At 57.4% G+C, this 56,419-nt stretch carries 57 protein-coding genes, 5 tRNA genes and 1 pseudogene (2 of these 63 running past the window's edge); 32 read left to right on the top strand and 31 right to left on the bottom strand.

Annotation, left to right across the window (positions count from 1 at the left end):
• A protein-coding gene (locus IYV58_RS21140) for a fimbrial protein (RefSeq protein ID WP_004123918.1) crosses the window boundary here: on the bottom strand, positions 1 to 164 show its 5' end (the start). Its footprint begins 433 nt before the window's first position; 164 of the gene's 597 nt are visible here — the first part of the coding sequence; it begins with the start codon at positions 162 to 164; the stop codon falls past the left edge of the window.
• A 669-nt stretch (positions 165 to 833) separates the two neighbouring features.
• A complete protein-coding gene (locus tag IYV58_RS21145) occupies positions 834 to 2,354 on the bottom strand; it encodes an acetaldehyde dehydrogenase ExaC (protein ID WP_004123921.1) in 1,521 nt (506 codons plus the stop codon).
• 249 nt (positions 2,355 to 2,603) lie between these two features.
• Between IYV58_RS21145 and IYV58_RS21150 the strand changes: the two genes are divergently transcribed.
• The 4 genes from IYV58_RS21150 (at position 2,604) to IYV58_RS21165 (ending at position 5,650) form a co-directional block, all read left to right on the top strand.
• Complete coding sequence (locus tag IYV58_RS21150; protein ID WP_004123925.1) at positions 2,604 to 4,391, top strand: sigma-54-dependent Fis family transcriptional regulator; 1,788 nt, start codon at positions 2,604 to 2,606, stop codon at positions 4,389 to 4,391.
• A gap of 157 nt (positions 4,392 to 4,548) precedes the next feature.
• Positions 4,549 to 4,848, top strand: coding sequence for an ArsR/SmtB family transcription factor (locus IYV58_RS21155; protein ID WP_004123928.1), 300 nt, complete (start codon positions 4,549 to 4,551; stop codon positions 4,846 to 4,848).
• A 9-nt stretch (positions 4,849 to 4,857) separates the two neighbouring features.
• On the top strand, positions 4,858 to 5,379 hold the full coding sequence (locus IYV58_RS21160; RefSeq protein ID WP_004123931.1) for a rhodanese family protein: 522 nt from the start codon (positions 4,858 to 4,860) through the stop codon (positions 5,377 to 5,379).
• 91 nt (positions 5,380 to 5,470) lie between these two features.
• A complete protein-coding gene (locus IYV58_RS21165) occupies positions 5,471 to 5,650 on the top strand; it encodes a YodC family protein (protein WP_004123934.1) in 180 nt (59 codons plus the stop codon).
• A gap of 46 nt (positions 5,651 to 5,696) precedes the next feature.
• On the opposite strand, the gene stpA is transcribed toward IYV58_RS21165, so the two are convergent.
• Positions 5,697 to 6,098 (bottom strand): DNA-binding protein StpA, encoded by a 402-nt coding sequence (stpA, locus tag IYV58_RS21170; RefSeq protein ID WP_195729242.1) that lies wholly within the window; start codon positions 6,096 to 6,098, stop codon positions 5,697 to 5,699.
• A gap of 323 nt (positions 6,099 to 6,421) precedes the next feature.
• Entirely contained in the window at positions 6,422 to 6,799 is a 378-nt protein-coding gene (locus tag IYV58_RS21175) for a hypothetical protein (protein ID WP_159103632.1), read from the bottom strand.
• Positions 6,800 to 6,803: 4 nt separating this feature from the next.
• Between IYV58_RS21175 and alaE the strand changes: the two are divergent.
• Positions 6,804 to 7,254 (top strand): annotated as a pseudogene (gene alaE / locus IYV58_RS21180) (L-alanine exporter AlaE).
• 41 nt (positions 7,255 to 7,295) lie between these two features.
• Here the strand turns inward: alaE and IYV58_RS21185 are convergent.
• A complete protein-coding gene (locus IYV58_RS21185; RefSeq protein ID WP_004123942.1) occupies positions 7,296 to 7,646 on the bottom strand; it encodes a DUF2002 family protein in 351 nt (116 codons plus the stop codon).
• Between the two features lie 149 nt (positions 7,647 to 7,795).
• Between IYV58_RS21185 and IYV58_RS21190 the strand changes: the two genes are divergently transcribed.
• Complete coding sequence (locus IYV58_RS21190) at positions 7,796 to 8,122, top strand: DUF883 family protein (RefSeq protein ID WP_004123945.1); 327 nt, start codon at positions 7,796 to 7,798, stop codon at positions 8,120 to 8,122.
• A 63-nt stretch (positions 8,123 to 8,185) separates the two neighbouring features.
• On the opposite strand, the gene IYV58_RS21195 is transcribed toward IYV58_RS21190, so the two are convergent.
• Positions 8,186 to 9,544, bottom strand: a complete 1,359-nt coding sequence (locus tag IYV58_RS21195; protein WP_004123947.1) for a MocR-like pyridoxine biosynthesis transcription factor PdxR — start codon at positions 9,542 to 9,544, stop codon at positions 8,186 to 8,188.
• Positions 9,545 to 9,631: 87 nt separating this feature from the next.
• Between IYV58_RS21195 and IYV58_RS21200 the strand changes: the two genes are divergently transcribed.
• The 14 genes from IYV58_RS21200 to leuA all read left to right on the top strand — a co-directional run bounded on the left by IYV58_RS21200 (position 9,632) and on the right by leuA (position 24,265).
• Complete coding sequence (locus IYV58_RS21200; RefSeq protein ID WP_195729243.1) at positions 9,632 to 10,063, top strand: carboxymuconolactone decarboxylase family protein; 432 nt, start codon at positions 9,632 to 9,634, stop codon at positions 10,061 to 10,063.
• Between the two features lie 183 nt (positions 10,064 to 10,246).
• Positions 10,247 to 10,492 (top strand): glutaredoxin-like protein NrdH, encoded by a 246-nt coding sequence (nrdH, locus tag IYV58_RS21205; protein ID WP_004123953.1) that lies wholly within the window; start codon positions 10,247 to 10,249, stop codon positions 10,490 to 10,492.
• Positions 10,489 to 10,899, top strand: coding sequence for a class Ib ribonucleoside-diphosphate reductase assembly flavoprotein NrdI (gene nrdI / locus IYV58_RS21210; protein ID WP_004123956.1), 411 nt, complete (start codon positions 10,489 to 10,491; stop codon positions 10,897 to 10,899). The genes nrdH and nrdI overlap by 4 nt, the downstream gene beginning before the upstream one ends.
• The gene (gene nrdE, locus IYV58_RS21215) at positions 10,872 to 13,016 is read left to right on the top strand and encodes a class 1b ribonucleoside-diphosphate reductase subunit alpha (RefSeq protein WP_004123959.1); all 2,145 of its coding nucleotides are present in this window, start codon (positions 10,872 to 10,874) and stop codon (positions 13,014 to 13,016) included. The genes nrdI and nrdE overlap by 28 nt, the downstream gene beginning before the upstream one ends.
• A gap of 10 nt (positions 13,017 to 13,026) precedes the next feature.
• Complete coding sequence (gene nrdF / locus IYV58_RS21220) at positions 13,027 to 13,989, top strand: class 1b ribonucleoside-diphosphate reductase subunit beta (protein WP_004123962.1); 963 nt, start codon at positions 13,027 to 13,029, stop codon at positions 13,987 to 13,989.
• A 345-nt stretch (positions 13,990 to 14,334) separates the two neighbouring features.
• Positions 14,335 to 15,537, top strand: a complete 1,203-nt coding sequence (gene proV, locus IYV58_RS21225; protein ID WP_004123964.1) for a glycine betaine/L-proline ABC transporter ATP-binding protein ProV — start codon at positions 14,335 to 14,337, stop codon at positions 15,535 to 15,537.
• Entirely contained in the window at positions 15,530 to 16,594 is a 1,065-nt protein-coding gene (proW, locus tag IYV58_RS21230; protein WP_004123967.1) for a glycine betaine/L-proline ABC transporter permease ProW, read from the top strand. The genes proV and proW overlap by 8 nt, the downstream gene beginning before the upstream one ends.
• A 62-nt stretch (positions 16,595 to 16,656) precedes the next feature.
• A complete protein-coding gene (gene proX, locus IYV58_RS21235) occupies positions 16,657 to 17,652 on the top strand; it encodes a glycine betaine/L-proline ABC transporter substrate-binding protein ProX (protein WP_004123976.1) in 996 nt (331 codons plus the stop codon).
• A 241-nt stretch (positions 17,653 to 17,893) separates the two neighbouring features.
• A complete protein-coding gene (locus tag IYV58_RS21240; RefSeq protein ID WP_004123979.1) occupies positions 17,894 to 18,640 on the top strand; it encodes an AzlC family ABC transporter permease in 747 nt (248 codons plus the stop codon).
• On the top strand, positions 18,630 to 18,965 hold the full coding sequence (gene ygaH / locus IYV58_RS21245; protein WP_004123982.1) for an L-valine transporter subunit YgaH: 336 nt from the start codon (positions 18,630 to 18,632) through the stop codon (positions 18,963 to 18,965). Before IYV58_RS21240 ends, ygaH begins: the two co-directional genes overlap by 11 nt.
• 91 nt (positions 18,966 to 19,056) lie before the next feature.
• A complete protein-coding gene (gene mprA, locus IYV58_RS21250; protein WP_004104785.1) occupies positions 19,057 to 19,587 on the top strand; it encodes a transcriptional repressor MprA in 531 nt (176 codons plus the stop codon).
• Positions 19,588 to 19,718: 131 nt separating this feature from the next.
• Positions 19,719 to 20,891: a multidrug efflux MFS transporter periplasmic adaptor subunit EmrA gene (emrA, locus tag IYV58_RS21255; protein ID WP_004123983.1), complete on the top strand. Its 1,173-nt coding sequence runs from the start codon at positions 19,719 to 19,721 to the stop codon at positions 20,889 to 20,891.
• Positions 20,892 to 20,906: 15 nt separating this feature from the next.
• On the top strand, positions 20,907 to 22,445 hold the full coding sequence (gene emrB, locus IYV58_RS21260) for a multidrug efflux MFS transporter permease subunit EmrB (RefSeq protein WP_004123984.1): 1,539 nt from the start codon (positions 20,907 to 20,909) through the stop codon (positions 22,443 to 22,445).
• Between the two features lie 143 nt (positions 22,446 to 22,588).
• Positions 22,589 to 24,265, top strand: coding sequence for a 2-isopropylmalate synthase (gene leuA, locus IYV58_RS21265; RefSeq protein ID WP_195729244.1), 1,677 nt, complete (start codon positions 22,589 to 22,591; stop codon positions 24,263 to 24,265).
• Here the strand turns inward: leuA and IYV58_RS21270 are convergent.
• From IYV58_RS21270 to pncC, 16 genes are all read right to left on the bottom strand, one after another.
• Positions 24,244 to 25,011 carry an AraC family transcriptional regulator gene (locus tag IYV58_RS21270; RefSeq protein WP_004123986.1) on the bottom strand — a complete coding sequence of 256 codons (768 nt, stop codon included), beginning with the start codon at positions 25,009 to 25,011 and terminating at the stop codon, positions 24,244 to 24,246. The two genes, leuA and IYV58_RS21270, sit on opposite strands and share 22 nt — an antisense overlap.
• A 57-nt stretch (positions 25,012 to 25,068) precedes the next feature.
• Positions 25,069 to 25,584: an S-ribosylhomocysteine lyase gene (gene luxS / locus IYV58_RS21275; protein WP_004104795.1), complete on the bottom strand. Its 516-nt coding sequence runs from the start codon at positions 25,582 to 25,584 to the stop codon at positions 25,069 to 25,071.
• A 165-nt stretch (positions 25,585 to 25,749) separates the two neighbouring features.
• On the bottom strand, positions 25,750 to 27,306 hold the full coding sequence (gene gshA / locus IYV58_RS21280; protein WP_004123989.1) for a glutamate--cysteine ligase: 1,557 nt from the start codon (positions 27,304 to 27,306) through the stop codon (positions 25,750 to 25,752).
• Between the two features lie 66 nt (positions 27,307 to 27,372).
• On the bottom strand, positions 27,373 to 27,801 hold the full coding sequence (locus tag IYV58_RS21285; protein ID WP_195729245.1) for a YqaA family protein: 429 nt from the start codon (positions 27,799 to 27,801) through the stop codon (positions 27,373 to 27,375).
• The gene (yqaB, locus tag IYV58_RS21290) at positions 27,798 to 28,364 is read right to left on the bottom strand and encodes a fructose-1-phosphate/6-phosphogluconate phosphatase (RefSeq protein WP_004123996.1); all 567 of its coding nucleotides are present in this window, start codon (positions 28,362 to 28,364) and stop codon (positions 27,798 to 27,800) included. The genes IYV58_RS21285 and yqaB overlap by 4 nt, the downstream gene beginning before the upstream one ends.
• A 127-nt stretch (positions 28,365 to 28,491) precedes the next feature.
• A complete protein-coding gene (locus IYV58_RS21295) occupies positions 28,492 to 28,806 on the bottom strand; it encodes a BON domain-containing protein (RefSeq protein WP_004123998.1) in 315 nt (104 codons plus the stop codon).
• 463 nt (positions 28,807 to 29,269) lie between these two features.
• Positions 29,270 to 29,346 (bottom strand) — tRNA-Arg (locus tag IYV58_RS21300).
• A gap of 121 nt (positions 29,347 to 29,467) precedes the next feature.
• Positions 29,468 to 29,544: transfer RNA gene (locus IYV58_RS21305), tRNA-Arg, on the bottom strand.
• A 192-nt stretch (positions 29,545 to 29,736) separates the two neighbouring features.
• Positions 29,737 to 29,813, bottom strand: a tRNA-Arg gene (locus IYV58_RS21310).
• A 194-nt stretch (positions 29,814 to 30,007) separates the two neighbouring features.
• Positions 30,008 to 30,084 (bottom strand) — tRNA-Arg (locus IYV58_RS21315).
• 4 nt (positions 30,085 to 30,088) lie between these two features.
• Positions 30,089 to 30,181: transfer RNA gene (locus IYV58_RS21320), tRNA-Ser, on the bottom strand.
• 323 nt (positions 30,182 to 30,504) lie between these two features.
• Positions 30,505 to 30,690 (bottom strand): carbon storage regulator CsrA, encoded by a 186-nt coding sequence (csrA, locus tag IYV58_RS21325; protein ID WP_000906486.1) that lies wholly within the window; start codon positions 30,688 to 30,690, stop codon positions 30,505 to 30,507.
• A 238-nt stretch (positions 30,691 to 30,928) separates the two neighbouring features.
• A complete protein-coding gene (gene alaS / locus IYV58_RS21330) occupies positions 30,929 to 33,556 on the bottom strand; it encodes an alanine--tRNA ligase (RefSeq protein ID WP_195729246.1) in 2,628 nt (875 codons plus the stop codon).
• 130 nt (positions 33,557 to 33,686) lie between these two features.
• On the bottom strand, positions 33,687 to 34,187 hold the full coding sequence (gene recX, locus IYV58_RS21335) for a recombination regulator RecX (protein WP_004124002.1): 501 nt from the start codon (positions 34,185 to 34,187) through the stop codon (positions 33,687 to 33,689).
• A gap of 70 nt (positions 34,188 to 34,257) precedes the next feature.
• Positions 34,258 to 35,316 carry a recombinase RecA gene (gene recA, locus IYV58_RS21340; RefSeq protein ID WP_004124003.1) on the bottom strand — a complete coding sequence of 353 codons (1,059 nt, stop codon included), beginning with the start codon at positions 35,314 to 35,316 and terminating at the stop codon, positions 34,258 to 34,260.
• Positions 35,317 to 35,396: 80 nt separating this feature from the next.
• A complete protein-coding gene (gene pncC / locus IYV58_RS21345; RefSeq protein ID WP_004124005.1) occupies positions 35,397 to 35,894 on the bottom strand; it encodes a nicotinamide-nucleotide amidase in 498 nt (165 codons plus the stop codon).
• A gap of 204 nt (positions 35,895 to 36,098) precedes the next feature.
• On the opposite strand from pncC, the gene IYV58_RS21350 reads away from it, so the two are divergent.
• Positions 36,099 to 36,323: a hypothetical protein gene (locus tag IYV58_RS21350; protein WP_004124007.1), complete on the top strand. Its 225-nt coding sequence runs from the start codon at positions 36,099 to 36,101 to the stop codon at positions 36,321 to 36,323.
• A gap of 38 nt (positions 36,324 to 36,361) precedes the next feature.
• Here the strand turns inward: IYV58_RS21350 and IYV58_RS21355 are convergent, their stop codons facing one another.
• From IYV58_RS21355 to mltB, 4 genes are all read right to left on the bottom strand, one after another.
• Positions 36,362 to 37,240: a metal ABC transporter substrate-binding protein gene (locus IYV58_RS21355; RefSeq protein ID WP_004124008.1), complete on the bottom strand. Its 879-nt coding sequence runs from the start codon at positions 37,238 to 37,240 to the stop codon at positions 36,362 to 36,364.
• Positions 37,241 to 37,248: 8 nt separating this feature from the next.
• A complete protein-coding gene (locus IYV58_RS21360) occupies positions 37,249 to 38,112 on the bottom strand; it encodes a metal ABC transporter permease (RefSeq protein WP_004124010.1) in 864 nt (287 codons plus the stop codon).
• Positions 38,109 to 38,819, bottom strand: coding sequence for a metal ABC transporter ATP-binding protein (locus tag IYV58_RS21365; RefSeq protein WP_162626111.1), 711 nt, complete (start codon positions 38,817 to 38,819; stop codon positions 38,109 to 38,111). Before IYV58_RS21365 ends, IYV58_RS21360 begins: the two co-directional genes overlap by 4 nt.
• A 203-nt stretch (positions 38,820 to 39,022) precedes the next feature.
• Positions 39,023 to 40,099, bottom strand: a complete 1,077-nt coding sequence (mltB, locus tag IYV58_RS21370; RefSeq protein ID WP_009651581.1) for a lytic murein transglycosylase B — start codon at positions 40,097 to 40,099, stop codon at positions 39,023 to 39,025.
• A 262-nt stretch (positions 40,100 to 40,361) separates the two neighbouring features.
• On the opposite strand from mltB, the gene srlA reads away from it, so the two are divergent.
• The 7 genes from srlA to gutQ all read left to right on the top strand — a co-directional run bounded on the left by srlA (position 40,362) and on the right by gutQ (position 45,362).
• On the top strand, positions 40,362 to 40,925 hold the full coding sequence (gene srlA, locus IYV58_RS21375; protein ID WP_004104818.1) for a PTS glucitol/sorbitol transporter subunit IIC: 564 nt from the start codon (positions 40,362 to 40,364) through the stop codon (positions 40,923 to 40,925).
• Complete coding sequence (locus IYV58_RS21380) at positions 40,922 to 41,899, top strand: PTS glucitol/sorbitol transporter subunit IIB (RefSeq protein WP_004124020.1); 978 nt, start codon at positions 40,922 to 40,924, stop codon at positions 41,897 to 41,899. Before srlA ends, IYV58_RS21380 begins: the two co-directional genes overlap by 4 nt.
• A 13-nt stretch (positions 41,900 to 41,912) precedes the next feature.
• On the top strand, positions 41,913 to 42,275 hold the full coding sequence (gene srlB, locus IYV58_RS21385) for a PTS glucitol/sorbitol transporter subunit IIA (protein ID WP_195729247.1): 363 nt from the start codon (positions 41,913 to 41,915) through the stop codon (positions 42,273 to 42,275).
• Between the two features lie 17 nt (positions 42,276 to 42,292).
• Positions 42,293 to 43,072 carry a sorbitol-6-phosphate dehydrogenase gene (srlD, locus tag IYV58_RS21390; protein WP_004124038.1) on the top strand — a complete coding sequence of 260 codons (780 nt, stop codon included), beginning with the start codon at positions 42,293 to 42,295 and terminating at the stop codon, positions 43,070 to 43,072.
• Positions 43,073 to 43,202: 130 nt separating this feature from the next.
• Entirely contained in the window at positions 43,203 to 43,562 is a 360-nt protein-coding gene (gutM, locus tag IYV58_RS21395; protein ID WP_004124041.1) for a transcriptional regulator GutM, read from the top strand.
• Positions 43,563 to 43,630: 68 nt separating this feature from the next.
• Positions 43,631 to 44,404, top strand: coding sequence for a glucitol operon DNA-binding transcriptional repressor SrlR (gene srlR / locus IYV58_RS21400; RefSeq protein WP_004124044.1), 774 nt, complete (start codon positions 43,631 to 43,633; stop codon positions 44,402 to 44,404).
• Positions 44,397 to 45,362 carry an arabinose-5-phosphate isomerase GutQ gene (gutQ, locus tag IYV58_RS21405; RefSeq protein ID WP_004104827.1) on the top strand — a complete coding sequence of 322 codons (966 nt, stop codon included), beginning with the start codon at positions 44,397 to 44,399 and terminating at the stop codon, positions 45,360 to 45,362. Before srlR ends, gutQ begins: the two co-directional genes overlap by 8 nt.
• Here the strand turns inward: gutQ and norR are convergent.
• Positions 45,325 to 46,869, bottom strand: coding sequence for a nitric oxide reductase transcriptional regulator NorR (norR, locus tag IYV58_RS21410; protein WP_057173199.1), 1,545 nt, complete (start codon positions 46,867 to 46,869; stop codon positions 45,325 to 45,327). The two genes, gutQ and norR, sit on opposite strands and share 38 nt — an antisense overlap.
• A 187-nt stretch (positions 46,870 to 47,056) precedes the next feature.
• On the opposite strand from norR, the gene norV reads away from it, so the two are divergent.
• Both norV and norW read left to right on the top strand, forming a co-directional pair.
• Positions 47,057 to 48,502 carry an anaerobic nitric oxide reductase flavorubredoxin gene (gene norV / locus IYV58_RS21415; protein WP_004124052.1) on the top strand — a complete coding sequence of 482 codons (1,446 nt, stop codon included), beginning with the start codon at positions 47,057 to 47,059 and terminating at the stop codon, positions 48,500 to 48,502.
• Positions 48,499 to 49,632, top strand: coding sequence for an NADH:flavorubredoxin reductase NorW (gene norW / locus IYV58_RS21420; protein ID WP_004124056.1), 1,134 nt, complete (start codon positions 48,499 to 48,501; stop codon positions 49,630 to 49,632). Before norV ends, norW begins: the two co-directional genes overlap by 4 nt.
• A 122-nt stretch (positions 49,633 to 49,754) precedes the next feature.
• Here norW and IYV58_RS21425 read toward each other — a convergent pair whose 3' ends face one another.
• The 4 genes from IYV58_RS21425 to IYV58_RS21440 form a co-directional block, all read right to left on the bottom strand.
• Positions 49,755 to 50,768 (bottom strand): HoxN/HupN/NixA family nickel/cobalt transporter, encoded by a 1,014-nt coding sequence (locus IYV58_RS21425; RefSeq protein WP_195729248.1) that lies wholly within the window; start codon positions 50,766 to 50,768, stop codon positions 49,755 to 49,757.
• A gap of 11 nt (positions 50,769 to 50,779) precedes the next feature.
• Positions 50,780 to 52,999: a carbamoyltransferase HypF gene (hypF, locus tag IYV58_RS21430; protein WP_142445173.1), complete on the bottom strand. Its 2,220-nt coding sequence runs from the start codon at positions 52,997 to 52,999 to the stop codon at positions 50,780 to 50,782.
• A 12-nt stretch (positions 53,000 to 53,011) separates the two neighbouring features.
• A complete protein-coding gene (gene hydN, locus IYV58_RS21435) occupies positions 53,012 to 53,539 on the bottom strand; it encodes an electron transport protein HydN (protein ID WP_004124065.1) in 528 nt (175 codons plus the stop codon).
• Positions 53,540 to 53,673: 134 nt separating this feature from the next.
• Positions 53,674 to 54,687 (bottom strand): LacI family DNA-binding transcriptional regulator, encoded by a 1,014-nt coding sequence (locus IYV58_RS21440; protein WP_004124069.1) that lies wholly within the window; start codon positions 54,685 to 54,687, stop codon positions 53,674 to 53,676.
• A 256-nt stretch (positions 54,688 to 54,943) separates the two neighbouring features.
• Between IYV58_RS21440 and ascF the strand changes: the two genes are divergently transcribed.
• A complete protein-coding gene (gene ascF, locus IYV58_RS21445; protein ID WP_004124072.1) occupies positions 54,944 to 56,386 on the top strand; it encodes a PTS cellobiose/arbutin/salicin transporter subunit IIBC in 1,443 nt (480 codons plus the stop codon).
• A 26-nt stretch (positions 56,387 to 56,412) separates the two neighbouring features.
• On the top strand, positions 56,413 to 56,419 hold the beginning of the coding sequence (locus tag IYV58_RS21450; protein ID WP_195729249.1) for a 6-phospho-beta-glucosidase. The gene runs 1,418 nt beyond the window's last position; the window shows 7 of its 1,425 coding nt (coding positions 1–7); the start codon lies at positions 56,413 to 56,415; its stop codon lies beyond the right edge, outside the window.

Here is a 56,419-nt window from a genome sequence, read left to right on the forward strand (position 1 = left end):
ATGGAGCCGGTAAATTCTACCTGACCGCCCGTGCCCTGCGTTCCCGCACTAAAGCCGGGGTTAACGGTCATTACTGAACTGGCCGATTGTGAAGGACTGGATAATGCGCTAGCGGAAACCAGAGCACCGACAAACATTGCCATAATACGAAATTGCGTTTTCATTATTCATCTCATCTCTAACTTATATTTTCGACAGATTGAGCGCGATGGCTTAAGCCTCGGGCTAATCTGCGTACAGATCCTCCATGTTAATAATATTCGCGTTCCGTCCGCAGGATAGCAGGCAGCAAAAAACTGAGCTGCTTATTCGAATCTTTTATTAAAAAAGAAAGTTACTTCGGCGTAATTGATCAACCATTCATTAAGGGAACAAATAAATACTATCCTTACCCATTACAATTCGCAATATTTTGTTATGTTAATGAAATGCTGTTTTATTTTACATATAAGAATAATATTCAAAACATTGCGCCGTTTGTTAATTAACGCAACCAAAAATCACGAGACAACAACATTAAAAATCAACATCAGACAGTGTAATTTAACAATTACCCTAGAATTTACCGCGATTTTTCGGCAATCATTCTGTGAGCGGACCGTGAATTTACACAATATTAGGATAAATCCTAGATTGGTTTCTATCTTATTTTCGTAACCAAAAAAACAATAATCACCTGAGTAATTATATATAGAGAATATCAATGCCAAGGGTATTTCATGTGAAAGCAAGGGAGGCAAAACAAATAACAACACTTTCTTTATGGAATAATAAACCCGCAATCTATGCTGAAGATTGCGGGTTTTACTAAAATAAATAGCTGACGTTACCGATCAGAACAGACCCAGAGGCGCCGTACCGTAGCTCACCAGCAGGTTTTTCGTCTGCTGATAGGCGTTAAGCGCCATCTTATGGGTTTCGCGCCCTACGCCGGACTGTTTGTAACCGCCAAACGCGGCGTGCGCAGGGTAAATATGATAGCAGTTGGTCCACACCCGGCCGGCCTTAATGCCGCGCCCCATGCGATAGGCCAGATTGGTATCCCGCGTCCACACCCCGGCCCCAAGGCCAAACTGGGTCTGGTTAGCAATAGACAGCGCCTCGGCTTCATCTTTAAAGGTGGTGACACCGATAACCGGGCCAAAGATCTCCTCCTGGAAGCTGCGCATATCGTTGCGGCCCTGAATCAGCGTCGGCTGAATATAGAAACCGTTATCCAGTTCGGCAGAGATGCTGGCGCGTTCGCCGCCGGTCAGGATCTTACCGCCTTCATCGCGGGCGATCTTAATATAGGAAAGGATCTTATCGAACTGCTGACGCGACGCCTGAGCGCCAATCATCGTGTCGGTATCAAAGGGGTCGCCGCGGCGAATTTGCGCTACTTTGTCCATGACCCGCGCCATAAAGGGCTCGTAGATAGACTCCTGAATCAGCGCGCGGGACGGGCAGGTGCAGACCTCGCCCTGGTTAAAGAAGCCCAGAACCAGGCCCTCTACCGCCTTTTCGATATACTCTTCTTCGCCTTCCATCACGTCGGCAAAATAGATATTCGGCGACTTACCGCCCAGCTCAACTGTACAGGGGATAATATTTTCCGCCGCGCAGGCCATAATATGCCGGCCAACCGGCGTGGAGCCGGTGAAGGCGATTTTGGCGATGCGTTTACTGGTTGCCAGCGCTTCGCCAGCCTCTTTGCCAAAACCCTGCACCACGTTAAGCACGCCCGCCGGGAACAGATCGCCAATAATCTCCAGCAGCAGCGTAATGCTGAGCGGCGTCTGCTCCGCCGGTTTAAGTACCACGCAGTTGCCCGCCGCCAGCGCCGGAGCCAGCTTCCAGGCGGCCATCAGCAGCGGGAAATTCCACGGAATAATTTGCCCGACCACGCCGAGAGGCTCATGGAAATGGTAAGCCACCGTCGTTTCATCAATCTCCGCCGTGCTTCCCTCCTGCGCGCGAAGGCAGCCGGCGAAATAGCGGAAGTGATCGACCGCCAGCGGCAGATCGGCGTTAAGGGTTTCGCGGATTGGCTTACCGTTATCCCAGCTTTCCGCCACCGCCAGATATTCCAGATTGGCTTCAATACGGTCGGCAACCTGCAGCAGCAGATTCGCGCGGTGCTGAGCCGACGTTTTGCCCCAGGCGTCGGCAGCCCGGTGCGCCGCATCAAGGGCGAAGTCGATATCTTTGGCATCAGAACGCGGAAACTGCCCGATGTTGCTACCGTCGACCGGGGAGGTATTCATAAAGAATTCACCGCCGATCGGTTCGACAAATTTACCGTCAATAAAGTTACCGTAGGCTGACTTCAGTGCTACCAAAGCGCCCGGCGTGCCAGGATGTGCATAACGCATCGCGAATCTCCTTCATGTAGGGTTGAAGCGCAGCGGCGTATTAGTTTTGTACGGCTGCTCGCTGCGCCTCTCCCCTTTGCAGGGGTTATGCCATTTTTCCTTATTTTAAATAATTATTTATTTTCAATTACTTAATAGATTCACTTTTCGCTCTGTCGCATGGAATGTCTCTTATGTGTCGCAAATCGCAACACTACAAAAACCTTATAGCTACAATATTGCAACACAAATAAAACCATGAGGTGTCCCGTGCCAGGAAATCCGTTTGCCCTGACGCCAGAGATCGAAGCGAGTCCGCTGCTGAGCGACTCCTGGTGCCGCAGCCAGCGCTATGGCCTCGACCCCGCCACGGATGACTTCCCTCGCCTGCACGCCAGCGAACTGGCCGAGAGGCTCGCCAACCATAGCCGCCTGCAAACGCTGGCCCAGCCGGTCGTCAATGCGCTTTCCCGCAAAGTCAACGACCTGCAATCCGTCGTGGTTCTCTCCGACGCCAGCGGTTTGGTTTTGCAAACCTTTGGCGATACGCACGCCATGCAGAAAGCGCAGCGCTTCGCTTTAGCGCCGGGCAATCTGTGGAGCGAAAGCGGACGCGGAACCAACGCCATTGGCACCGCGCTGGCGATTGACGATAGCTGCGAAATCGATGGCCGCCAGCATTTCCTGGCCAGCAACCGGGGACTTTATTGCGCCGCCGTGCCGCTGCAAAGTCCCGAGGGCAATATAGCCGGGGTGCTGGATATCTCCGGCCCGGCTCACTATCCGCACGCGCGAACGCTGGCGTGGGTGAAAGGCGCCGCGAAGCAGATAGAGTATCTGTGGTTTAAGCAGAGTCTGCATCCACAGCAGTGGCTGATGAGCCTTCACCCTCAGCCGGAGAAACTCGACGGCGTCGATGAACTGCTGCTGGTGTTTACGGACGCAGTTCTGACGGCCGCCAACCGGCTGGCGATGCGCGAATTCTCGCTCAACGCAGAACAGTTCGGCCATCTCACTTTTCAGCAGCTTTTTCCACGGTTGCGGCAAACCGCCGTCAGCATACCGCTGCCGCTCGCCGCCGGGGATCGTCACTACTATTTCCGTCTGCGCGCGCCCGCTACCGCAAGCGTCGCGGTGACCCCACGCCCAGGTATCGATCTGCCCTTCTCCAGCCAGCGCGAAGGGGAGAAGCTGCTGCGCCTGCTTAACGCCGGGATCGGTCTGTGTATCGAAGGCGAAACCGGCTGCGGCAAAGAGTACGTCAGCCGCACCCTGCACCGGCACAGCCGCTGGAGCGGCGGCAAGTTCGTCGCCATCAACTGCGCCGCCATTCCGGAATCGCTGATTGAATCCGAGCTGTTTGGCTACCAGCCCGGGGCGTTTACCGGCGCAAACAAAAACGGCTATATCGGCAAGATTCGCGAGGCCGACGGCGGCGTGCTGTTTCTTGACGAGATCGGCGATATGCCGTTAACGCTGCAGACCCGGCTGCTGAGGATCTTACAGGAGAAAGAGGTCACGCCCCTTGGCGCCAGCCGGAGCTCGCCGGTTAACTTCGCGGTGATTTGCGCCACCCACCGCAACCTGGCGCAGCGCGTCGCCGAAGGTACCTTCCGCGAAGACCTGCTCTACCGCCTGCGCGAGTTTGCTCTGACGCTGCCGCCGCTGCGCGAGTGGCCTGAACGCCCGGCGTTTATCCAGCGATTGTGGCGCGAGCTCGGCGGAGAAAAACGTCGCGTCGCACTGGCCCCGGAGGTTGTGCAACACCTGGCGACTCAACCCTGGCCAGGCAACGTCCGCCAGCTGCAAAGCCTAATGAGGGTACTGCTGGCGCTCGCCGAAGAGGGTGAAACGCTGACGGTGGATGATTTGCCCCAGGAATACCGAAGTTCTCCCGTCCCCCGCCCGCCGCGCGGGCTTCAGCAGCACGATGCGCAGCTGATTGCCGATACGCTGGCAAGCTATAACGGCAATATCAGTAAAGCCGCGCAGGCTTTAGGCGTCGCGCGCAGCACGCTGTATCGCCGCGCCGCCCGTCGCGGGAGCCATAGCGCATAGCCTTCTGATTCACTCAGGGCGTGAAGCGCGGTGGCCATATTACCGGCATTAGCGTTACCAGGTTTCAGCCGCGCCATTTTGTCACTGCAGCATTCATTGCTGGCGTTAGACGCTTTTTTATTTTAGACTTTACTAAATTTAGAAAAGACTAAAATAAATGAATACACCCGAACAGCTACAGGCCAGCGCCGGCGAAGCCGCCGCGCTGCTGAAAGCCATGAGCCATCCCTGCAGGCTATTGATTCTGTGCATGCTATGCGATGCGCCGGGCACCAGCGCCGGCGAACTGGCGCGCATCACCGGACTGAGCCCCTCCGCTACCTCCCAGCATCTGGCGCGGATGCGCGATGAAGGCCTGATCGGCTGCGAACGCCAGGCGCAGCGCATTCACTACTTTATTACCCGGCCAGCGGTTCAGCACATTGTCGCCGCGCTGAAGTCAATCTATTGCCCTTAAGGAGCGTTTATGACTATTGCCACTCTTTCTCCTGCCGAAGCCCGGGACCTCATCGGCCGCGGCGCGCGGCTGATCGATATCCGCGATGCCGATGAATACGCCCGCGAGCATATTCCCGGAGCGGAACTCATGCCGCTGACAACCCTGACAAATGGCTCGGCGCTGCGCGCCAACCCTGAAGAAACGATCGTTTTTCACTGTCAGGCGGGATCGCGCACCCAGAATAATGCCTCCCGTCTGGCGCAGGCCGCCGCACCGGCGCAGGCAAAACTACTGGCTGGCGGAATTCAGGCGTGGAAATCGGCGGGTCTGCCGGTGAAAGAGGATAAATCTCAGCCGCTACCGCTGATGCGCCAGGTCCAGATCGCCGCCGGGGTTCTGATCTTGCTTGGCGTCGTTTTAGGTTACGCTTTTAATAGCGGCTTTTTTCTGCTTAGCGCCTTCGTCGGCGCCGGATTAACCTTCGCCGGGATCACCGGTTTTTGCGGTATGGCGCGTCTTTTGGCTTTGATGCCCTGGAACCGTCGCTAGCCTCTACCTCTTTTGGTCAGTTGTTGGTAACGCTTTTGCTGAGCTATGGTTATTGTCAGCGAAAGATTTATCAGCACACAGGAGAAGCAGTATGTTTTCAGTCGGTGACCTGGTACAACCGCGCGCGGGTGGGCCAAAACTTAAAGTCGTTGAAGTCGAGGACGATCGCATTATTGCCGTTCAGGCAAGCAACGAGCAGGGCGAGAAATATACGCTGAAGGCTGCCGATGTGACGGCATATAAAGAAGATGGCGATTTTGGCGTGTGCTGATCAAGCCGGGTAACAATAACGGTGGGTCTCCCCACCGTTTTAACGATTAGATCAGGAAACTATCAAGGGATTTTCCCTCAGCCATCGCTTTCGCAAGCGGCTTCGGCATACGTCCCTGTCCGGTCCAGGTTTTCTCGGCGCCGGTATGATCGGTAAAACGATATTTAGGCGGACGCGGCTGGCGCTTTTTATTCCCTTTCGAGGAAGCGCTATTGTGGCCCACTAATTGTTCAGGGGTAATACCATCAGCAATCATTAACTCCAGCCAGGTATTTAGTTTTTCCTGATGTTCTGCCCGCTGTGCCTGAGCAGCCTGCTCTTCAGCACGTTTTTCTTCAGTGACGGTCCTTAGCTTTGCCAGCATATCTTCAAGCACGTCAATGGAGAATTCACAGGACATGGCGCGGAGTGAACGTATATTATTCAGCTTCTCTAATAGTAATGACATATAATTCAAAAATTCCCAAATAGCAAATGAAACAAAGATTACGACGCTAGTTTAATTGATACAATTATTTATTTCCAGCCTTTCACTAATTGCGGATATACCATCAGCTATATTTGACAATAAATAAGATAAACAAATCGATAAAAGCGAAATTTCCCACAGTGAATAAACCCGGTCAAAAAGAGAAATATCAACCAGCCAATGCCTTTAGCTTATTACCTGCATGCTCAGCAAGTTATCCGTATACCCCGGCCAGACCATCACAAGGCGGCACTGTCGTTGGCGGAATAGTCATGCAAAAAATCTGAATGCTCACCCAGCAATTAAATCAGCATATCATGCTGACAATTTGCTTTTTGAAGAGTAAAAAATGCCAAAAGTGATGCACTGCCCACCGCGACGCGATTCTGTCGCGCAATCGTCCTCTTCCGCCCTGCCTCCCGCCGATCCCCACGGCGCAATAATAAACTATCTCTTTGAAAAATATTAAAAAAAATAAACACCAGGAACAAAAGTAGCGTAACGAACAAAAAACAGCCTGAAGCAGAGTATTTTATCGACCAAAAGCCTTTAAATAAAAATTTATAGCTAGTTGCCTCTTTTAATGCAGAGATATAATCTACGCACATCAAAACAGGCACCCAAAAACGCTGATTAACGGCCGGTCTTTTGGCATTATCGACTTCATTTTCGAGGAGCACACCGATGTTCTCTGCGCAGTCCCGCTTGCGTCATGCGGTAGCAGACACCTTTGCGATGGTGGTTTACTGCACCGTTGTGAACATGATGATCGAAATTTTTCTCTCCGGAATGACCTTCCAGCAGTCGTTATCTTCGCGACTGGTGGCGATTCCGGTGAACATTATTATTGCCGTGCCTTACGGCTTTTATCGCGATTTCGCGATGCGCCAGGCGCGCCGCATCAGCGCGTCCGGCTGGATGAAGAATATTGCCGATGTAGTGGCCTATGTGACGTTCCAGTCACCGGTATACGTGGCGATTCTGCTGGTTGTTGGCGCCGACTGGCATCAGATCGCCGCGGCGGTAAGTTCCAATATCGTGGTATCAATGATGATGGGCGCAGCGTACGGTTATTTCCTCGACTACTGCCGTCGCCTGTTCCGCGTCAGCCCACTACCAGCAGGCCAAAGCCTGAGTTGATACAAAAAAGCGACTGGTTCCGCCAGCCGCTTTTTGTCAGCTATACTGCGTTTCGCCAAACAGGCCACTCAGAAAACGCTCAAGCGCCATTCGCGAACTGAACCCGTGTGGAATACCATAATGCTGTTGAGCATCACCCGCTAAATAGAGCGGGAACTGCTCATAATGATCGCAGGTTTTGATATCCGACGCGGGCTCCGCAAGCGTTGTGCTGCGCTCTTTTAAAGCCGGATGAATAATTAACGCGGTACGCCCCATACGAGCTTCACGGTTCACATAAACATAATTATCGCCACGGCGATAGCCGTACGCTTTTTGCGTCACAACATCCATGGTGAAGCCGGCTTTTTCAAGAACACGCGCCACCTCATCGGGTCTTAAATACATACTCATTCCTCATTATCTTTTACCGCACGTTAACCTTACCTTATTCATTAAAGTCAACGCTTTCGGAATATTCCATAAAGGGCTATTTACAGCATAATTCAAAATCTTGTCCTACACTTATAGTCTCAATGGAATTAAGGGAGAAACCAATGGCCAACCGAGCAAACCGCAACAACGTAGAAGAGAGCGCTGAAGATATCCATAACGATGTCAGCCAATTAGCGGATACGCTGGAAGAGGTGCTGAAATCGTGGGGCAGCGACGCCAAAGATGAAGCGGAGGCCGCGCGCAAAAAAGCGCAGGCGCTGCTCAAAGAGACCCGCGCCCGGCTTAACGGCAACAACCGCGTCCAGCAGGCGGCATGCGACGCCATGGGCTGCGCTGACAGCTACGTGCGCGACAAACCGTGGCAAAGCGTCGGTGCCGCAGCAGCCGTTGGGGTATTTATTGGCGTATTACTGAATCTACGTCGATAATAAAGCTGCCAGACCCATGAAGATAACAAATACGCGTCTACCCCTGCACTGCAGGGGTTTTTGTTATCTCTTCGCGTAAAGCGCGGCATCCAGCATACGCACAGCCTGATTCGCCACTTCTGCCGACGTCAGGTTGGTGAAGCTCATTATCAGCCCCCCTTCTCCTCGACTCTCCATTCGCCAGTCGCTTAGCGCCTGGATGGCCAGACCGGCCTGCCTGGCGAGCTGCGCCAGTAGGCGATCGTCACCGGCCACCCTGACCACCATCTGGATCCCGCCCGCTTGAGGCACCACGGTAAAGCCCTGCGCGCGCAGCGCCGACTCAAGCCACAGGCGGCGCTGCGCATAGCCGGCACGCATTTTCTTCAGATGGCGCCAGAAGTGGCCTTCGCGAATAAAATCCGCCAGCGTCTGCTGCCACAGCGTCGGTGCGCTACAGCTCATTAGCGCGGCCTGTTCACGAAACTGCGCCACCAGTTGCGCAGGCACCACCAGCCAGGCGGCGCGTAATGCCGGAAACAAAGACTTACTGAACGTCCCGGCATAGATAACCCGCTGCGGGGCGTCGAGGCTTTTCAGCGGCGGTAGCGGCTTACCGTGATAGCGGAATTCGCTATCGTAATCATCTTCGACAATCCACGCGTTATTCTGCGCCGCCCATAACAGGAGCTGTCTGCGCCTGGACAGCGAGAGCGCCACGCCAAGCGGGCTCTGATGAGCCGGGGTCAGCAGTGCGAAATGGGCATTCGGGTAATGCCGCTGCGCCCAGGCAATATCCATCCCGTCTCCGTCGACCGGAACGGGGCTGATCGCCACCCCCTCGTCGTTCACGACCGGCCGGATCAGCGGAAACCCCGGATCTTCCATCCACATTTGCTGGCCAGGCCGCGCCAGCGTGCGCAAAATAAGGCGCATCGAGGCCGCGTAGCTACCGGTGATCAAGACCTGTTCAGGCCGACACTCAATGCTGCGCGACAGGCGCAAATAATCGACGATCGCCCGGCGAAGCGTCAGTTCACCGCAGGGATCGCCTGGCGCAAGGTCAAAACGCGTTTGCGTACGCAGACGACGCCCCATTACGCGCGCCCACAGGCCGCGTGGAAACAGATCCAGCGCGGGCAGCCCCAGCTGAAACGGCAGCGCCGCCGCGGGCTCATCGCCCGCGACAGTCTGAACGAGCGCGTTTTGCTGCGGAATAAGCCGCTCGCTGACAAAGGTCCCCGCCTGTCCGCGCCGCTCCAGCCACCCCTGCGCGACCAGATCCCCCCAGGCGTTCTCAATGGTCGCCCGCGACACGCCAAGCTCCTGAGCATATACCCGACTCGCAGGCAGTCTGCTGCCGGGAGCCAGCTCGCCGCCCTCAATCGCCTGCTTAAGCTGTCGGGCAATGCGCTGGTAGTGCGGAATTTTTTTACCGTCCATCATGGTCTGCTTTTTTCATCACAATATGGCTATCTTATGCAGTCCATTATAGTGCTATTTTCCTCGCGTCTTAATGAGGAGAGTAAAATGAACACACTACGTCAGCCGTACAATGAACTGAGCCCGGAAGTCTATAACGCCCTGGTTCAGGCCAAAATTGCGCTGGAAAAAAGCGAGCTGGATGGCGCGCTGATAGAGCTGGTGTATTTGCGGGTGTCGCAAATCAACGGCTGCGCCTTCTGCCTGGAGATGCACAGCAAAGCCCTGCGTAAATCCGGCGTGGCGCAGAATAAGCTGGACGCGCTGGCAGGCTGGCGGGTGAGCGCCCATTTCAGCGATGCCGAACGCGCGGCGCTGGGGTGGGCGGAATCGGTCACCTATATCGCCGAAAGCCATGCGGAAGACGATGTTTATATGCCGCTGCTGGACCATTTTAGCGCCCGCCAGATTAGCGATCTAACCTTCGCCATCAGCCTGATGAACGCCTTTAACCGCCTGGCGGTGAGCATGCGCCTGTAATTTCACGTCACAAAGTCCCGCCCCCCGCAGGATCCTTTTGCGGGGGCTAACCTTTACAAAAACCATATATATTGCGCTGTTGAACTTTTAAATAACTACATCTAGTATTTCCTTCATCGATAACCCATAGCAAGCGACGTCTGTTTTAGCGCCGTACCGCTATCTTAAATGGAAATACGAATCATGCGCATTACTATTTACACTAAAAACGACTGCGTACAGTGCCATGCCACTAAACGGGCCATGGAAACCGGCGGGTTTGAATTCGACATGATCAACATCGACCACCATCCTGAAGCCGTCGATATGCTGCGCGAGCAGGGTTTCCGTCAGCTGCCAGTGGTGATTGCCGGAGAGACCCGCTGGTCCGGCTTTCGTCCCGATATGATCAACCGCCTGCGCCCGACAGTTACAACGGCCAGCGTATGAGCCTGATCGTCTACTTCTCCAGCAGTTCCGAAAATACGCACCGGTTCGTCCAGCGTCTGGGACTGCCCGCCGTGCGTATTCCGCTTAACGAGCGCGAGCGCATCCAGGTAGACGAACCCTACATTCTCATCGTCCCCAGCTATGGCGGCGGCGGCACGGCGGGCGCGGTTCCCCGACAGGCGATCCGTTTCCTCAACGATCCGCACAACCGCCAGCTCATTCGCGGCGTCATCGCCGCGGGCAACCGCAATTTTGGCGAGGCCTATGGCCGGGCTGGCGACGTCATCAAGCAGAAATGCGGCGTACCGTATCTCTATCGCTTTGAGCTAATGGGCACCCCGCAAGATGTCGACAACGTGCGTAAAGGAGTAAGCGAATTTTGGCAACGACAACCGCAGAACATATAACCACCGAGGCGCCGGATTTCCACGCTCTCAACGCGATGCTGAATCTTTACGACAGCAACGGCCGCATCCCGTTTGACAAAGACCATCAGGCGGTGGCGGCGTTTATGACCAGCCACGTTGAGCCGAAGACCGTGCCCTTTACCACTCAGGACGACAAGCTGACGTGGCTGGTCGCCGAAGGCTATTACGATGCCAGGGTGCTGACCCGCTACCCTCGCTCGTTTATTCTTGCGCTGTTCGCGCACGCTCACAGCTACGGCTTTCGCTTCCAGACGTTTCTCGGCGCGTGGAAGTTCTATACCAGCTACGCGCTAAAAACCTTCGATGGTAAGCGCTACCTTGAAGACTTTGCCGATCGTACCTGCATGGTGGCCCTGACCCTGGCGCAGGGTAACGAGACGCTGGCCCATCAGCTGACCGATGAGATCCTCTCCGGGCGCTTTCAGCCCGCCACGCCGACGTTCCTCAACGCCGGTAAACAGCAGCGCGGCGAACTGGTCTCCTGCTTTCTGCTGCGCATCGAAGACAATATGGAATCCATTGGCCGGGCGGTGAACTCGGCGCTGCAACTATCTAAGCGCGGCGGCGGCGTGGCGTTTCTGCTCTCCAATCTTCGCGAAGCCGGTGCGCCAATCAAGCGCATCGAGAATCAGTCCTCCGGCGTGGTGCCGGTGATGAAAATGCTGGAAGACGCCTTCTCCTACGCCAACCAGCTTGGCGCGCGCCAGGGGGCCGGCGCGGTCTATCTGCACGCCCATCATCCCGATATCCTGCGTTTCCTGGATACTAAACGCGAAAACGCCGATGAAAAAATCCGCATCAAAACGCTCTCGCTCGGGGTGGTGATTCCGGATATCACCTTTCAGCTAGCGAAAGAAGATGCGCAGATGGCGCTGTTCTCCCCTTACGACGTCGAGCGTCTGTACGGTAAACCGTTCGGCGATATCGCGGTGAGCGAAATGTATGCGCAACTGGTGGCCGACGAGCGGGTCAGCAAGCGCTGGATCCGCGCCCGCGATCTGTTCCAGCGGCTGGCGGAAATTCAGTTTGAGTCCGGCTATCCGTACATCATGTTTGAAGACACGGTGAATCGTGCGAACCCGATTGCCGGGCGCATCAATATGAGCAACCTGTGCTCGGAGATCCTGCAGGTCAACGCGCCTTCTACCTTTGACGAAAACCTGGATTACGCCAGCATCGGCCAGGATATCTCCTGCAACCTCGGCTCGCTGAATATCGCCCACACCATGGACTCTCCTGATTTCGCCCGCACGGTCGAGGTCGCGGTGCGCGGTCTGACCGCGGTGTCCGAAATGAGCGATATCCGTTCGGTACCGTCGGTGGCGGCGGGCAATGCCGCTTCGCACGCCATCGGCCTTGGGCAGATGAATCTGCACGGCTATCTGGCGCGCGAAGGTATTGCCTACGGTAGCGAAGCGGGACTGGATTTCACCAATTTCTATTTCTATACCATCACCTGGCACGCGCTGCGCACCTCGATGCTGATAGCACGGGAAAAAGGCACGCGTTTTGCCGGATTCGAGCAGTCGCGGTACGCCAGCGGCGACTATTTCCGCCCCTACCTGGAAGGCGACTGGCAGCCGAAAACGGCGAAAGTCCGCGCGCTATTCGCCCGTGCCGGTATTGCCCTGCCCGACCGCGATATGTGGCGGCAGCTGCGCGATGACGTGATGCGCTACGGCATTTATAACCGCAACCTGCAGGCGGTGCCGCCGACGGGCTCGATTTCCTACATCAATCACGCGACCTCCAGCATCCACCCGATCGTGTCGAAGATTGAGATCCGCAAAGAAGGGAAAACCGGGCGCGTTTACTATCCGGCGCCGTTTATGACCAACGACAACCTGGCGCTGTATCAGGATGCTTACGAAATCGGACCGCAGAAGATCATCGACACCTACGCCGAGGCGACGCGCCATGTCGATCAGGGGCTGTCGCTGACCCTGTTCTTCCCCGATACCGCCACCACGCGCGATATCAATAAAGCGCAAATCTACGCGTGGAAGAAAGGCATCAAAACGCTGTATTACATCCGTCTGCGCCAGTTGGCGCTGGAAGGTACCGAAATCGAAGGCTGCGTGTCCTGCGCGCTGTAAGGAGAACAGGATGACCCATTTATCGCGCATCAGCGCCATCAACTGGAACAAGATTGAAGACGATAAGGATCTGGAGGTCTGGAATCGGCTGACCAGCAACTTCTGGCTGCCGGAGAAGGTGCCGCTGTCCAACGATATCCCCGCCTGGCAAACCCTCACTCCGGCGGAGCAGCAGCTGACGATTCGCGTCTTCACCGGGCTGACGCTGCTCGATACCATCCAGAATACCGTCGGCGCCCCGGCGCTGATGGCCGACGCCCTCACCCCGCATGAGGAAGCGGTGCTGTCGAACGTCAGCTTTATGGAGGCGGTGCACGCCCGCTCCTACAGTTCCATTTTCTCGACGCTCTGCCAGAGCAAAGACGTCGATGCCGCCTATGCCTGGAGCGAACAAAACGCGCCGCTGCAGCGCAAAGCGCAGCTGATACTGGAGTACTATCAGGCAGATGAACCGCTGAAGAAAAAAATCGCCAGCGTCTTTCTCGAATCCTTCCTTTTCTATTCCGGCTTCTGGCTGCCGATGTACTTCTCCAGCCGGGGGAAAATGACCAACACCGCCGATCTGATTCGTCTGATCATCCGCGATGAAGCAGTACACGGTTATTACATTGGCTACAAATTCCAGAAAGGTCTGGAAATAGTCAGCGCCGAGAAGCGCGAAGAGATGAAAAACTTCGCCCTCGACCTGCTGATGGATCTGTATGACAACGAACTGGCCTACACCCGCGAACTGTACGCCGATAGCGGCTGGATTGAAGAGGTCAACGCCTTCCTCTGCTACAACGCCAACAAGGCGCTGATGAACCTCGGCTACGACGCGCTGTTCCCGGCGGAAATGGCCGCCGTCAATCCGGCGATCCTCGCCGCGCTCTCGCCGAATGCCGACGAAAACCACGACTTCTTTTCCGGTTCAGGTTCATCGTATGTGATGGGAAAAGCGGAAGAAACCGTCGACGGCGATTGGGACTTTTAGCCCTACTTTCACCAGGAATATATCAGCATATTTCCTGGTGATTTATTTCACATTATTTGTTTTCGCCTCACTCAATATCTTTCGGTCATCACCGTGTCATATTCAACAGTATGTCCGCGATTTCTGCCTGAATTAAGGCAACATAACTAAAAAATATCAACCACAGGTCATTCAGGCTCAGCCCTTATATCACGGGGGATGAACCGGAATTCTCCCCTGCGCATTTCCCTGGCAGCTCCACATAAAGGGTTGTCACAGATTCTCAGTATGTTAGGGTGTAAAAAAGCAATTATCACCATCGGGTACCGTATCGATATTAATAAATAACAGGAAACACTCTATTGCATGGCAATTAAATTAGAAATCAAGAATCTCTATAAGATATTTGGCGAGCACCCGCAGAGGGCTTTCAAATATATCGATAAAGGACTATCGAAAGAACAAATACTGGAAAAGACGGGGCTATCGCTTGGCGTAAAGAACGCCAGTCTGACCATTGAAGAAGGCGAGATATTCGTCATCATGGGGCTCTCCGGATCGGGGAAATCCACCATGGTTCGCCTTCTCAATCGCCTGATTGAACCCACCCGCGGCCAGGTCCTGATCGACGGCGTCGATATCGCTAAAATCTCTGACGCCGAGCTCCGCGAGGTGCGCAGAAAAAAGATTGCAATGGTTTTTCAATCCTTTGCGCTTATGCCGCATATGACCGTGCTCGACAACGCCGGTTTCGGCATGGAGCTGGCCGGCGTGCCGACTCAGGAACGCCAGGAAAAAGCGCTGGAGGCGCTGCGTCAGGTCGGCCTGGAAAACTATGCTCATGCATACCCGGATGAACTCTCCGGCGGTATGCGCCAGCGCGTTGGTCTCGCCCGCGCGCTGGCGATTAATCCCGATATTCTGTTAATGGATGAAGCCTTCTCGGCGCTCGACCCATTAATTCGTACCGAGATGCAGGATGAGCTAACTAAATTACAGGCCAGACATCAGCGTACCGTGGTCTTTATTTCCCACGATCTTGATGAAGCCATGCGTATTGGCGATCGTATTGCCATTATGCAAAATGGTGAAGTGGTTCAGGTCGGCACGCCGGATGAAATACTCAATAATCCGGCCAATGATTATGTCAGAACCTTCTTCCGCGGCGTCGATATTAGCCAGGTATTCAGCGCCAAAGATATTGCCCGCCGCAGCCCGGTGGGTCTGATTCGTAAAACGCCCGGTTTCGGCCCGCGCTCCGCGCTGAAATTATTGCAGGATGAAGACCGCGAATATGGCTACGTCATTGAACGCGGGAATAAATTTGTTGGCATTGTCTCCATTGATTCTCTCAAAGCCGCGCTGAGCGAAGGCCAGGGAATCGATGCGGCGTTAATCGACTCCCCGCAGGCGGTGGATGCGCAAACGCCGCTCAGCGAACTCCTCTCTCACGTCGGCCATGCACCGTGCGCGGTGCCGGTTGTCGACGAGGGGCACCAGTATATCGGCATCATTTCCAAACGAATGCTGCTGCAGGCTTTAGATCGCGAGGGGGCAAACAATGGCTGATCAATCTAACCCGTGGGACACCGCACCGGCGGCGGATAGCGCAGCGCAATCCGCCGATGCCTGGGGCACCTCTACGCCAGCGCCGACCAACGGCGGCGGCGCCGACTGGCTGAGCAGCGCGCCCGCGCCGCAGCCGGAACACTTCAATATTATGGACCCGTTCCATAACACGCTGATCCCGCTCGACAGCTGGGTCACGCACGGTATCGACTGGGTGGTGATGCATTTCCGTCCGCTATTCCAGGGGATTCGCGTACCGGTGGATTACATCCTGAGCGCCTTCCAGCAGCTGCTGCTGGGTATGCCGGCGCCGGTGGCGATTATTATTTTCTCGCTGATTGCCTGGCAGATTTCCAGCATCGGCATGGGCGCGGCGACGCTGATTTCGCTGATCGCTATCGGTGCTATCGGCGCCTGGTCGCAGGCGATGGTAACCCTGGCGCTGGTGCTGACCGCGCTGCTGTTTTGTATGCTGATCGGCCTGCCGCTTGGGATATGGCTGGCGAGGAGCCCGCGGGCGGCGAAAATCATCCGTCCGCTGCTCGACGCGATGCAGACCACGCCGGCGTTTGTCTACCTGGTGCCCATTGTGATGCTGTTCGGTATCGGCAACGTTCCGGGCGTGGTGGTCACCATTATCTTCGCTCTGCCGCCGATTGTCCGCCTGACCATTCTGGGGATTAACCAGGTGCCGGCGGATCTGATTGAGGCGTCGCGCTCCTTCGGCGCCAGCCCGCGTCAGCTGCTGTTTAAGGTTCAGCTACCGCTGGCCATGCCGACGATTATGGCCGGGGTCAACCAGACGCTGATGCTGGCCCTGTCGATGGTGGTCATCGCCTCGATGATTGCCGTTGGCGGTCTCGGCCAGATGGTACTGCGCGGCATCGGTCGCCTCGATATGGGCCTGGCCACCGTTGGCGGCGTCGGGATTGTTATCCTCGCCATTATTCTTGACCGTCTGACTCAGGCCGTAGGACGGGACTCGCGCAGCCGCGGCAACCGCCGCTGGTATGCAACCGGCCCTCTGGGGCTGATTACTCGCCCTTTCTGTAAATAAGAGCCCATCCCCCCGGCAGCCGGGGGGATAGACTTCCCTTCTGATAAGTAAAAGGAACAACGATGCGACATACAGCGATCCTTGCCACAGCGTTAACCGCCCTCATTTCCACCACCGCCTTCGCGGCGGATCTGCCTGGCAAAGGCATTACCGTTAAGCCAATTCAGAGCACCATTTCGGAAGAAACCTTCCAGACCCTGCTGGTCAGCCGCGCGCTGGAGAAACTCGGTTATAGCGTCGATAAGCCGAGCGAAGTGGATTACAACGTCGGCTATACCTCGCTCGCTTCCGGCGACGCCACCTTTACCGCCGTCAACTGGCAGCCGCTGCACGACGATATGTACGCTGCCGCCGGCGGCGATAAAAAGTTCTACCGCGAAGGCGTGTTTGTGAACGGCGCGGCGCAGGGCTATCTGATTGATAAGAAAACCGCCGAGCAGTACCACATCAAATCTATCGATCAGCTAAAAGATCCGAAAATCGCCAAACTGTTCGACACCAACGGCGACGGCAAAGCCGACCTGACCGGCTGTACGCCTGGCTGGGGCTGTGAAGCGGTGATTAACCATCAGCTTGATGCCTATGGTCTGAATAACACCGTCACCCACAATCAAGGGAACTATGCCGCCATGATGGCCGACACCATTGCCCGTTATAAAGAAGGCAAGCCGGTCATCTACTACACCTGGACGCCTTACTGGGTCAGCGATGTGCTGAAACCGGGTAAAGACGTCGTCTGGCTGCAGGTACCGTTCTCCTCCCTGCCGGGCGTGCAAAAAAATATCGACACGAAGCTCTCTAATGGCGCCAACTACGGCTTCCCGGTCAGCACCATGCATATCGTCGCCAACAAAGCCTGGGCCGAGAAAAACCCAGCGGCGGCGAAGCTGTTTAGCATCATGAAGCTGCCGATTGCCGATATCAACGCCGAGAATGCCATGATGCACGAGGGGCATGGTTCGGAAGCGGATATTCAGGGCCACGTCGACGGCTGGATCAAAGCCCACCAGCAGCAGTTTGACGGCTGGGTAAACGAAGCGCTGGCCGCGCAGAAATAATCTCCCGCTTTTATCGCGTTTCCCCGGAAAGGTTCCTGCCTTTCCGGGCCATCAGAACGTACAGACTCAACCTTCGCTATCATCGCCCCGCCCTTCCCGCTCGATGGTTTTATATGCAAAAAAAGTGCATAACTTTAAGCATCGGCCTGTTAGCGGCTGTTAAGCCGCACGGCTCTCTGCTAAGGTAAATCTACCTGTTTAATCATGTGATTTTCACGTGAGTGATTAATAAGCAATTCCTATGGAAAATCCTGACGCATTGACGCACTCTCCTCCCGCTGACGCGGCCACGCTGGCTGAAGGCCTGAAAGACAGCCTGCCGATCGTCATTAGCTATATTCCCGTGGCCTTCGCCTTCGGCCTCAACGCTACGAAGCTCGGTTTCACTCCCCTGGAAAGCCTGTTCTTCTCCTGCATTATTTACGCGGGCGCCAGCCAGTTCGTGATCGTCGCAATGCTGGCGGCGGGAAGCTCGCTGTGGGTCGCCGCGCTCACCGTCATGGCGATGGACGTTCGTCACGTGCTCTACGGCCCTTCCTTGCGCAGCCGCATCCAGCGCGCGCTGAGCGACAAAAAAACCGCGATCTGGGCGTTCGGCCTGACCGATGAGGTCTTTGCCGCCGCCACCGCTAAACTGGTACGCGACGGTCGACGCTGGAGCGAAAGCTGGATGATCGGTATCGCTTTTCTGTCATGGGCGTCGTGGGTCTTCGGCACGCTGATCGGCGCGTATTCAGGCAGCGGCCTGCTGACCGACTTTCCGACGGTGGAGGCGGCACTGGGCTTTATGCTTCCCGCGCTGTTTATGAGTTTTTTACTGGCTTCTTTCCAGCGCAAGCAGTCGCTTAGCGTGACCGCCGCGCTGGCAGGGGCGCTGGGGGGAATGATTCTGTTTTCCATACCCGCCGCCATCCTGGCCGGGATTGTCTGCGGCTGCCTGACCGCTCTGGTACAGGCCAGCATACAGGGGATGCCCGATGAACAGTGATGTCCTGACGATCGGCGTTGTGGTCGGCTGCGTAAACTATCTGTTTCGCTATCTGCCGTTGCGCCTGCGCGCCGCTAACGCGCGTCCGACGCGTCGCGGTCCGATCGGCGTGCTGCTCGATACCATCGGCATCGCCTCTATTTGCGCGCTGCTGGTGGTCTCCAGCGTGCCGGAAATTCTCCACGATGCCCGCCGCCTGCTGCCTACGTTGGCTGGCTTCGCCGTACTTGGCCTGACCTTCTGGAGAACGCGCAGCATTATTTTGCCTACGCTGTTAAGCGCTCTAACCTACGGTGTTGTCTGGAAAATCGGCCTGTGGCTATAAGCCTAAAGTATCAATTTTTGTCAATAATTCATTTGATTTATTTGTCACAATAGTTATTATATCGACTGTAATTAATGAGGTCATAACCAAAATGGATAGTTCGTTTACTCCCATTGAGCAAATGCTCAAGTTCCGCGCCAGCCGTCACGAAGACTTTCCTTTTCAGGAAATTCTGCTCACCCGCCTTTGCATGCATATGCAGGGAAAGCTGCTGGAAAACCGTAACAAGATGCTGAAAGCGCAAGGGATTAACGAGACATTGTTTATGGCGCTGATCACGCTTGAGTCTCAGGAAAACCACAGCATTCAGCCTTCCGAGCTGAGCTGCGCGCTGGGCTCTTCGCGCACCAACGCCACGCGCATTGCCGACGAGCTGGAAAAACGCGGCTGGATTGAGCGCCGCGAAAGCGATAACGATCGTCGCTGCCTGCATTTACAGCTCACCGAAAAGGGGCATCAGTTCCTGCGCGAAGTGTTACCGCCGCAGCACAACTGTCTGCATCAGCTCTGGTCTTCTTTAAGCACCAGCGAAAAAGATCAGCTCGAGCACATCACCCGTAAGCTGCTTGGTCGCCTCGACCAAATGGAAGAGGATGGCGTGCTTGCGGAGTCTCTGCGCTAAGCGCGGAACCAGCCGCTCAACGCTTTTTCTGGATTGACAAGGAAACGAACAGGCCAGCAGATCTTCTGCTGGCCTTTCTGATAAACAGGTCGGCTCAGCCGATGTGAAATAATAAGATCGTGGAGAATAACATGAGCGCAAATGCGGAGAGCCAAACCCCGCAGCAACCGGGCAGCAAAAAAGGGAAGCGTAAAGGCGCCCTACTGCTGCTGACCTTGCTCTTTATTATTGTTGCCGTGGCATACGGGATTTATTGGTTTTTAGTACTGCGTCACTTCGAAGAGACCGATGACGCGTACGTGGCAGGGAATCAGGTTCAAATTATGGCGCAGGTGTCCGGCAGCGTGACGAAAGTCTGGGCCGACAATACTGACTACGTGCAAAAAGGCGATCCGCTGGTCACCCTCGACCAGACCGATGCCCAGCAGGCGTTTGAAAAAGCGCAAACCCAGCTGGCCGCCAGCGTGCGTCAAACTCGCCAGCAGATGATCAACAGCAAGCAACTGCAGGCCAGCATTGAGGTTAAAAAAACCGCGCTCTCCCAGGCGCAGACCGACCTTAACCGCCGTATTCCGCTGGGGGCCGCCAACCTGATTGGCCGCGAAGAGCTGCAGCACGCCCGCGACACGGTTGCCAGCGCCCAGGCCGAACTGGACGTGGCGATTCAGCAGTACAACGCCAACCAGGCGATCGTGCTGGGCACGAAGCTGGAACAGCAGCCTGCGGTACTGCAGGCGGCCACTGAAGTGCGTAACGCCTGGCTGGCCCTGCAGCGGACGAAAATCGTCAGCCCGATTAGCGGCTACGTTTCGCGTCGCTCCGTACAGCCCGGCGCGCAAATCAGCAGCACCACGCCGCTGATGGCCGTCGTTCCGGCGACCAATCTGTGGATTGACGCCAACTTTAAAGAAACGCAGCTGGCGCATATGCGTATCGGTCAGCCGGCCACCGTGATCAGCGATATTTACGGCGACGATGTGAAATACACCGGTAAAGTGGTCGGACTCGATATGGGTACCGGTAGCGCCTTCTCGCTGCTGCCCGCGCAGAACGCCACCGGCAACTGGATCAAAGTGGTTCAGCGCCTGCCGGTACGTATCGAGCTGGATGAAAAACAGCTGGCAGAGCACCCGCTGCGCATCGGCCTTTCGACCCTCGTTGAGGTGAACACCACCGACCGCGGCGGCGAGATGCTGGCAAGCCAGGTGCGTAGCTCCCCGGTTTACGAAAGTAATGCCCGTGAAATCGGCCTTGAGCCGGTCAATAAGCTGATAAACGACATCATCCAGGCCAACGCCGGATAATTCGGGGTGAGCGTAATGCAACAGCAAAAACCGCTGGAAGGCGCGCAGCTGGTCATTATGACCATTGCGCTGTCGCTCGCGACCTTTATGCAGGTGCTGGACTCCACCATCGCCAACGTGGCCATTCCCACCATCGCCGGTAACCTTGGCTCATCGTTGAGCCAGGGGACCTGGGTTATCACCTCGTTTGGGGTGGCGAACGCTATCTCCATTCCGATTACCGGCTGGCTGGCAAAGCGCGTTGGCGAAGTGAAGCTGTTCCTCTGGTCGACGGTGGCGTTCGCCATCGCCTCCTGGGCCTGCGGCATGTCAAACAGCCTGACGATGCTGATCTTCTTCCGCGTGATTCAAGGGATCGTCGCCGGTCCGCTGATCCCGCTATCGCAAAGTCTGCTGCTCAGCAACTACCCGCCCGCCAAGCGCTCTATCGCGCTGGCGCTGTGGTCAATGACGGTGATCGTCGCGCCGATTTGCGGCCCTATCCTCGGCGGCTATATCAGCGACAACTACCACTGGGGCTGGATCTTCTTTATCAACGTGCCGATTGGCATCGCCGTGGTGGTGATGACGCTACAGACCCTGCGCAATCGCGAAACCCGCACCGAGCAGCGGCGGATTGATGGCGTCGGCCTGGCGCTGCTGATCATCGGTATCGGCAGCCTGCAGGTGATGCTCGACCGGGGTAAAGAGCTGGACTGGTTCGCCTCGAACGAAATCATCATCCTGACCATTGTCGCGGTGGTGGCGATAAGCTTCCTGATCGTCTGGGAGTTAACCGACGACAACCCGATAGTCGACCTATCGCTCTTTAAGTCGCGAAACTTCACCATCGGCTGCCTGTGTATCAGCCTCGCCTATATGCTCTACTTCGGCGCTATCGTGCTGTTGCCGCAGCTACTGCAGGAGGTATACGGCTATACCGCCACCTGGGCCGGTCTGGCTTCGGCGCCGGTCGGGGTGATCCCGGTTATCCTGTCGCCGATTATCGGCCGCTTCGCGCATAAGCTGGATATGCGTCGGCTAGTCACCTTCAGCTTTATTATGTACGCGGTCTGCTTCTACTGGCGTGCGTGGACCTTCGAACCGGGTATGGATTTCGGCGCCTCGGCGTGGCCGCAGTTTATCCAGGGCTTCGCGGTAGCCTGCTTCTTTATGCCGCTGACCACCATTACGCTGTCCGGCCTGCCGCCGGAAAGGCTAGCGGCGGCATCGAGCCTGTCGAACTTCACGCGTACCCTGGCGGGCTCCATCGGCACCTCGATTACCACCACCATGTGGACGAACCGCGAGGCGCTGCACCATGCTCAGCTTACCGAGTCGGTGACGCCGTATAATCCCAACGCCCAGCAGATGTATGACCAACTGCAGGGATTAGGGATGACGCAGCAGCAGGCGTCCGGCTGGATCGCGCAGCAGATAACCAACCAGGGGCTGATTATCTCCGCCAACGAAATTTTCTGGTTCTCGGCGGCGATATTTATCCTTCTGCTCGGGCTGGTATGGTTTGCCAGACCGCCGTTCAGCGCCGGCGGCGGCGGTGGCGGCGCGCACTAAGGTTTGACCTGAAGGGATCTACGGATCCCTTTTTTATGGCCGCCGCGCAGGTTGTCCAGTTTGCGCTAGTTTATGTCCAGTTCGCTGGAGATGCCTCTTCGCCTTGTCATGCACGATAAAGATCCGCTTAGAAGGAGAAAATCATGCTGAGTCAACCTGGTGAAAAATACCGTCCCTATCCGCCTATTGCCCTGCCCGACCGTCGCTGGCCGGAGCGACAAATTACCCGCGCCCCGCGCTGGCTCTCCACCGACCTGCGCGATGGCAACCAGGCGCTGGCCGAGCCGATGGACAGCGCGCGCAAGCTGCAGTTCTGGGACTTACTGTTGGAGTGCGGATTTAAAGAGATCGAAGTCGCCTTTCCCTCGGCCTCGCAAACCGATTTCAACTTTGTGCGTCAATTGATTGAAGAACGGCGTATCCCGCAGGATGTGACGATTCAGGTGCTAACCCAGGCACGGGAAGATTTAATCCTCAGGACCTTCGAATCGCTGCGCGACGCCCGCCGCGCCACCGTCCACCTCTATAATGCCACCGCTCCGCTGTTCCGCGAGCGGGTATTCGGGATGAACAAAGCGCAGATCGTCGAGCTGGCGACCCGAGCCACCCGCCTTATCCGCCAGCAATGCGAACAGCAGCCGCAGACCCGCTGGCAATACGAGTACTCCCCGGAAACTTTTTGTTTTACCGAGCCGGAATTCGCGCTGGAAATTTGCGAAGCGGTGGCGGAAATCTGGCAGCCCTGCGCCGAACGGCCGATGATTATCAACCTGCCCGCGACGGTGGAAGTCAACACGCCTAACGTTTATGCCGATCAAATTGAGTTTTTTTGTCGTCACTTCTCGCGCCGCGCCGATGTGTGCATCAGCGTCCATCCACATAACGACCGGGGAACCGGCGTCGCCAGCGCGGAGCTGGCGGTGATGGCCGGCGCCGACCGCGTCGAAGGCTGCCTGTTCGGCAACGGCGAGCGCACCGGTAACGTCTGTCTGGTGACACTGGCGATGAATCTCTACAGCCAGGGCGTCGATCCCCGACTCAGGTTCACTGAGATGAAGCGGGTGGTCGAGATCGTCGAAAGCTGCAACCAGATCCCGGTTCATCCGCGCCACCCATGGGCGGGAAACCTGGCCTATACCGCCTTTTCCGGCTCGCATCAGGATGCGATCAAAAAAGGGTTCGATGCCCGCCGGCCCGGCGATCGCTGGGAAATGCCCTACCTGCCCATCGACCCGCAGGATATCGGCTGTAGCTACGAGGCGGTGATCCGCGTTAACAGCCAGTCCGGCAAAAGCGGCAGCGCGTGGCTGATTGAGCAGAATCATGGTCTGAAGCTGCCGCGCGCGCTGCAGCAGGATTTTAGCCTGCACGTCCAGCGCGAAACCGATACACATGGTAAAGAGATGACCCACAACGCGCTGTGGCAGCTGTTTCGCGCCCGCTATGGGCTGCTCCCCCAGCCGCCGCTGGCGCTGCTGGATTACCAAAGTGATAGCCAGCAGGACGGTCAGCTTTCTCTGCAGGCCTCCCTGCGTATCGCCGGCGAAACGCGACGTCTGCAGAGCCGCGGCAACGGCCTGCTGTCCGCCGCCGCCAGCGGGCTGAGCGGCCTGTTAAAACAAAACTTCGTGATTAAGGATTATCACGAGCATACCCTCGGCGAACGTAGCGACAGCCGTTCAGTAGCCTATATTCGCTGCGTCTTCCCGAATGGCGACAGCCGCTGGGGGGTGGGAATTGATAACGACGTGGCGCGCGCCTCGCTGCAGGCGCTGTGTAATGCGATGAGCGCAGGTCATTATTCCGGTGAACGGAAGTAGTCGCTGGGGGCAACGCCTGTTACCCGGCGAAACATGGCGCTAAAAGCGCTGTGGCTACCGTAGCCGAGATCCAGCGCCACCCGCAGTACCGACTGCCCCTGCGCCAGGCGAACCAGCGCTTCCATCAGCTTCGCCCGGCGCACCCATTCGCTCCAGGTGAGCGTGGTCTGCTGCTGAAAATGACGATTCAGCGTGCGCTCGCTCATGCTGCTCTCTTTCGCCGCCTCGGCGCTGCTCCACGAGTCGCCGGGCGCTTCTCTTACCTTCTGGCATAAACGGCGCAGGACTTCGCTTTGCGGCTCCGGCAGGCCAAACGGCAGCACCGCCATACCGCGAATTTCATCAAGGATCAGTTCGTAGATGCGTTCATCGCGGCTGCCCGGCGCGTAGGATTCCGCCAGCGTCAGCGACGCGACAATCAGTTCACGCAGCAGCGGAGTCACCTGCACTATCTGGCAGGCAGAGGGAAGATCAGCGCGCGCGAGAGGATCGATAAACAGGGTTCGCGCAGCCGCAGCGCCGGTAACCCGCAGGGTATGTGGGGTACCGGCGGGCAGCCAGACGCCTCGCCCCGGCGGCACAACCCAGTAGCCATGCTCGGTTTCTACCCGCACCACGCCGCTGAGAATATGCAGCAGCTGGGCGCAATCGTGCTGATGCCAGGGTTCGCTATCGCCATGGGTGTAATCATGGGCAAAAGGCACCAGCGAACGGTGTTGAAAATTGAAGGTTAAGGTCGTCGACATCGCCGCGGCGTCAGGGAATAGCGGCCCGACGGAGTTCGCCGGGCCGTAGCAGAAGCACTAGATGTGCAGTTCTTGCAGTTTTTCTTTCGGCAGCGCCAGCTCATCGTTGCTGTTGACGCGGACATCGCGCTCGATGATATGGCGAGCGATTTCCTGAGCTTCTTCCAGCGAGTGCATGGTGTAGGTTCCGCACTGGTAAACGTTCAGCTCCGGGATCTGGTTCTGATCTTTCACCTTCAGCACGTCGGCCATCGCCGCTTTCCAGGCATCCGCGACGCGCTGCTCGTCCGGCGTACCGATCAGGCTCATATAGAACCCGGTGCGGCAGCCCATCGGAGAGATGTCGATAATTTCCACACCATTACCGTTCAGGTGATCGCGCATGAAGCCGGCAAACAGGTGCTCAAGGGTATGAATGCCTCTTTCCGGCATCACTTCCTGGTTTGGCACGCAGAATCGCAGATCGAAAACGGTGATTTCATCGCCGTGAGGCGTGTTCATTTTCTTCGCGACACGCACCGCAGGCGCTTCCATTCGGGTATGGTCGACTGTGAAACTATCTAACAACGGCATTCTTCACCTCCGATAGTGATTTTTTTAAAAATAAAATGAACTCTTTTTGAGGCAGCGAGTCTGAGTATATGAAAGACGCGCATTTATTATCATCATCATCCCTGAATCAGAGATGAAAGTTTGGCCACAGTGATGTGGCCGTTTTCTTTTTTACGGCGCGTAAAGCTACGCGTGCCTTGCCAGCAGCGCTTCAAACGGCTCGCTATCCGCCGCTTCCACCTTCTTCTGTCGCTGTAGCGATGCCTCACGCTCGGCAACAAAATCCGCCTCGCTTAAAATTTCCAGCGGCTCTTCGCGTAGCATCGTCCGATAGCGATCGGCCAGCTCTCTGCCGGTGCCGCCAATCCCCTCTTCAAGCATAGAACGCAGAATGCGCGCCGAGAAGGTTAATTCCGGGTTGTCGAAGCAGGCGACCAGCTCATCGCAGGCCTGCTGATAGGCCTGGCATCCGTGGATGCTATCCAGGGTCTGCGCCACACGGCGTAAATCGCGGAACAGATCTTTGCCGACTTGGGCCAGCGGGAACTGCGCGGTTTCGCAGCCAATCCCCAGCGTCAGGCCCGGCTTACGGCCTTCCAGAATCACCCGATTCCAGTTGGTGCGCGTGCACAGCAGCTCGTCGCTGCTCATCTCCGGCGCATCAGCCAGCACGCACCAGACCATAAACAGATCGAGGAAACGCACCTGCTGCTCGTCAACGCCAATCGGCGAGAACGGGTTGATATCCAGGGAGCGAACCTCAATGTACTCAATACCGCCGCGCAGCAGCGCGTCGGAAGGCGTTTCGCCGCTGCGGGTCACGCGTTTCGGGCGAATCGGCGCGTACAGCTCGTTTTCAATCTGCAGCACGTTGCTGTTGATTTGCAGACGCTTACCGTCTTTCTCCAGCCCGATATTTTCATACTCTTCGGAAGGCGTTTTAATCGCCCGCTTCAATCCTGCCACATACTCGTAGAGATCGTTAAACGTAATTCCGAGATTACTTTGCGATTTATTGGTATAGCCCAGATCGCTCAGACGCAACGAGGTCGCATACGGCAGGTAGTACATGCCGTTGCCGGCTTTCTCAAACGGCAGCGACGTCGGTTTGCCCTGCAGGAACGACGAGCAGATCGCCGGGGAAGCGCCAAACAGGTACGGAATCACCCAACCAAAACGGTAGTAGTTGCGAATGGAGCGGAAATAGCCCGCTGAAATCGCTTCTTTACCGCTTTCCGCATCCTCAACGCCGCACTTAGCCTGCCAGAAAGCCATCGGCAGCGAGAAGTTATAGTGCACGCCGGAGATGGTTTGCATCAGCGCGCCATAGCGATTTTTCAGCCCTTCACGATACAGCGTTTTCAGGCGACCGATATTAGAGGTGCCGTACTGCGCCAGTTCAATATCCTGGCCGGGCGCGATATAGCAAGGCATACTCAGCGGCCACATGCGCTCGTCGCCAATATGACGTGCGGTATAGCGATGAACATCGCGCATAAAGGTGAGCATATGCTGGATATCGCCATCAACCGGCGTAATAAATTCCAGCAAAGCTTCGGCAAAATCGGTGGTAATCCACTTATGAGTCAGCGCTGAACCCAGTGCCTGCGGATGACCGGTAGTGGCCAGCGTGCCGTCAGCGTTGACGCGCAGCGTTTCGCGTTCAAGACCACGTTGAATACCCTGCAGCGCCTGCGGATTTTTTTCCAGCCAGGCCAGCGCCTGTGATACGTCCGGGATCAATTTGACCTCCCGCCTGTCGAAATCGTTTGAATTAGCATAATTGTAATGGTTGAACAATCAGTCCAATTAGTGCCACCACGTCATGCCCTGAAGCGTTATCGCCGCAACGACGATATAGCGTATTGCTTTGCCAAGGCATAAAAAAAAGAGCACTGGTCCCCAGGAAATGCGCATCCATCCCGCCAGTAAACACAGCAAATCGCCTATAACAGGCGCCCAGCTTAATAATAGCGCGGCCGCGCCGTAGCGCCTCAGCCAGCCGGACGCCTTCTCTTGCCAGCGCGATGTTTTGCGCAGCGGAAACAGGCGCCCCAGAATAACGTTAGTTACCCCTCCAAGGCTATTACCGATTATTGCTATTAAAACCAGTAACCACGGCTGACTCACCCTCGCCAGCAGCATAGCAATTAACACCACTTCCGAATTGCCGGGAAGCAGCGTGGCGCTCAAAAAGCTGCTGGCAAACAGCGATATCAGCGACAGCGAGTCGCTCACAGCAATCGCACGTCCACGGCATCCATTCCGGCGCGCTTTGCCGCCTGCAGACCGAAGTCCGCATCTTCAAAGACCACGCATTTCTCCGCCGCAACGCCCATGCGTTCAGCGCAGAGTAAGAAAGTATCAGGCGCGGGTTTATGGTTGGCGACATGATCGGCGGCAACCACCGCCGAGAAGTAGTGGCGCAGGCCCAGATGGGCCAGCAGCGCTTCAGCAACGGCGCTCTCGCTGCCGGTACCGACCGACATCGGACGACGACCGTGCCACTCTTTGACCACCTCAATCAGCGGTAAAGGGCGGACGCTATCAAGCAGCATCGCTTTCACGGCGTCCGTTTTTTCCTGCGCCAGAGAGTGAGGATCTAAATCAGCCTGATTTAATTCGATAATGGCCTGAGCGATCCGCCAGGTTGGAGAACCGTTAAGCGCGACCATAGCCTGCATATCAAAACGCATACCGTAACGTCCCAGAACCTCGTTCCATGCCTTACGATGCGTAGGCTCGGTATCGAGGATCGTGCCATCCATATCAAAAATCAGTCCTGCGTAACGTTCGTACATCGTCTTCTCACCAACCTGTTAAGGAGGAGTTACTGTAACGCAAAAGGTCTGCTTTGTCGCTGCCAGCGGTAGATACAACAAGGGCGCTCGATGGCGCCCTTGTTGATACAGATGCAGTGTGGTGCGTTTATTTGATTCTTAAATCGTTCTCAACCATACGAACGCCCTGCACTTTTCGCGTCACTTCTACCGCTCGTTTAGCGCTATCGGCGGATGAGACAAAGCCGCTGAGCTGTACACGACCTTTAAAAGTCTGGACGCTAATTTCCGAAGACTTAATCTCTTTGTCATTGAAGAGCGCGGTTTTGACTTTGGTGGTCACGACGGTATCGTCAATATACCCTCCGGTACTTTCCTTTGTGGACGAACCTGCGCAGCCCGCCAGCGATACGGCGACCAGAAGCGTCGCGCAAAACGCAGATATTGCCTTGAACCATTTCATGGATTTCTCTCCTTGCACTTATCCCACCCAGTATCAGGTCGGTTAACAGGAATAAATTATAGTGGAAATAGGGAGTTGCCAATGAAAAAAGTGCTGAAGGGCGAGGTGTATTATTGCGCTTAAGAGGTTTTGAGACAAAGAGAGTGGCTGGAGCTTATTTCGCAGACCATGAAACAACAGCGTGACTGCTATCTCGGAGAAGATGGTGCATCCGGGAGGATGACTCACTCGGTTCGCCCTTCGGGCCGTTGCTGAAGCAACGTTATCCTCCCTGGTGCTGGCGATTATCTCGCAGACCATGAAACAACAGCGTGGCTGCTATCTCGGAGAAGATGGTGCATCCGGGAGGATGACTCACTCGGTTCGCCCTTCGGGCCGTTGCTGAAGCAACGTTATCCTCCCTGGTGCTGGCGATTATCTCGCAGACCGTGAAACAACAGCGTGGCTGCTATCTCGGAGAAGATGGTGCATCCGGGAGGATTCGAACCTCCGACCGCTCGGTTCGTAGCCGAGTACTCTATCCAGCTGAGCTACGGATGCATCGGGAAACTTGCTTTACTACCGATATTGATACCGCTGCTGAAGCAACGTTATCCTCCCTGGTGCCGGCGATTATCTCGCAGACCATGAAACAACAGCGTGGCTGCTATCTCGGAGAATATGGTGCATCCGGGAGGATTCGAACCTCCGACCGCTCGGTTCGTAGCCGAGTACTCTATCCAGCTGAGCTACGGATGCATTGGGAAACTAACTTTACTGCCGATATTGATACCGCTACTAAAGACGTATCAAGTAAGAGATGGTGCATCCGGGAGGATGACTCACTCGGTTCGCCCTTCGGGCCGTTGCTGAAGCAACGTTATCCTCCCTGGTGCTGGCGATTATCTCGCAGACCGTGAAACAACAGCGTGGCTGCTATCTCGGAGAATATGGTGCATCCGGGAGGATTCGAACCTCCGACCGCTCGGTTCGTAGCCGAGTACTCTATCCAGCTGAGCTACGGATGCATCGGGAAACTTACTTTACTGCAGATTTTGATACCGCTGCTAAAGCCGTATCAAGTAAGATGGTGCATCCGGGAGGATGACTCGCCTTGCGGCTCGCCCTTCGGGCCGTTGCTAAAGCAACGTTATCCTCTCTGGTGCTTGCGGCTAATACCGCCACCTCATCCACACCTTCGTTGCTGAAGGTATGGAGAATATGGTGCATCCGGGAGGATTCGAACCTCCGACCGCTCGGTTCGTAGCCGAGTACTCTATCCAGCTGAGCTACGGATGCAAAATGGCGGTGAGGCGGGGATTCGAACCCCGGATGCAGCTTTTGACCGCATACTCCCTTAGCAGGGGAGCGCCTTCAGCCTCTCGGCCACCTCACCACACGCCTCTTACGAGTGCTTCGAAGAACTTGTTTCTGCTCTTCGTCGCTGCGATGGCGCACATATTACTTTCTGGTACTTATAAGTCAAACCTTTTTTCGAGACCTTTTTTTCGTTTGCACACTTCCCGCGCAATTAGCCTGTGAAAACGGCAAAAAGAGTATTTTATCAACAAGAAATTGGCGATTACGCCGCGGCTAACGCAAAAGATAACTGTCGCGGACGCTGAGAAAGAGACAAAAAAGAGAAGCTATCGGAGAGGAAAAGTGGCACAAATGGGGGATAGAAGGAGGCGCCTCACCGAACAGCGAGGCGCGAAAACCTTAGTAACTGGACTGCTGGGATTTTTCAGCCTGGATACGCTGGTAGATCTCTTCACGATGCACGGAGACTTCTTTAGGGGCATTAACGCCAATACGTACCTGGTTACCCTTCACCCCTAAAACTGTCACAGTGACCTCATCTCCAATCATGAGGGTCTCACCAACTCGACGAGTCAGAATCAGCATTCTTTGCTCCTTGAAAGATTAAAAGAGTCGGGTCTCTCGTATCCCGGCATTATCCATCATATAACGCCAAAAAGTAAGCGATGACAAACACCCTACGGTGTAAGCAGTCACGGCATCACATTCTGTTAAACCTAAGTTTAGCCGATATACACAACTTCAACCCGACTTTATCGTTATCAGTGCTTCTCGCGCAAGATGCTGTAATCCGAGAATCACAGCATCTATGCAATTATAGTTATTACAGTTTTGCGCTTACCCAGCCTTTCACACTGGCCAACGCAGCAGGGAGAGCAGACGCATCGGTACCGCCGGCTTGCGCCATATCCGGACGACCGCCCCCTTTACCGCCCACCTGCTGGGCGACCATACCTATCAGTTCCCCTGCTTTCACGCGGTCTGTCACATCCTTAGACACACCAGCAATCAGAGAAACCTTACCTTCTGCGACCGTGGCCAACACGACAATCGTTGAACCCAGTTGATTTTTCAGATCGTCAACCATAGTACGCAGCATTTTCGGCTCAACGCCGGCCAGCTCGCTGACCAGCAGCTTAACGCCGTTAATCTCTTCCGCTTTGCTGGAGAGATTTGCGCTCTCCTGCACAGCAGCCTGCTCTTTCAGCTGCTGCAGCTCTTTTTCCAGCTGACGGCTGCGTTCTAACGCGGCGCGGACTTTGTCGCCGAGGCTGTGGGTATCCCCTTTCAGCAGCTGCGCGATATCGCCCAGCAGATCGCTCTGCGCATGCAGCATCGCCATCGCGCCTTCGCCGGTGACCGCTTCGATACGGCGCACGCCCGCGGCGGTGCCGGATTCAGAGGTAATGCGGAACAGGCCGATATCACCGGTGCGCGAGGCGTGAGTACCGCCGCACAGCTCGGTGGAGAAATCGCCCATGCTCAGTACGCGAACGCGATCGTCATACTTCTCGCCAAACAGCGCCATCGCGCCGGATTCACGCGCAGCGTCAATATCCATGATATTGGTTTCGATCGGCAGGTTGCGACGAATTTGCGCGTTCACCAGAACTTCTACCGCGCGGATCTCCTCCGGCTTCATCGCTTCAAAATGCGAGAAGTCAAAGCGCAGCGCTTTGTCGTTAACCAGAGACCCCTTCTGCGCAACGTGCGTACCAAGTACCTGGCGCAGCGCCGCGTGCATCAGGTGCGTCGCGGAGTGGTTGAGGCGGATACGCTGACGACGAGCCTCATCAACATCGGCCTGCACGGCGTCGCCGACTTTCAGCGAGCCGCTGGTGACTTTACCGATATGACCAATGGCCTGACCGTATTTCTGCGCGTCATTGACGTGGAAGGAGAAACCGGCGCCTTTAAGTTCGCCTTTGTCGCCCACCTGGCCGCCAGATTCCGCGTAGAACGGCGTCTGATCCAGAATGACCACCGCTTCCTGGCCCGCATTAACCGCATCAACCGCTTTGCCATCGATAAACAGCGCGGTGACTTTGCCGTTCAGTTCCAGGCTGTCATAGCCTTTAAACTCAGAGGCGCCGTCAACGCGGATCATCGCATTGTAGTCCGCGCCAAAGCCGCTGGATTCGCGCGCGCGGCGGCGCTGCTCTTCCATTGCCGCTTCAAAGCCCGCTTCATCAACTTTGATGTTGCGCTCGCGGCAAACGTCCGCGGTCAGGTCAACCGGGAAGCCGTAGGTATCGTACAGGCGGAAAGCGGTTTCACCGTCCAGCGTGTCGCCCTGCAGTTTAGCCAGCTCTTCATCCAGCAGCGCCAGTCCGCGCTCCAGAGTACGGGCGAACTGCTCCTCTTCGGTTTTCAGCACCTGCTCAACCTGAGCCTGCTGCTGTTTCAACTCATCACCGGCAGAACCCATTACGTCAATCAGTGGGGCAACCAGTTTCCAGAAGAAGGTCTCCTTCGCGCCCAGCATATTACCATGGCGAATTGCGCGACGAATGATGCGGCGCAGCACGTAGCCGCGGTTTTCATTCGACGGAATAACGCCATCGGCAATCAGGAACGCGCAGGAACGAATATGGTCGGCGATAACGCGCAGCGACTTGTTAGACAGATCCGTGGCGCCGGTAACCTTCGCCACGTTCTTAATCAGATCGCGGAACAGATCGATATCGTAGTTGGAGTTCACGTGCTGCAGAACGGCGGCAATACGCTCGAGGCCCATACCGGTATCCACGGACGGCTTCGGCAGCGGTTCCATAGTCCCGTCAGCCTGACGGTTGAACTGCATAAAGACGATGTTCCAGATCTCAATATAGCGGTCGCCGTCTTCTTCCGGTGTTCCCGGAGGGCCGCCCCAGATATGGTCGCCATGGTCGAAGAAGATTTCGGTACAGGGGCCGCACGGCCCGGTGTCACCCATCTGCCAGAAGTTATCGGAAGCAAACGGCGCGCCTTTGTTGTCGCCGATGCGGATAATACGCTCGCGCGGTACGCCAACGTCATTTGCCCAGATGTCGAACGCTTCGTCGTCGGTTTCGTAAACGGTCACCCACAGTTTTTCTTTCGGCAGGGCGAACCAGCTTTCACCGGTCAGCAGTTCCCATGCGTATTTGATGGCGTCCTGTTTGAAGTAATCGCCGAAGCTAAAGTTGCCCAGCATTTCAAAGAAGGTGTGGTGACGCGCGGTGTAGCCGACGTTTTCCAGATCGTTGTGTTTACCACCCGCACGAACGCAACGCTGCGCGGTGGTCGCGCGCGAATAATTACGTTTGTCGAGACCAAGGAAGACATCCTTGAACTGGTTCATCCCGGCGTTGGTAAACAGCAGGGTCGGGTCGTTATGCGGCACCAGGGAGCTGCTCGCAACTACCTGATGTCCTTTACTATGGAAAAAGTCGAGAAACGCCTGACGGATCTCAGCGGTGCTCTTGCTCATAATTATCCTGAAATCAAGCTAACGAAATGTCGCTGGCAGCCACTGCCCAGTATCGACCGGCAGGCTACTCACGAAAATAAAGTGGGAATAAGATAAGTTTTCTTCACGGGGAAGTAAAATCCCGGATGGGTCAATCTGCAAAATTTCGCCAGATTTCCTGAATATCTTCCATCAGATAACCGCGATAGAGCAAAAAGCGCTGAATTTTGACTTTTTCGGCAAATACGGTGGGCAGGGGTTCGCCATATTTTCGCTGCGCCTGCTCTTTAGCAAGCTGCGCCCAGTCGATTACGCACTCGCGCATGGCTGACTCTATCGTCTCGCGGGAAATCCCCTTCTGCTTTAGCTCCTGGCGGACGCGCGCCGGGCCGTATCCCTTGCGGCTACGGCTGGCAATAAACTGACGAACAAAGCGTTCGTCGTCCAGGTAGCGGTTCTCAATGCACCATTCAACAACTTTATCGACCTCTTCCGGCGTCACGTTCAGCGCTTCAGGCCCATTTTTACTCATAACCGGCGCGGCCAGTTTGCGCCTTAGCTCTTGTTCGCTGTGGTCGCGCATTGCCAGAATGCGAATCGCGCGATCCAGCAGCCTGGCGTAGTCAGAGCGGCGGGATGAAGTTTCAGTCACGGGCAGCCTCGCTAATCAAAAAAGCAAAAGGGCCGCGTAAGCGGCCCCTTGTTAGTCTGTTCAGACGATATCAGAAATCCTGTTCGGTTTCCGCTTCGCTGTTGCCATCAACCGCGAAGTCCGGCGTGGAGTCCTGATTGCTCAGCAGCAGTTCACGAACTTTCTTCTCGATCTCTTTTGCCGCAGCCGGGTTCTCTTTCAGCCAGGAGATTGCGTTCGCTTTACCCTGACCAATTTTATCGCCGTTGTAGCTGTACCAGGCACCGGCTTTCTCGATCAGCTTCTCTTTCACGCCGAGATCGACCAGCTCGCCATAGAAGTTAATCCCTTCACCGTAGAGGATCTGGAATTCAGCCTGTTTAAACGGCGCGGCGATTTTGTTTTTCACCACTTTAACGCGGGTTTCGCTGCCGACAACGTTATCGCCCTCTTTCACCGCGCCAATACGACGGATGTCCAGACGAACGGAGGCGTAGAACTTCAGCGCGTTACCGCCGGTGGTGGTTTCCGGGTTACCGAACATCACGCCAATTTTCATACGAATCTGGTTGATGAAGATCAGCAGCGTGTTGGACTGCTTCAGGTTGCCCGCCAGTTTACGCATCGCCTGGCTCATCATACGCGCCGCGAGGCCCATGTGAGAGTCGCCGATTTCGCCTTCGATTTCCGCTTTCGGCGTCAGCGCCGCAACGGAGTCGACGACGATAACGTCTACCGCGCCGGAACGCGCCAGCGCGTCACAGATTTCCAGAGCCTGTTCGCCGGTATCCGGCTGGGAGCACAGCAGGTTGTCGATATCGACGCCCAGCTTGCGTGCATAAACCGGGTCCAGCGCGTGTTCCGCATCGATGAACGCACAGGTTTTGCCTTCGCGCTGCGCGGCGGCGATAACCTGCAGCGTCAGCGTAGTTTTACCGGAAGATTCAGGCCCGTAGATCTCGACGATACGGCCCATCGGCAGGCCGCCTGCGCCCAGGGCGATATCAAGGGAAAGCGAGCCGGTGGAGATAGTTTCCACATCCATGGAACGGTCTTCACCCAGGCGCATGATGGAGCCTTTACCGAATTGTTTTTCGATCTGGCCCAGTGCTGCCGCCAACGCTTTCTGTTTGTTTTCGTCGATAGCCATTATTACTCCTCTCATGCCGGGTGTAACCGGGTAGTGAATTCTGTTCTGTTGAAGCAATTATACTGTATAGTCATACAGTATCAAGTGTTTTGTAGAAATTGTTGCCAGAGGAGATTTAGCGCATAGGCCGTGGCCTGGCGGCGTACCGACTCGCGGTCTCCGGCAAAGCATTCGCGCCGGGTCACGCCCTGTCCGCTGGCGCTGGCGACGCCAAACCAGACGGTTCCCACCGGCTTTTCCGCGCTGCCGCCATCCGGTCCGGCAATGCCGCTGACCGAAATGGCATAGTCCGCGCGGGCCGCGCGCAGGGCGCCAATCGCCATCTCCACGACCACCGGTTCACTCACCGCGCCATGCTCAAGCAGCGTCGCTTCGCTGACGCCAATCATCTGCGATTTCGCTTCATTGCTGTAGGTCACAAAACCGCGCTCAAACCATGCCGAACTACCGGCGATATCGGTAAGGGTTTTGGCGACCCAGCCGCCGGTGCAGGACTCCGCCGTGGTCACCGTCGCGCCGCGCGCTTTCAGCGCCTGCCCCACCAGCTCGCTCAGCTGCATTAATTCGGAATCTGTCATTCGTCGCCCCACGTAAGCTGTACAACCAGGCCATCAAAGATAGCACTTCCAGCAGAGATATGGGGATGAGGTAACGAATTTACGAGTCTGCTTCAGAAAAACATCGACCATGTCCGACGACGCATTTTCGGATAGCCGCCAGGGGTCGCCGGTGTCACAATTCACCGCACATATCAGGAAGAGTGAAATAAGAGGTTACCAGGAATGGTCAAAACACCGCTTACCTCAGAGCAGAACGTGAAAAAAATACGCCAGGTGCGCTTGTGCCTGTTTATCTGTGGCGTCGTGTCACTGTTTACCGCGCTACTGAATATATTTACCCGCTCATTCAACCCGCTGTACGAAGGCGTACAGATCCTGCTGGGGGTGGGCTGTATTGTCTTTGGTTTCACATTAACCAAAAAAATCAAAAAGATACTTGAAGAATAATCAGGTCAGATAACCGGCCCGCCGCGGGCCGGCTTCATTTATTTCATACTCGCCGCAATCAGCTCCACGTTGTGACGCAGCATTTTCACGTAGCTGTCCGCCACGCCGCCCGGTTTAGAGAGCGCTTCAGGGTAGAGCTCTCCCCCCGGCTGCGCGCCCGTTGCGCTGGCAATCTGTTTAACCAGTCTTGGATCAAGCTGATTTTCCATAAACCAGGTATGCACCTCGTCGGCTTTAATCTGTTTGATTAAGGCCGCCACCTGCGCCGCGCTGGCTTCACTTTCCGAAGACAATCCCTGCGGCGCGAGGAAGGTCACACCATAGGCGCGGCCAAAATAGCCGAACGCGTCGTGGCTGGTCAGAACCTTACGCTTTGCCTGCGGAATGGCGCTGAACCGATCTTTTGCCCAGCGATCGATCTCATTGAGCTGGCTGATATAGCGCTGACCGGATGCCTCCAGCGCCGACTTATCTTCCGGGTCGGCTTTCACCAGGGCGTTGAGGATATTCTGCGCATACAGCGCACCGTTCGCGGCGCTGTTCCACGCGTGCGGATCGGTTACCGTTGCGCCATCTTCTTCCAGCGTATGGGTTTTTACGCCGTCGGAAGCCACCACCAGCTCGCCTTTAAACCCCGATGCCTTAATCAGCCTGTCCAGCCAGCCTTCCAGCCCCAGGCCGTTCACCACCACCACATCGGCTTTGCTCAGCAGCGCGCTGTCTTTCGGCGAGGGTTCAAAGGTGTGCGGGTCGCCGTCCGGCCCTACCAGCGTATCCACATGCACATGTTCGCCGCCAATCTGCTGCACCATATCGCCTAATACGGAAAAACTACTCACCACGTTTAGGGTTTTCGCCATCACCCCGTGCGATGCCAAACCCAGCGCCAGCGCTAGCCATATCCCGGTACGTTTCATCATATTCCTTACCCCATTAATTTGCGCCAGCCGACAACCAGCCGGCTGCGCGTGCCAAAAAACACCGATATAAAAAAGATGCCGCTGGCGGTCAGCACAATGGCGGGCCCGGCAGGCAGGTTTGCCGCCCACGACAGGCTCAGCCCCATCCACGCGCAAAAACCGCCAATGAGCGCCGCCAGCAGCAGAATGCCCGGCAGCGTCCGCGCCCAGCATCGCGCCGCGACCGCGGGCAGCATCATGACCCCCACCGCCATCAGCGTGCCGAGCACCTGAAACCCGGCCACCAGATTGAGAACCAGCAGGGCGAGGAACAGGCCGTGCAGCAGCGCAGGCAACCTTCGTGCATTGACCTGAAGCCAGACGCTGTCGAAGGCTTCGCTGACCAGGCCGCGATAAAACAGGGCGATGCAGATCAGCGTCAGGCTGGCGACGCCGCTCACAAACAACGCAGAATCGCTGTCCACCGCCAGAATCGAGCCGAACAGCAGATGCAGCAGATCGACGTTAGAGCCGCGCAGCGAGACCAGCGTCACGCCCAGCGCCAGGGAGCCAAGATAAAATCCGGCAAAGCTGGCATCCTCTTTTAAAGGCGTGCGTCGGCTGACCCACCCCGCCACCAGCGCGACCGCAATCCCGGCGATAAAACCGCCGACGGTCATCGCCAGCAGCGACATCCCGTTAAGCAGATAGCCCGCGGCCACACCCGGCAAAATCGCATGCGAGAGCGCATCGCCCATCAGGCTCATGCGGCGTAAAAGCAAGAAGACGCCGAGCATGGTGGTGCTCAGGGACAACGCCAGGCACACCACCAGCGCGCGGCGCATAAAGCCAAATTCGATAAAGGGCTGAATGAAGGTATGCCAGATCATGCCAGCCTCGCGCCGTGAAAGGCGGGCAGCACATCAGGCGTACTGCCCCAGCGGGCGCGCTGCGGCGTCAGCAGCATCGTTTCCGGGAAATAGTCGGCGACCCGCTGGTTATCGTGCAGCACCGCCAGAATCGTCTGCCCCTGCTGATGCATTTCCAGGATCAGCGCCATCAGCTCGCGGCAGGTGGCTTCGTCGATGCCGGTAAACGGTTCGTCGAGCATCACCAGCGGCGCGCGCTGCACCATCACCCGCGCGAACAGCATGCGCTGAAACTGACCGCCGGAGAGCTCCTCAATCGGCGTTTTCGCCATCGTTAACAGCCCCACCCGCTCTATGGCTGCGACGATGCGCTGACGCCCTCCTCCTCCGAGCCCACGCAGCAGCGATACGCACGGCCAGGTCCCCTGGCTGACGACATCCTGCACCGTGAGCGGAAACTGCGACTCCAGCGCATGCCGCTGCGCCAGCCAGCCGATAACCGGCCGTCCGTCGCGCCAGTTCAGGCGGCCGCTGACCGGCGGAATAAATCCGGCCAGCGTCTTTAACAGCGTCGATTTGCCGCAGCCGTTCAGGCCGACGATAGCGGTCATACTCCCCGCTGCAATCGCGCCGCTCAGCGACGGCGTGATCGCCAGCCCTTCATAGCCAGCCACCAGATGATCGAGCTCAATCATGGCAGCGATACCGCCCACCAGGTTGCCAGCCACAGAGCGGCCAGCAGCACGCAGGCCATCCCCAGCCGGGCTATACCTGATGTCATCAATAAGGAAGTCAATGTTAACGCCTCAATAAAATGTTATAACATAACAATATTAAAAGAAGCGCGGAATGTAAATTGGCGTCAACAAAAGGAAATGCTGCAAAATGTTACAGACTCCTCTCCGCACGGAGAGGAGCGCAGAAGGCGGGATTACTGCATGCGGGCCTGAGAAACCGCCAGCCCCAGCTGCCAGACGGCCATCGCGTAATGGGTGCTGTGGTTATAGCGGGTGATGGTGTAGAAGTTCGGCAGGCCGTACCAGTACTGGTAGCCTGTGCCGATATCCAGACGCAGCAGGCTCGCCTGCTGATGGTTACCCAGCGGCTGAGTCGGGGTAAGTCCTGCCGCCGCCAGCTGCGAGACGCTGTATTTGGTTTTGAACCCATTGTTCAGCCCAGGCGCCTGGCCCAGCGCCTGTACCGCCACCAGATCGCCGCTCACCCAGCCGTGCTGCTTGAAGTAATTCGCCACGCTGCCAATCGCATCGACCGGATCCCACAGGTTGATATGCCCGTCGCCGTTAAAGTCCACCGCGTACTGCCTGTAAGAAGAAGGCATAAACTGACCGTAGCCCATCGCGCCGGCGAAGGAGCCTTTCAGATCGAGCGGGTCGTCCTGTTCGCTGCGCGCCATCAGCAGGAACGTTTCCAGCTCGCTGGAGAAGTACTCGGCGCGGCGCGGATAGTTAAACGACAGCGTCGCCAGCGCATCAAGGATGCGGGTTTTCCCCATCACCCGCCCCCAGCGGGTCTCGACGCCAATAATCCCGACGATAATCTCCGGCGGAACGCCGTATACCTGGTACGCGCGGTTGAGCGCATCCTGATACTGGTTCCAGAACGCCACGCCGTTCTGCACGTTATCCGGGGTAATAAACTGCTTTTTGTAGCGCAGCCAGGCGCCGTTTGGCCCTGACGGCGGCAGTCCGGTGGGCGCCTGACGGTCCATCAGACGCAGCACGTAGTCCAGGCGTTTGGCCTGGGAGAGGATTTGATGCAGCTGCTGTCGGTCGAAGCCGTGCTTGCTCACCATTTTATCAATGAACTGTTCCGCCGCCGGGTTATTGGCGAAATCGCCGCTCATCTCCATCACGTTATGCTGCGGCTCGAGTAAAAAACCGCCCGTACCGCCCGCCATTTCCTTTTCCGCAGGAGTTTGAGGTTTGCTGCTGCAGGCAGCGAGGAGAACGCACAGGGGGAGTAAAGCCAGGGAACGACGCTTCAACATGGGACATCCATTTAACAAATCGGCAAGGGGTAATTATGGTAAAGCATGCGCCCGCTCACAAGGAAGCGGCGGCAATGTAAATTCTTTTTTATCGCCTTTTTTCCTCTCGCCCCGTCGGATCCTTCGTTCACTTCAGCCACAATCTTTCAAAATAAAATATTTATCTTTCATTTTGCGATCAATATAACAATTTCAAACCTTTTAAAATGATTAAAATTAGCTGCCAGTTAGCAAGAAAAATAACACGCTGAAGGAGAGAACAATGATTGAAGTCGTTACCCACGGCGCCGAATGGTTTATCGGCCTGTTTCAGAAGGGAGGCGAGGTGTTCACCGGTATGGTCACCGGGATCCTGCCTTTGCTGATCAGTCTGCTGGTGATCATGAACGCGCTGATCAACTTTATTGGTCAGCAGCGGATCGAAAAGCTGGCGCAGCGCTGCGCCGGTAATCCGATCTCCCGCTACCTGCTGCTGCCCTGCATCGGCACCTTCGTTTTCTGTAACCCGATGACCCTGAGCCTTGGGCGCTTTATGCCCGAGAAATACAAACCGAGCTACTACGCGGCGGCCTCCTACAGCTGCCACTCAATGAACGGCCTGTTTCCGCACATCAACCCCGGCGAACTGTTCGTCTATCTGGGGATTGCCAACGGGCTAACCACCCTCGGTCTGCCGTTAGGGCCGCTGGCGGTGAGCTATCTGCTGGTGGGCCTGGTGACGAACTTCTTCCGCGGCTGGGTGACCGACCTGACCACGTCGATTTTTGAGAAAAAAATGGCTATCCAGCTTGAGCAGAAAGTGCATCTGTCAGGAGCGACATCATGACCCGTATTCGCATTGAAAAAGGCGCCGGCGGCTGGGGCGGCCCGCTCGAACTCGACGCCGTTGCCGGTAAAAAGATTGTCTATATCACCGCGGGCACCCGCCCGGCGATCGTCGATAAAATTGCCCGCCTCACCGGCTGGCAGGCGGTCGATGGCTTCAAAGAGGGCGAACCGCCGGAAGCGGAAATCGGCGTGGCGATTATCGACTGCGGCGGCACCCTGCGCTGCGGTATCTACCCGAAGCGCCGCATCCCGACCATTAATATTCACGCGACCGGCAAATCGGGTCCGCTGGCGCAGTACATCGTCGAAGATATTTACGTTTCCGGCGTCAAAGAGGAGAACATTATCGCGCTGGAAGATGGCGACTCCCCGGCCCCGCAGGCCGCGCCTGTTCAGCCGGCGGCCCGCGACTATGACACCAGCAAGAAAATAACCGAGCAGAGCGACGGCCTGCTGGCCAAAGTTGGAATGGGGATGGGTTCGGTCGTGGCGGTGCTGTTCCAGGCCGGTCGCGACACCATCGATACGGTGCTGAAAACCATTCTGCCGTTTATGGCCTTCGTCGCGGCGCTGATCGGCATCATCATGGCCTCCGGCATCGGCGACTGGATTGCCCACGGCCTGGCGCCGCTCGCCAGCCATCCGCTGGGCCTCGTCACCCTGGCGCTGATCTGCTCTTTCCCGCTGCTGTCGCCGTTTCTCGGCCCCGGCGCGGTCATCGCCCAGGTCATCGGCGTGCTGATTGGCGTACAGATTGGCCTTGGCAATATTCCGCCGCACCTCGCCCTGCCCGCGCTGTTCGCCATTAACGCCCAGGCCGCCTGCGACTTTATCCCGGTTGGCCTGTCGCTGGCGGAAGCGCGCCAGGACACCGTGCGCGTCGGCGTACCGTCGGTACTGGTGAGCCGCTTCCTGACCGGCGCGCCAACGGTGCTGATAGCCTGGTTCGTTTCCGGATTTATTTACCAATAAGAGGTTCCTGAAGATGACCGTGATTTACCAGACCACCATTACCCATATCGGCGCCAGCGCGGCGATGGCGCTGGACGAGCAGATGCTGATCACCTTCCGCGAAGGCGCCCCGGCCGATATCGAAGAGTACTGCTTTATTCACAACCACGGCGAGCTGTCCGGCGCGCTGGTGCCGGGTGCGGAGCTGCAGCTTGGCGAGATGCGCTACCCGGTCACCGCCGTCGGCGACGTCGCCGAGCAGAACCTGCGCGAGCTGGGCCATATCACGCTGCGCTTTGACGGTCACCGCGAAGCGGAATTCCCCGGAACCGTACACGTGGCGGGCCCGGAGCCGGAAGGCATCGCCGCCGGCTGCGTACTGAAATTTGTTGCTTAAGCTGTAAGGAGAAAAGTATGAATCAGGTTGCTGTTGTCATCGGTGGGGGACAAACCTTAGGGGAGTTTCTGTGTCGCGGGCTTGCCGCGGAAGGCTATCGCGTGGCGGTGGTCGATATTCAAAGCGATAAAGCGTCCCGCGTCGCGCAGTCAATTAACGCGGAATATGGCGAAGGAACGGCGTGGGGCTTCGGCGCGGACGCCACCAGCGAAGCCAGCGTCGTCGCCCTCGCCCGCGGGGTGGACGACATTTTTTCCCGCGTCGACCTGCTGGTCTATAGCGCCGGGATCGCTAAAGCGGCGTTTATCAGCGATTTCGCACTGGGGGATTTCGACCGCTCGCTGCAGGTGAATCTGGTGGGCTACTTCCTTTGCGCCCGCGAGTTTTCCCGCCTGATGATCCGCGACGGCATTAAAGGACGCATTATTCAGATCAACTCTAAATCCGGCAAAGTGGGCAGCAAGCATAACTCCGGCTATAGCGCGGCGAAGTTCGGCGGCGTGGGGCTGACGCAGTCGCTGGCGCTGGACCTCGCGGAGTACGGGATTACCGTGCACTCCCTGATGCTCGGCAACCTGCTGAAGTCGCCGATGTTCCAGTCTCTCCTGCCGCAGTACGCCACCAAGCTGGGGATCCCGGAGGAGCAGGTCGAGCAGTATTACATCGACAAAGTCCCGCTGAAGCGCGGCTGCGATTACCAGGACGTACTTAACGTGTTGATGTTTTATGCCAGTCCGCAGGCTTCGTACTGCACCGGCCAGTCCATTAACGTCACCGGCGGGCAGGTGATGTTTTAAAACAGGATTCCCGGATTGCGCTGCGCTTACCCGGGCTACAAAACCGGCAACCCGCGCCGGTCCGTAGCCCGGGTAAGGCGCACGCGCCGCGACCCGGGTCTTCCCTACACCACACTTTATGGAGACTTTTATGGTTACCGTACTTATCACCGTCGCCGCCATCGCCTGGATAACCCAGCTCGCCTTTGGCGGCTGGCAAATCCGGCAGTTCAATCGCGCGTTCGACCGGTTGTGCCAGCAGGGCCGCGTCGGCGTGGGCCGTTCCTCGGGGCGGTTCAAGCCGCGGGCCGTCGTCGCCATTGCCGTCGACGAAGACGACCGCATCTGCGATACGCTGTTAATGAAAGGCCTCACCGTCTTCGCCAGGCCGCAAAAAATTCCCGCCCTCACCGGTAAGCATCTCAAGGAATTGCAGCCTGATGTGATCTTTCCCAATGATCCGCTCTGTCAGAATGCACTATCATTAGCGCTTAATCCGAAACATGGATAATTTCGTTGTGAACGTTAATATCTTGCGAAATTATCATTTCGAAACTTTAAACGCAGGATACAACGCCTATGAAACCACGTCAGCGCCAGGCAGCCATTCTCGAGCACCTGCAAACGCAGGGTAAATGCTCGGTCGAAGAGCTGGCGCAACACTTCGACACCACCGGCACCACCATCCGTAAGGATCTGGTGATCCTTGAGAATGCCGGTACCGTTATCCGCACTTACGGCGGCGTGGTGTTAAATAAAGACGAGGCCGATCCGCCCATCGACCACAAAACGCTGATCAACACCCATAAAAAAGAGCGGATTGCCGAAGCCGCGGTCAGCTTTATTCACGATGGCGACTCGATCATTCTTGATGCCGGCAGTACGGTGCTGCAAATGGTGCCGATGCTCAGCCGCTTCAACAACATCACCGTGATGACCAACAGCCTGCATATCGTCAACGCCCTCTCCGAACTGGATAATGAACAAACCATCCTGATGCCGGGCGGCACGTTTCGCAAAAAATCGGCCTCTTTTCACGGCCAACTGGCGGAAAATGCCTTCGAACAATTCAGCTTCGACCGCCTGTTTATGGGCACCGACGGCATTGATTTAATCGCCGGCGTCACCACCTTTAATGAGGTTTATACGGTTAGCAAAGCGATGTGCAATGCCGCCCGCGAAGTTATCCTGATGGCTGACTCGTCAAAGTTTGGCCGCAAAAGTCCCAATATCGTCTGCGGCCTCGAGAGCGTGGACAAACTGATTACCGATGCCGATATCAGCCCGGAATTTAAGCGGGCGCTGGAAGACAAAGGCATCGAAGTCATTATTACTGGAGAACATCATGAGTAACTTTCTGTTAGAAGCCGGACGCCAGACCCTAATGCTGGAGCTTCAGGAGGCGAGCCGCCTGCCTGAACGCCTGGGCGACGACTTCATCCGCGCAGCGGAAACCATCATCCACTGCGAGGGCAAACTGGTGGTCTCCGGTATCGGCAAATCGGGCCATATCGGTAAAAAGCTGGCCGCCACCTTCGCCAGCACCGGCACCCCGGCATTTTTCGTCCACCCGGCGGAAGCGCTGCACGGCGATCTCGGAATGCTCGACAGCCGCGACGTGATGCTGTTTATCTCCTACTCCGGCAGCGCCAAAGAGCTGGATCTTATCGTCCCGCGCCTGGAGGAAAAATCCATTCCGCTGCTGGCGATGACCGGTAAATCCACTTCGCCGCTGGCGCTGGCGGCTAAAGCGGTGCTTGATATTGCCGTAGAGCGTGAAGCCTGTCCGATGCACCTCGCGCCGACCTCCAGTACCGTCAATACCCTGATGCTCGGCGACGCGCTGGCCATGGCGGTGATGCAGGCCCGCGGCTTTAACGAAGAAGATTTCGCCCGTTCGCACCCGGCCGGCGCGCTGGGCGCGCGGCTGCTGAACAAAGTTCACCATCTGATGCGCCGCGACGGCGACGTGCCGCGCGTCGCCAACGACACCAGCGTGATGGACGCGATGCTCGAACTCAGCCGCACCGGCCTGGGGTTGGTGGCAGTCTGCGATGAACGTAATCACGTGCAGGGCGTGTTTACCGACGGCGACCTGCGCCGCTGGCTGGTGGGCGGCGGCAGCTTACAGGATATCGTCAGCCAGGCGATGACCCGCAACGGCGTTACTCTGCAGGCGGAAAGCCGCGCGATAGAAGCCAAAGAGCGCCTGATGAAGCACAAAATCAGCGCCGCTCCGGTGGTGGATGAAAACGGCCAACTGGTCGGCGCGATTAACCTGCAGAATTTTTATCAGGCCGGGATCCTTTAAGCCCCAGACGCTTCGCCAGCCGGTGCAGGTTGGCGACATCGAGCCCCAGCGCGCGGGCGGCGCCGGCCCAGCTGCGGCCATTAGCCGCCAGCGCGCTGGCTATCGCTTCGCGCTGGAACGCCTCCGTCGCCTCGCGCAGGCTCACCGCTTCCGCCGCCGGATGCGGACTGACGCTCGGCAAGACCGGCGCTTCCCCGGCCAGTTGAAAGTGCTGCGGCTCCAGCGCGATGTCATTACCCGCCTGCGTCGCCCGCGCCAGCACCACCGCCCGATGAATAGCGTGCTCCAGCTCGCGCACGTTGCCCGGCCATGGCCAGGCCAGCAGTCTGGCCCGCGTCGCCTCGCTTAAAATCACCTGCGCCAGCCCCATGCGTAAACGACACTGTTCGCAGAAATAACCAGCCAGCAGCACCACGTCATTTTCCCGTTCGCGCAGCGCCGGAACCGACAGCGGAAACACGCTCAGACGATGATACAGGTCGGCGCGAAAACGCCCCTCCACTACCTCCTGACGCAGGTCGCGGTTGGTGGCCGCCAGCACCCGCACATCAACCCGCAGGCTGCGATCGTCGCCGACGCGCTGAATATCGCCATACTGCAGCACCCGCAGCAGCTTGGCCTGCAGCGCCAGCGAAAGCTCGCCGATTTCATCGAGGAACAGCGTCCCGTTGTCCGCCATTTCAAATTTGCCGCTGCGGTTGCTGATCGCCCCGGTAAACGCCCCTTTGACGTGGCCAAACAGCTCGCTCTCCGCCACGCTCTCCGGCAGGGCCGCGCAGTTGAGATAGACCAGCGGATTGGCCGCTCGTGGCGATCCCTGATGTACCGCTTTCGCCACCAGCTCTTTGCCGGTGCCGGTCTCGCCGCTAATCAGCACGTTTAAGTCGGAAGCCGCGACGATGTCGATCTCCTTCTTCAGCTGCAGCATCGGCGCCGACAGGCCAATGATCTCCTGACGTTCGGCCGGCGGGTAAACGATAGCCTGCTCCGGCAGCACGTTTTGGTTCTCCAGCCGGGCGATCAGCAGCGCGTTATTGAGCGCCCCGGCCACCAGGGCGGCAATCAGGCGCAGCTCCTCGTCGCTGAAGCTGTCAAAACGGTCCGCATCCATGCCGTCGAGGGTGAGCGCGCCAATCAGGGTTTGCCCGGCAAACAGCGGCAGGCCGACGCAGGCGTGTACCTTCAGGCTCTCCTGACCGGGGATCAGGCCATCGTAAGGGTCCGGTAGATCGCTGTCCGCCGGGAAACGCACCACGTCCCCCGCGCGGGCAATCGCCTCCAGCCGCGGGTGGCCTTCAAGGGCAAAGCGCCTGCCAAGCACGTCCTGGGCCAGGCCATCAATCGCCAGCGGCACAAACTGGTGCGCTTCGTAGCGCAGCAGCGCCGAAGCATCACAGCCAAGTATCTGCCGCAGGGTGGTAATCAGCCGCGAAAAACGGTCGGCGTGGCCGAGATCGCTTTGTAAATCAATGGCTATTTTCGCCAGGGCCTCGACGGAGAAACTCATTGTCGCCTCATAGTCATTCTGACAACCCACATAGTCATATCGACTATTTTAACCATTGTCATTTTGACATCAACAGATTTAACAAAAAACATAAAAAACTTTAAATTCAATTAGTTAAAAATTTGGCACGCAACTTGATATAAGCAAAACATCTTATTTGAACACTGCTGAATTAATTGAGGTTGCTATGTCTATTCTGGTAAAAAATAACATTCATTGGGTTGGCCAGCGCGACTGGGAAGTGCGTGATTTCCACGGGACGGAATACAAAACGCTGCGCGGCAGCAGCTACAACAGCTATCTCCTCCGCGAAGAAAAAAATGTGCTGATCGATACCGTCGATCATAAATTCAGCCGCGAATTCGTGCAGAACCTGCGCGGCGAAATCGATCTCGCCGATATCGATTACATCATTATTAACCATGCGGAAGAGGACCATGCCGGCGCGCTGACCGAACTGATGACGCAGATCCCGGACACCCCGATTTACTGTACCGCCAACGCCATCGACTCTATCAACGGACACCATCATCACCCGGAGTGGAATTTTAAGGTGGTGAAAACCGGCGACAGCCTGGATATCGGCAACGGCAAACAGCTGATTTTCGTGGAAACCCCGATGTTGCACTGGCCGGATAGCATGATGACCTATATGACCGGCGACGCGGTGCTGTTCAGCAATGACGCCTTCGGCCAGCACTACTGCGATGAGCATCTGTTTAATGATGAAGTTGATCAGATTGAACTTTATGAGCAGTGCCAGCGCTACTATGCCAACATTCTGACTCCGTTCAGCCGCCTGGTGACGCCGAAAATTACCGAAATCCTCGGCTTTAATCTGCCGGTGGATATGATTGCGACCTCCCATGGCGTGGTCTGGCGCGATAACCCGACGCAGATCGTCGAAAAATATCTCGAGTGGGCGGCGGATTATCAGGAAGACCGCATCACCATTTTCTACGACACCATGTCCAACAACACCCGCATGATGGCTGACGCGATAGCCCAGGGCATTACCGACGTGGATCCGCGCGTGGCGGTGAAAATTTTCAATGTCGCCCGCAGCGATAAAAATGAAATCCTGACTAACGTGTTCCGCTCGAAGGGCGTGCTGGTCGGCACCTCAACCATGAATAACGTAATGATGCCGAAAATCGCCGGGCTGGTGGAGGAGATGACCGGCCTGCGTTTCCGTAACAAGCGCGCCAGCGCCTTTGGCTCCCACGGCTGGAGCGGCGGTGCGGTTGACCGCCTGTCCACGCGTTTACAGGATGCGGGCTTTGAAATGTCCCTGAGCCTGAAGGCCAAATGGCGCCCGGATCTCGACGCGCTGGAAGTGTGCCGCGAGCACGGCCGCGAAATCGCCCGCCAGTGGGCCCTCTCCCCGCTGCCGGCGAGCCCGGCTAAACACGCCGCGCCTGTGGCAACGCCTTGCGCCGCGCCAGCGGCAGCCGATCTCGGCCCGAAAATGCAGTGCAGCGTTTGCCAGTGGATTTACGACCCCGAACAGGGCGAACCGAACCAGGACGTCCAGCCGGGTACGCCGTGGAGCGAAGTCCCGGATAACTTCCTCTGCCCTGAGTGTTCGCTGGGTAAAGATGTGTTTGACGTTCTGGCATCGGAGGCAAAATGAGTGATGGCATCGTCATCATCGGCTCGGGCTTCGCGGCCCGTCAGCTGGTGAAAAATATTCGCAAGCAGGACCCGAATATCCCGCTGACCCTGATCGCCGCCGACAGCATGGATGAGTACAACAAACCGGATCTCAGCCATGTGGTCAGCCGCGGGCAGAACGCCGACGACCTGACCCTGCAAACGGCGGGCGAGTTTGCCGAGCAGTACAATCTGCGCCTGTTTCCGCATACCTGGGTCAGCGATATCGACGCCGATAATCAGGTTGTGAAGAGCCAGGACCGCGAGTGGCGCTATGACAAACTGGTGCTGGCCACCGGCGCAACGCCGTTTATCCCACCGGTGCCGGGCCGCGAGCTGATGCTGACCCTCAACAGCCAGCGGGAATACGGTGCGGCGCAAAGCCAGCTGCGCGATGCAAAAAGAGTGCTGATCGTCGGCGGCGGGCTGATTGGCTGCGAGCTGGCGATGGATTTCTGCCGCGCCGGCAAAGCGGTGACGGTGGTGGATAACTCCGCCAGCGTACTGTCGGCCCTGATGCCGCCCGAGGCCAGCAGCCGACTGCAGCATCGTCTGACCGACATGGGCGTGCATCTGATGCTGAAGTCCCAGCTGGAAAGCCTGGCGCAGAGCGCCGACGGGATTCGCGTCACTCTTGACCGCCAGCGTACGGTGACGGTGGATGCGGTGGTCGCCGCCGCCGGTTTACGCCCGGAAACGGCGCTGGCGCGGCATGCGGGTCTGAAAACTCACCGTGGCGTGGTAGTGAACAGCCAGCTGCAAACCAGCCATCCGGCGATTTACGCCCTCGGCGATTGCGCGGAAATCAACGGTATGGTCCTGCCTTTTCTGCAGCCGATTCTGCTGAGCGCCATGTGCCTGGGTAAAAATCTGCTGGCTCAGCAGGGGGAACTGAAGCTGCCGCCGATGCTGGTGAAGGTTAAAACGCCGGATTTACCGCTGCACCTGGCGGGCGATACCCGACGCGAGGATCTGACGTGGAATATCGTTGCCGCCAAAGACGGCTTGGTCGCGAAAGGCGTTGACGCCGAAAACCAGCTGCGCGCTTTTGTGGTCAGCGAGGATCGCATGAAAGATGCTTTTGCCCTGCTCAAACAGCTGGTGAGTTAACCGGGAGGATATGACGTTATTCCCGGGTCGCGGCGTAAACGCCTAACCCGGGCTACCCAACGGCAAGGCGCTCGGGTTTGGTAGCCCGGCTAAGCGTAGCGCGAGCCGGGAAAATGCCCAACCTACCGCGCCAGGTTATCGTATCCGCGCCAGCGGTAGTTGAGCACCGACAGCACCCAGCAGGCCACGAACAGCCCGACCACCACAAAACCGGCCTCGCCGAGATGGTCGTTCAATGTGCCGACCCAGCGCCAGACGCCTCCGCTGAGGGAGAACTTATCCATCAACAGCCCCAGCGCTTCCAGACCGCCGATAAATAGCGCCACCACCACCGAGGTGCCGGTAATGGTCATATTGTAATAGAGCTTACGCTGCGGCTTACTGAACGCCCAGCCGTAGGCGCCGACCATCAGCACGTTGTCGAGCGTATCCACCAGCGCCATCCCGCTAGCGAACAGCGCCGGAAAAATCATAATCGACCAAATCGACATCCCGCTCGACGCGCTGGCCGCCGAAATCCCCAGCACGCCGATTTCCGTCGCCGTATCAAAGCCGAGGCCAAACAGAAAGCCCACCAGATACATCTGCCAGCTGCGGCTAATCAGGCAGAAGGTTTTACCGAACAGCCAGCTCATCATGCCGCCGCCGGTCATGACCTCATCGCTCACCTTTTCGCCCTGCTTCCACGCCCGAAAGCTGCGCCAGACGCTGCGCAAAATAACCAGGTTGATAAAGGCCATCACCAGCAGGAACAGCGCCGATACGGCGGTACCGATAACGCTGCCGGTCTCGTGAAACCAGCTCATCTGCTGACCAAACGCGGTGGCGGTCGCGGCAATCGCCGCCGACGCCAGCACCACAATCGACGAATGACCCAGCGAGAACCACGCGCCAACGGCAAAAGGTCGCTTCCCCTGCTGCATCATTTTGCGGGTCACGTTGTCGATCGCCGCGATATGGTCGGCGTCCACCGCGTGGCGCAGACCGTAACCCCAGGCCAGCAGGCTGGCGGCCATCAGCGCGCCGCTACCGCCGAACGCCGCAAATGCCCAGCCCCAGGCCAGCAAATTGGCGGCAATCAATGCCAGCACCAGCGCCGCTGCGCGCGGCTGCTGACGCAAAATCGTCACTATCATATCGGTGTCCTTTAAGCCTGCAGGCGGGCCGCAGCGATAACCGCCTGACCGAGGGCAATCGCGCCATCGCCTGCGGGCAGCTGCTGCGGAAAGAGCAGAGTAAAATCGGCCAGATAAAAGGTCAATCGCGCCGTCAGCAGGCGGTTGTGCAGTACCCCGCCGCCGAAGGCCAGCGTGTGAATATTCCGTGCGTTCGCGCAATCGCGCATCATGGCCGCCAGCCCGCGGGCCAGCGCATCATGAAAGGCCCAGGCTTTTTGCGCCGGGCTCGCCTGCCAGCTCAGCCACCGCTGCCAGAACGTCGCCAGATCCAGTTTTCCATCGCGCCACGGCAGCATCGCCGGATGATCAATCCCTTCGCAGGTCGCCGCCAGCGCTTCCAGACGGCACGCCGCTTCCCCTTCATAGCTCAGGGTGAGCGGGGCGCAGCCCAACGCGCAGGCGACGGCGTCAAACAGACGCCCGCACGACGATGCCTGCGGCGCATTAATACCGCGCTCGATTGCCCGCGCCAGCAGCGGCCAGCTTTGCTGGCGTAGTGCGGCGGTGTCGGCATAATTCTGCCATTCAGGGACGAACGCCAGGCAGTGGGCGAGCAGATTGCGCCACGGCTGACGCGCCGCGAGGTCGCCGCCCGGCAGCGCCACCGCCGGCAGACCGCCGAGATGCTCGCACTCGCGATAGTTGACCCGCAGGCACTCGCCGCCCCACAGCTCACCGTTTTCCCCCATCCCGATACCGTCGAGCGTCAGGGCAATCACGTCGCCGCCCTCCAGCGGCCAGCGGTGCTCGGCCAGGCAGGCGGCAGCGTGGGCATGATGATGCAACACGCGCTCCACCGGCAGCGCCAGCGACGCCGCCCACCGCGAAGCGCGGTAGCCGGGATGGGCGTCGGCAACCACCCGCTGCGGGGTAAAAGCGTAAATCTCCTGCATCAGACGCAGCGCTTGCCGCCACTGCGCCTCGACGCCCTCCTCGTCGAGATCGCCAAAATGCTGGCTGAGCACCGCTTCATCGCCGCGCAGCAGGCAGAATGTATTTTTCATATCCGCGCCGAGAGCCAGCAGCGGCGGTACGTCGTGGAAACCCGGCGGCAGCGCCAGCGCGTCCGGCACGTAGCCGCGGGCGCGGCGCAGCATCTCGCCGCTTTGCCGCACCACGGAATCGTCCATCCGCTGCACAATCTCACGATTATGCAGCAGAAAACCGTCGGCAATTCCGGCTAAATCCGCCAGCGCCCCGGCGTTGGTTAACGCCGGCGGGCGGCCGCTGAGGTTGCCGGAGGTCATCACTAATGGGCGCGCCAGCGCCTGCGAAAGTAAATGCTGCAGTGGATTAGATGGCAGCATCCCCCCTACTTCCGCAAGCCCTGGCGCAATCTGGTCGCACAGGCCGGCCACCTGCGTTTTCTCCAGCAACACGATCGGCGCGGCGGGAGAGGTCAGCAGCGTCAGCGCCGGTTTGCTGAGCCCCGCCGTTGTCGCCAGCATCACCGCCAGCGGTTTCGCCGGGCGATGCTTGCGCGCCCGCAGCTTCGCGACGGCCTCAGGGTTTCCGGCATCGCACAGCAGATGGAAACCGCCCAACCCCTTCACCGCCACAATATCGCCCGCCAGCAGGAGAGCCGTCGCCGCTTCAAGAGCCGCCTCGCCAAATAAATGCCCCTGCGGGCCGCGCCATTCCAGCTGCGGGCCGCACTCGGCGCAGGCTACCGGCTGCGCGTGAAAGCGGCGATCGGCAGGATCGCCATATTCCGTCGCACAGGCGGAGCAAAGAGGAAACGGCAACATAGAGGTCAGTGGGCGGTCGTAGGGCATAGCGCGAATAATGGTAAAGCGCGGCCCGCAGTGGGTGCAGTTGATAAACGGATAGCGGTAGCGGCGTTCTCGCGGGTTGTTCATCTCAGCCAGGCATGCCGGGCAGGTAGCGGCATCGGGCACAATCTGCGTGCGCATGCTTCCGACTCCGCTTTGGCGAATGGTAAAGCCCGGCGGCTCGGCGGCCCAGACGAATGACGCGGCCGCCGCGCTGTCGATACGCGCCAGCGGTGGGCAACGCTGGGTTAACGCGCTGAGAAAGGCCGCATCATCGCCGACAAGGCGCACCAGTACGCCGTCGCCGTCGTTACACACGTCGCCGCGCAGCCCCAGCTGCTGCGCCAGCTGCCAGACGAAGGGGCGGAATCCCACCCCCTGCACTTTACCGCGAATGCGGATTTGCACCCCGTTCATTGCGCGGCCGGATTACCAGGCCAGCGCGGTGCGGCGGCGTTTTTCGATATTCATCTGTTCGAGCCTATTGCGGTCGACGCAAATCAGCGCGTGGGTCGGACAGGCGTCCATACAGGCCGGGCCTTCCTCACGGTGATAGCACAGGTCGCATTTGTTGGCTTCGGCTTTTTCCGCTATCACGTTCAGCCCCGCGCCGCTGTGGCGAATAACCGGGCGCACCACCACTTCCATGGCGCCGTACGGACAGGCCACCACGCAGGTTTTGCAGCCGATGCAGCGCTCCTGCATCACGTGGACGAAGCCCTGGTCGCGGCTGATAGCGCCGTTCGGGCAGACGTTGGCGCACGGGGCGTCCTCGCACTGACGACAGGCGGTGGCCGTCGACACGTTGACGCCTTTGATCACGTGAATACGCGGTAAAAAGGTTTTTGGCGTCAGCGCGGCGCAGTCCTGATTTTCCTGATGAGAGACCACGCAGGCCACTTCACAGGTGCGGCAGCCGATGCATTTGCTCGCGTCGGCGATAATGAAACGGTTCATCCATTTCTCCAGCTATAAGAAGGTTACGCGCCGGAGTATGCATAATGCGTTCCAATTTTTATAATACTGATATTAAAGGAGATAAATACGGGAGAGACTGTCATCGTCAGTTGTGACGATGACAGCTGACGACGTCAGGCGTGCGGGCCGGGGACCATTGAGTCGCGTTCAATCAGCTCGCCGGAAAAGGTTTGCTGAAATTTAAAATCGCCGCCGTCGAGCATAAAGATCAGCCGGTTGATGCTCTCTTTGATCATCTCCGTCACCGGGACTTTGACGCTGGAGAGCGCCGGCACCATAAACGGCGCCAGCGCGATATCGTCAAAGCCCACCACCGAAACCTGCTCCGGCACCTTAACGCCGAGCTGATGCAGCTGTTTCATCGCGCCAACCGCCATATCGTCGTTGCTCGCCACCAGCGCGCTGTAGCCGACGCGGCGCTGGCGCAGCGTCTCGACTCCCGCCGCGCCGGTTTCCGGCGTCCAGCGCCCTTCGACGATCAGATCGTTATTCGGCGTAATGCCGTGGCGGGCCAGCGCGTCTTTATAGCCCGAGAGACGCTCAACGCCGGTTGGCGAATCCAGCGAACCGGTAATAAACGCGATTTGCCGATGACCCAGCGCGATAAGCTTTTCCACCGCCATCATCGCTGAGGCTTTTTGATCGGACCAGACGCAGTGGCTGGCGTTGCGGCGCAGGCGGCGGTTGAGCACCATAATCGGCCGCTCATGATTTTCGATAATCTCATCCATCTCATCAACGCTGAGAAAGCGTGGATAGATAATAATCGCATCGCAGCGCAGATCGAGCAGATACTGAATCGCCTCGCGCTCCTCCTCCGCGCTGTGCTTGCCGTCGGCGAGGATCAGCTGCCGCCCTTTGTCTTCGGTCATCCGCGCCACGTGGTAAAGCAGTTCGCTGAAATAGACGCCGTGATAAAGGGTGTTGGTCACCACCAGCCCGAGGGTCTGCGTCTTTTTCGTCGCCAGGTTGCGCGCCAGCAGATTCGGCCGGTAACCGCTTTCGGCCACCGCCTGGAAGACGCGATCTTTGGTCTCCTGGCTGACATAGCCGTTCCCCGACAGCACCCGCGAAACGGTGGCCTTCGACACCCCCGCGCGCTTCGCTACCTCCAGCATCGTTGCCATGTGGTTATTCCTGTTGCCAATGTTGCCCGCAGTGTACTGCACGCGCTGCGCTTTTTCAGCATTTGTGCGTCTCCCGCGCTGATGCGCACACAGCGATCAAAATCACAAAATCGAGATCTTATTTTTTTATTTCTTGTATGCATTCATGAAACTAATCATGATTTTGTGGAACCGGTTTCCTATGTATGCATGATGCCGCTCCGCTTTCCGGCGCGGTGACAAGCCAGTATCCCATTGATAAACAGGATAAAATCCGATGTCTAAAAATTATGCAGCTCTGGCGCAGCAGATTGTGGCGGCAATTGGCGGCGCAGATAACGTGGCCGCCGTCACCCACTGCATGACCCGCCTGCGTTTTGTGGTCAAAGACAACGAGCGGGTCGACAGCGCCACCCTCAAAGGGCTAAAAGGCGTACTCGGCGTCGTGCGTAGCGATAACCAGTGCCAGGTCATCATCGGCAATACCGTCTCCCAGGCCTACCGCGAGGTGGTCGCCCTGCTGCCGGGAGAACTGCGCCCTGCCGAACCGCAGGGAAAACCGCCGATCACCCTGAAGCGCATCGGTGCCGGGATCCTCGATGCGCTGATCGGCACTATGTCGCCGCTGATCCCGGCAATTATCGGCGGATCGATGGTCAAGCTGCTGGCGATGATCTTAGAGATGACCGGCGCGCTGCCCAAAGGCGCGCCAACGCTGACTATTCTGACGGTTATCGGCGACGGCGCGTTCTTCTTCCTGCCGCTGATGGTTGCGGCTTCCGCGGCGGTGAAGTTCAAAACCAATATGTCGCTGGCGATTGCGATTGCCGGGGTGCTGGTGCACCCGAGCTTTATCGAGCTGATGGCCAAAGCCGCCCAGGGCGAGCACGTGGAGTTCGCCTTTATTCCTGTGACGGCGGTGAAATACACCTATACCGTGATCCCGGCGCTGGTGATGACATGGTGCCTCTCTTATATCGAACGCTGGGTCGACCGTATCACCCCGGCGGTGACGAAAAACTTCCTCAAGCCGATGCTGATTGTGCTGATTGCCGCCCCGCTGTCGATTCTGCTGATTGGCCCGCTCGGCATCTGGATCGGTAGCGCCATTTCCGCGCTGGTCTATACGATCCACAGCTACCTCGGCTGGCTGTCGGTGGCGATTATGGGCGCCCTGTGGCCGCTGCTGGTGATGACCGGGATGCACCGCGTCTTCACGCCGACTATCATTCAGACCATCGCCGAAACCGGCAAAGAGGGCATGGTGATGCCGTCGGAAATCGGCGCCAACCTGTCGCTGGGCGGCTCATCGCTGGCGGTGGCGTGGAAAACCAAAAACCCGGAGCTGCGCCAGACGGCGCTGGCTGCCGCGGCTTCCGCGATTCTGGCGGGGATTTCCGAACCGGCGCTGTACGGCGTGGCGGTGCGGCTGAAGCGACCGCTAATCGCCAGCCTGATCAGCGGCTTTATCTGCGGCGCGGTGGCCGGCATTGCCGGGCTCGCCAGCCACTCAATGGCGGCGCCGGGCCTGTTTACCAGCGTCCAGTTTTTCGACCCGGCCAATCCGATGACCATCGTCTGGGTCTTTGGCGTCATGGCGCTGGCGGTAGTGCTGTCGTTTGTCCTGACGCTGATGCTCGGCTTTGAAGATATTCCGCAAGAAGAAGCCGCCGCCGACGCCAGACAGCGTCAGGCCGGCGCCCAGGCTTCTCACGCCTGAACACCATTTTATTAACGAGGTAATGCATGGCGA

It is taken from the genome of Klebsiella sp. BDA134-6, assembly GCF_015601345.1.
GTDB classification, from domain to species: domain Bacteria; phylum Pseudomonadota; class Gammaproteobacteria; order Enterobacterales; family Enterobacteriaceae; genus Klebsiella; species Klebsiella grimontii.

Coding starts and splice junctions, on each gene's coding strand:
- IYV58_RS21145 (WP_004123921.1), bottom strand. CDS start 2,354: ATGCGTTATGCACATCCTGGCACGCCGGGCGCTTTGGTAGCACTGAAG.
- IYV58_RS21155 (WP_004123928.1), top strand. CDS start 4,549: ATGAATACACCCGAACAGCTACAGGCCAGCGCCGGCGAAGCCGCCGCG.
- IYV58_RS21160 (WP_004123931.1), top strand. CDS start 4,858: ATGACTATTGCCACTCTTTCTCCTGCCGAAGCCCGGGACCTCATCGGC.
- IYV58_RS21165 (WP_004123934.1), top strand. CDS start 5,471: ATGTTTTCAGTCGGTGACCTGGTACAACCGCGCGCGGGTGGGCCAAAA.
- stpA (WP_195729242.1), bottom strand. CDS start 6,098: ATGTCATTACTATTAGAGAAGCTGAATAATATACGTTCACTCCGCGCC.
- IYV58_RS21185 (WP_004123942.1), bottom strand. CDS start 7,646: ATGTATTTAAGACCCGATGAGGTGGCGCGTGTTCTTGAAAAAGCCGGC.
- IYV58_RS21190 (WP_004123945.1), top strand. CDS start 7,796: ATGGCCAACCGAGCAAACCGCAACAACGTAGAAGAGAGCGCTGAAGAT.
- IYV58_RS21195 (WP_004123947.1), bottom strand. CDS start 9,544: ATGGACGGTAAAAAAATTCCGCACTACCAGCGCATTGCCCGACAGCTT.
- IYV58_RS21200 (WP_195729243.1), top strand. CDS start 9,632: ATGAACACACTACGTCAGCCGTACAATGAACTGAGCCCGGAAGTCTAT.
- nrdH (WP_004123953.1), top strand. CDS start 10,247: ATGCGCATTACTATTTACACTAAAAACGACTGCGTACAGTGCCATGCC.
- nrdI (WP_004123956.1), top strand. CDS start 10,489: ATGAGCCTGATCGTCTACTTCTCCAGCAGTTCCGAAAATACGCACCGG.
- nrdF (WP_004123962.1), top strand. CDS start 13,027: ATGACCCATTTATCGCGCATCAGCGCCATCAACTGGAACAAGATTGAA.
- proV (WP_004123964.1), top strand. CDS start 14,335: ATGGCAATTAAATTAGAAATCAAGAATCTCTATAAGATATTTGGCGAG.
- proW (WP_004123967.1), top strand. CDS start 15,530: ATGGCTGATCAATCTAACCCGTGGGACACCGCACCGGCGGCGGATAGC.
- proX (WP_004123976.1), top strand. CDS start 16,657: ATGCGACATACAGCGATCCTTGCCACAGCGTTAACCGCCCTCATTTCC.
- IYV58_RS21240 (WP_004123979.1), top strand. CDS start 17,894: ATGGAAAATCCTGACGCATTGACGCACTCTCCTCCCGCTGACGCGGCC.
- ygaH (WP_004123982.1), top strand. CDS start 18,630: ATGAACAGTGATGTCCTGACGATCGGCGTTGTGGTCGGCTGCGTAAAC.
- mprA (WP_004104785.1), top strand. CDS start 19,057: ATGGATAGTTCGTTTACTCCCATTGAGCAAATGCTCAAGTTCCGCGCC.
- emrA (WP_004123983.1), top strand. CDS start 19,719: ATGAGCGCAAATGCGGAGAGCCAAACCCCGCAGCAACCGGGCAGCAAA.
- emrB (WP_004123984.1), top strand. CDS start 20,907: ATGCAACAGCAAAAACCGCTGGAAGGCGCGCAGCTGGTCATTATGACC.
- leuA (WP_195729244.1), top strand. CDS start 22,589: ATGCTGAGTCAACCTGGTGAAAAATACCGTCCCTATCCGCCTATTGCC.
- IYV58_RS21270 (WP_004123986.1), bottom strand. CDS start 25,011: ATGTCGACGACCTTAACCTTCAATTTTCAACACCGTTCGCTGGTGCCT.
- luxS (WP_004104795.1), bottom strand. CDS start 25,584: ATGCCGTTGTTAGATAGTTTCACAGTCGACCATACCCGAATGGAAGCG.
- yqaB (WP_004123996.1), bottom strand. CDS start 28,364: ATGTACGAACGTTACGCAGGACTGATTTTTGATATGGATGGCACGATC.
- IYV58_RS21295 (WP_004123998.1), bottom strand. CDS start 28,806: ATGAAATGGTTCAAGGCAATATCTGCGTTTTGCGCGACGCTTCTGGTC.
- csrA (WP_000906486.1), bottom strand. CDS start 30,690: ATGCTGATTCTGACTCGTCGAGTTGGTGAGACCCTCATGATTGGAGAT.
- alaS (WP_195729246.1), bottom strand. CDS start 33,556: ATGAGCAAGAGCACCGCTGAGATCCGTCAGGCGTTTCTCGACTTTTTC.
- recA (WP_004124003.1), bottom strand. CDS start 35,316: ATGGCTATCGACGAAAACAAACAGAAAGCGTTGGCGGCAGCACTGGGC.
- pncC (WP_004124005.1), bottom strand. CDS start 35,894: ATGACAGATTCCGAATTAATGCAGCTGAGCGAGCTGGTGGGGCAGGCG.
- IYV58_RS21350 (WP_004124007.1), top strand. CDS start 36,099: ATGGTCAAAACACCGCTTACCTCAGAGCAGAACGTGAAAAAAATACGC.
- IYV58_RS21355 (WP_004124008.1), bottom strand. CDS start 37,240: ATGAAACGTACCGGGATATGGCTAGCGCTGGCGCTGGGTTTGGCATCG.
- IYV58_RS21360 (WP_004124010.1), bottom strand. CDS start 38,112: ATGATCTGGCATACCTTCATTCAGCCCTTTATCGAATTTGGCTTTATG.
- mltB (WP_009651581.1), bottom strand. CDS start 40,099: ATGTTGAAGCGTCGTTCCCTGGCTTTACTCCCCCTGTGCGTTCTCCTC.
- srlA (WP_004104818.1), top strand. CDS start 40,362: ATGATTGAAGTCGTTACCCACGGCGCCGAATGGTTTATCGGCCTGTTT.
- IYV58_RS21380 (WP_004124020.1), top strand. CDS start 40,922: ATGACCCGTATTCGCATTGAAAAAGGCGCCGGCGGCTGGGGCGGCCCG.
- srlB (WP_195729247.1), top strand. CDS start 41,913: ATGACCGTGATTTACCAGACCACCATTACCCATATCGGCGCCAGCGCG.
- srlD (WP_004124038.1), top strand. CDS start 42,293: ATGAATCAGGTTGCTGTTGTCATCGGTGGGGGACAAACCTTAGGGGAG.
- gutM (WP_004124041.1), top strand. CDS start 43,203: ATGGTTACCGTACTTATCACCGTCGCCGCCATCGCCTGGATAACCCAG.
- srlR (WP_004124044.1), top strand. CDS start 43,631: ATGAAACCACGTCAGCGCCAGGCAGCCATTCTCGAGCACCTGCAAACG.
- gutQ (WP_004104827.1), top strand. CDS start 44,397: ATGAGTAACTTTCTGTTAGAAGCCGGACGCCAGACCCTAATGCTGGAG.
- norR (WP_057173199.1), bottom strand. CDS start 46,869: ATGAGTTTCTCCGTCGAGGCCCTGGCGAAAATAGCCATTGATTTACAA.
- norV (WP_004124052.1), top strand. CDS start 47,057: ATGTCTATTCTGGTAAAAAATAACATTCATTGGGTTGGCCAGCGCGAC.
- norW (WP_004124056.1), top strand. CDS start 48,499: ATGAGTGATGGCATCGTCATCATCGGCTCGGGCTTCGCGGCCCGTCAG.
- IYV58_RS21425 (WP_195729248.1), bottom strand. CDS start 50,768: ATGATAGTGACGATTTTGCGTCAGCAGCCGCGCGCAGCGGCGCTGGTG.
- hypF (WP_142445173.1), bottom strand. CDS start 52,999: ATGAACGGGGTGCAAATCCGCATTCGCGGTAAAGTGCAGGGGGTGGGA.
- hydN (WP_004124065.1), bottom strand. CDS start 53,539: ATGAACCGTTTCATTATCGCCGACGCGAGCAAATGCATCGGCTGCCGC.
- IYV58_RS21440 (WP_004124069.1), bottom strand. CDS start 54,687: ATGGCAACGATGCTGGAGGTAGCGAAGCGCGCGGGGGTGTCGAAGGCC.
- ascF (WP_004124072.1), top strand. CDS start 54,944: ATGTCTAAAAATTATGCAGCTCTGGCGCAGCAGATTGTGGCGGCAATT.